Below are 52442 nucleotides of genomic sequence, written 5' to 3' on the forward strand. Positions count from 1 at the left end.
AGCCGGGCGGCTCAAAAACATCTCAGCCGCATCGAACTCAAGCCGCTGCGCGACATCGACCGCTGGCTCGACGACTATCGCAAGCTGTGGGAAGACCGTTTCGATCGCATGGAGGACCTGTTGCGGCGCGGCGCGGACAGGCCGGAATGAGCGCGCCCGCTACCGCCGACCGCAGCTTTGCCATCGAGCGGATTTTCGGCGCTCCGGTCGAGCGCGTCTTCCGGCTATGGACCGATCCGCTTCTGGTGGCGCAATGGTGGGGCATCAGGGATTGCACCATCCCCCATTGCGTGCTCGACGTGCGCGCCGGCGGCCGCTGGCGCATCGACATGCTCACCGCCGGCGGGGCGCTCTACCGCAACCGGGGCAGCTATCTCGAAGTCGTCGAGAACGTCAGGCTGAGTTACAGCGACGAACCGGATCCTGAAATCCGCGAATGGGCCGGCAAGCCGCCGGGCCACAGCCGCCACACCGTCACCTTCACACCGGACGGCGCGCGCACCCATGTCCATTTCGAAGTCACCTTGGCCAGCGTCGCCGACCGCGAACGCCTGCTGGCGCTCGGCATGCGCGGCGGCTGGACGCAGAGCTTCGACCGGCTGGAACAGCTGATAGGCAAGGGAACCAACCATGCTGGCTGAGAACGCGAAACCGACCACGCAAGCCGCCTCGTCGCGGGATGGAACGCCGATCGCCTGCGAGCGCCGGGGCCAGGGTTATCCGCTCATCCTCGTCGATGGCGCGCTCTGCTCCCGCGCCATGGGCCCGAGCGGCCCTCTGGCCAAGGCGCTGGAAGGCGATTTCACCGTTTTCCGCTACGACCGCCGTGGTCGCGGCGACAGCGGCGACACCTTGCCCTACGCGGTCGAGCGTGAGGTCGACGACATCGAGGCCGTGCTGCGGGCGGCCGGTGGTGAAGCCTATGTTTGGGGCATGTCCTCAGGCGCCATGCTGGCCCTGATGGCGGCGACCCGCTTGCCCGGCATCAGGAAGCTGGCGCTCTACGAAGCGCCGCTGATCGTCGACGACAGCCGCGCCGCCACGCAAGGCGACTGGACAACGATCAGGCAAGCCATCGCGGATGACAGGCGTGGCGACGCTGTGGGCGCCTTTCTCAAATCGGTCGGCATGCCCGGCCTGCTGATCGCGGTCATGAAGCTGACGCCGATCTGGCGCAAGCTCAAGGCGGTGGCGCATACCTTGCCCTATGACGGCGCCATCGTCGCCGGCGACCAGCTCGGCAAGCCGCTGGACCCCGCCCGCTGGGCTTCGCTCGGCGTGCCGACACTGGTGACCGATGGCGGAAAAAGCCCGCTTTGGATGCGCCATGGTAACAAGGCGTTGGCGCAGGCCCTGCCAAATGCCCGTTACCAGACGCTGGCAGGCCAGAACCATATGCTGAAGTCAGCCGCGCACGCGCCGGTGCTGACCGCATTTTTCAACGGGCGCGATTGAGCGACCGGCCCCTTCGGCGCGGCCGGTGTGCGGCTTGCGGAGCCATCGCGGCCCGTGCCATCTGTCTGATGCAACCGACATATCCGGATCAGCATGGCATCAAGACCACCACCCACCGGCAGGCCGGCCAAAGCCGGCGTCAGCCTGAACCGCGCGCTCTCCAAGCTCGGCCTGTGCTCGCGCACGCAGGCCGAGGTGCTGATTACCGCGGGCCGCGTGCGCGTCGGCGGCAAGGTGGTGCGCGATGCCGCACTGCGCGTCGACCTCAACCGCGACCGCATCGTCGTCGATGGCGAAAAGCTGGTCGCCGAGCGCAAGGTCTATGTCATGCTCAACAAGCCGCGCGGGCTGGTCACCACCCGCGACGACCCGCAGCAGCGCGACACCGTCTATGCCTGCCTGGAAGGGCTCGACCTGCCCTTCGTCTCGCCGGTCGGCCGCCTCGACAAGGCTAGCGAAGGCCTGCTCTTGATGACCAACGACACGCACTTCGCCAACCGGCTGATGGACCCGGCCTCGCATTTGCCCAAGACCTATCATGTGCAGGTAGGCACGGTGCCCGACGAAACGATGCTCGAGACGTTGCGCGCGGGCGTCACCGTCGACGGCGAGACCCTGACCGCCAATTCGATCGCGCTTTTGCGCAGCGGCGGCCGCACCGCCTGGCTGGAGATCGTCCTCGACGAGGGCCGCAACCGCCACATACGCCGCCTGCTCGCCGCCCACGGCATCGAGGTCAAGCGCCTCATCCGCATCGCCATCGGCCGGCTGCCGCTCGGCGACCTCGCCAAGGGCACGGCGCGTCATCTGACGCCGGAGGAGTTGGCGCTGGTGGGGGAGTGAGCAGCGATGTTTGCGCGTGCAGCGTTAGTCGACGTCGATGCTCACGACCGTCTTGTGGGCATTTCCCATATAGGTATGGGTCGAAAACGTGACCTCGTCATGTCCCTTGAACCCGGGATTCGAGCGGTAGAGCCCCTTGATGCCGTTGACCTTGTGCGAGTTGCATTTCCAGCGCTCATTCGATTTGGGGAAACCGGAATAGAGCTTTGCGTGCACAAGCCTGACCTTGCCGTGGCTTGGGCCGGCGATGACCCTGACATCGTTGGCGCCCGCGCTCGAACAGTCCTCATTGAGACTCACATCCCTGAGGATATAGATTTCCTGTCCGGACAGCGCCGTCTTTCGATAGCTCTCCGTCCCCGCGGCCGCCGGCCAGGCCGCCAATCCCAGAACCGTCAATGCCGCGACGAAACCTGCGGTTTTATGCACCATTTTTCAGCGATCTCCTGGCTGCATGAAGTCTCCTCCGGCCGAGAGGCGGGCGATTGCGGCATCGCTTTCCCGCTACTCGACCTTGATGTTGGCGACAAATCTGAAGGCATTGCCCTCATAGGTGTGGACCGAGAACGTGACCTGGTCCCAACCCGTGAACCCGGATTTCGACCGGTAAAGCGCCTTGACGCCATCCACCATGCGGGCATTGCATTTTGAACGCTCGTTGGATTTGGAATAAGTCGGATGAACCTTGCCGTGAACGAGTTTCACATTTCCATGGCTCGGGCCGGAGACCACTCGCACGTCATCCTTGCCGGCGCTGGAACAGTCCGGGTTCAGGGTCGTACCACCGAAGACATAGATCTCCTGGCCCGAAAGCGCAGTCTTCTGGTAGGTGGATGAGCGGGTGTAGGCAGCGGCCGGAAAGGCCGTAAATCCCAGAAGCGCAAGCCCCGTAATGACACTTGTCGCGCGGCAATTCATGCCAGCTCCCCCAACCTGTGAATTCTCCCACCGACGGTTTTATGACAGCCGCAGGAAAGCGGCCAATCACGGAAGCAGTCGCATCCATCAATTCATGGTTATCAGCACAGAATCGAGACAAGCTCCCGTGGCCTCGACTTTCAATATTCAGCCTGCACGGGACAGGAAGATACAGTCGCAAGATCGCTTGAAAAGAGTCGTAAAAGGTCATCCGAGCCAAGAACAGGGCGCCTTGCGAAACAATGGAGAGGCCACTTGCGTGCCGGGTATTCGCCAGAGATCTGCGAATAACACGCGATCGGACACCGCCTGCCGCCAAAGACTGGCCAGCTGAGCGGCGAACCGCATTTGACTGGCCTGCCGCTGACCGCAAGAGATTGGCCGGAGCCCCACCTTGGCATCGCCTTGGAAAAAATTCTCGTCCCACCGATGATTTCCGCCCGCCCGCGCTGTCTTCACCTACAGGCGCCGGAATTGTCCGGACCGGAAATGCGAGGTGATCCATGGGATCGTTGCAAGGTCAAAATGTCGTCGTGGTCGGAGGCAGCCGGGGTGTCGGCCGTTCGATCGTGGAAGCTGCACTCGGCGAAGGCGCAACCGTGCTTGCCGTCGCCCGCGGCGCGGAAGCCTTGAAGGAGCTTTCCTGGGAAGCGTCCGGGGTCAGGACGCTGGCCGCCGACGCCACGCAGGACACCGCCCCCGATAGGGTGTTCGCCGCGCTGGAGCCGGACGTGCTGGTGATCTCGGCCGGCGCCTTCGCTCCGTCGGCCCCCATCCAGGACCAGAGCTGGGAAGACTTCTCGGCGAATTGGGAGACCGACGTCAGGGCCTCGTTCCTGTTCTGCAGGGCCGCCCTTCAGGGCCGGCTGAAGCCCGGCAGCCGCGTGGTGCTGATTTCCAGCGGCGCGGCGCTGAGCGGCGGACCGCCGAACTCCGGAGGCTATTCCGGCGCCAAGCGCATGCAGATGATCCTTGCCGCCCACAGCCAGAAGGAAACCGACCGGCTTGGCCTTGGCCTGCGCTTCATGGCTCTGGCGCCGATGCGCATCATGGCCGGCACCGGCGTCGGCGAGCGCGGCATAGCGGGCGTCTCCGCCTATCTCGGCATCAGCCCGGCGGATTTCATGGCCAGCATGAGCGACGTGCAGACACCCGCCGATGTCGGACGCGCGGTGGTCGTGATGGCTGGCGGCAAGATGCCGGGCACCGCCTTCACCGTGAGTGGCAGCGGCCTTGCCGCGGCCGCGTGAGGCGCGCAGGATGACGGCCGCAACCAGCATGGCGGGCTCGACATGACAGACGCTCCCGGTGCTTCCGAGCCCCAGGATCGAACAGACCGGCCGGTTCTCGACCGGCCGGCCTTCGAGCGCCTGGCCGCGACCCACCGACGCGAACTCAAGCTCCACTGCTACCGGATGATGGGCTCGCTGCACGAGGCCGACGATCTCGTCCAGGAAACGTTCCTCAAGGCCTGGCGCGGCCGCATGCAATTCGACGGGCGCGGCTCGCCGCGCGGCTGGCTCTACACGATCGCCACCAATGCCTGCCTCAACGCCATCAAGGCACGATCGTCGGCGCACCGCATTCTCGAAGAGCCCGCACGGCCGCCGACCGAAGGACCTGCCGTCGCCGGGCCGGCAGCCGGGCTTTCCTGGCTGGAGCCCTACCCCGACGCCGAGCTGCCGGACCTTGTCGATGGCGAGCCCGGCCCGGACGCGCGCTACGAGACCGGCGAAGCGGTGCGGCTGGCCTTCGTCGCCGCCATCCAGCTGCTGCCGCCCCGGCAACGCGCGGCCCTTTTGCTGTGCGATGTATTGGGCTGGTCGGCGCTGGAGACCGCGCAGTTGCTGGGCGGCACGACCGCCTCGGTTAACAGCGCCCTGCAGCGGGCGCGGGCTACGCTTGGCCAGTGTTACCCCCAGGGTCGCCCCTTGCAGCGATCGCAGCCCAACCCCGAAGAGGGCCTGCTGCTCGAACGCTATGTCAGGGCTTGGCAGGCCGCCAATCTCGACAGCTTCATCGAACTGCTGCGCGAAGACGCCACCTACCACATGCCGCCATGGCACGACTGGTACCAGGGCCGCCCCGCGATCCACGATTTCTTCAAGAGCGTATGGGGCAATTTCGCCGGCTACCGCGCCGTGGCCACGCGGGCCAACGGCCAGCCCGCCGTGGCGATCTACGCGCGGCGCCACCAGGACCCCGAATGGCGCGCGCAATCGCTGCACGTCATCGAGCCGGCCGATGGCGCCATCGCCTCGCTGACGGTCTATGTCGGCCCGCTCGGCGCCGGCCTATTCGCCGCCTTCGGCCTGCCACCAATGGTGCAGGAGAGCTGGTCCGAATCGGAAGCGTGAAGCCCGCATCTCTCTCCTGACAGAAAGCTGGCAGGAGGCCTGGCCTATAGATCGGTTGGGAGCCCGGCCGCGGCTTCGACGATCAAGGAGCCCTGCGATGAATTTCGTTTCTGTCCGCATCATCACATCTGATGTCCAGCGCCTCGTGCGCTTCTACGGCGAGATCACCGGCATGCCGGTGACGGTCTACACCGAGGATTTCGCCGAACTGGCGACGCCTTCCTGCACGCTGGCGATCGGCAGCACGCGCACCCTGATGCTGTTCGGCGGCGACATCGCCCGCCCCGCCGACAACCACACAGCCATCCTCGAATTCCGCGTCGGCGACGTCGATGCCGAATTCGCCAGGCTGTCCGATTTGATCAGGAACGTGACTGTGCAGCAGCCGACCACCATGCCCTGGGGCAACCGCTCGCTGCTGTTCCGCGACCCCGACGGCAATCTGGTGAACTTCTTCACGCCCGTGACGGCGGAAGCGATCCGGAAGTTCGATAAATAGGGGGCGGGTTGCGCAGGTTTCGCCGTTCCCCAAACATTCGGAATAGCCGGAGCCTCCCCGCGTTCGTCATCCTAGGGCGAAGTAGGAGCGAAGCTCCGTCGCGGAGACCCTGGGATCCATGCCGCGACATTTGTCGGAGAACGCAGCGGAGCAATATTCTGCACCGCGGCAGTGCTCGGAGGTCGCGGCATGGATCCTCGGGTCTGCGCCGCGTCGCTGCGCTCCTTGCTCCGCCCGTGGATGACGAAGCCACGGCGTTTCCCGCCGAGCCAGCGTTGCTTTCCGGCTACTTCAGGTTCCACCTGCGCACGACCGGCTCGCTGAGATCGTGCTCGTAGCCGAGCACGCTGATGCTGGCCGTATCGAGCACGAACAGCGCCCCGCCTTCCGGCGGCAGGCCGAGCCATCGGGCGGCAAGCACGCGCAGGAAATGCGCGCTGGAAAATATCAGGATCGAGCCGCCGGCTTCACGAATCTGTCTGATGATCCTGTCGGCGCGGGCGCCGACATCGGCCGCCGTCTCGCCTTGCGGGCAGCCGTCGCGAAAGACGGTCCAGCCCGGCCGCTCGGCCAGGATCTCCTTGGTGGTGCGCCCCTCATAGGCCCCGTAGTCCCACTCCTGCAGATCGTCGTTTCTGACGCTTGTCGCGCCAAAGCCGGCAAGCACGCTGGTGTTGTAGGCGCGCTGCGAGGGACTCGACCACACCGCCGAGAACGAAAGGCCCTTGAGCCGCTCCGCCACCCCCCGCGCGGCGGCTTCACCCGCCGGCGTCAACGGCATGTCGGTGCGCCCGGTATGCTGCCCCGAAAGGCTCCACGCCGTCTCGCCATGCCGGACCAGATGGATCTGCGGATATGCGTTGCTCATACGCTCGGCCTTTCGTTGGTGTCGGCCAAGCTGTAGCGGTCGGCGCAACACAGCGAAAGACCCGGCGGCGACGCAGCACCTTCAGCGCCATCACCGCTGGCTTACGAATCCGTAAGGTCCTTGCCAACGCGTTTTCATGAACCTGTCATATCCACTCGCCTATCCTTGATCCATCGCGGGGCTGCGAGACGAGGGACACTTCAATGAAAACGCTATCTCTGGCGCTGGCGGCGGGCACGCTGACGGCGGCGTTCGCTGGCACGCTGTCTGCTTCCAGCGCCGTCGCCGCACCCTACAAGCACGTGTTGCTTATCAGCGTCGACGGGCTTCATGCGCTCGATCTGGCAAACTATGTCGCGGCAAATCCGGCAAGCTCGTTCGCCGCGCTCGCCCATACGGGGATTTTCTATCCCAACGCGCTGACCAGCGCCCCGTCCGACTCGTTCCCTGGCTTTGTCGCACAGGTGACCGGCGGCACGCCCAAATCGACGGGCGTGTTCTACGACGACAGCTACGACCGCACCTATTTCGCGCCGGCCTCGGATTGCAAGGGCGAGCCGGGCGCCGAGGTGGCCTTCGCCGAGAACATCGACGTCGATTCGACGCGCCTTGATGGTGGCGGCAAGCCGGGCGATTTCCGCAGCCAGATCGACCCGGCAAAGTTGCCGATGACGCTGATCAAAGGCAAGTGCTCGGTGGTCTATCCGCATGATTTCGTGCGGGTCAACAACGTCTTCGAGATCGTGAAAGCGCATGGTGGCCGCACGGCCTGGTCCGACAAGCACCCGGCCTACGAATGGCTGAACGGACCTTCGGGAAAAGGCGTCGACGACCTCTATGCGTTGGAACAGGACAGCCTGATCCCCGGCACGAAGGTCAAGACGACCGGCAGCTTCAAGGCCGAACGTGACTTTGACGAAGCGCGGGTCCAGGCGGTGATCAACGAAATCAAGGGCCTCGACAGCACCGGCGCGCATCATGTTGCGGTTCCCGCGCTTTTCGGCATGAATTTCCAGGCGGTGAGCGTGGGGCAGAAGCTTCCCAAGGCCGGTCCCGGCGACGAGGCCGGTCTGGTCGGCGGCTATGTGGATGCCAGCGGCGCGCCGGGCAATGGTCTTGCGGGGCAACTCGCCTATGTCGACGGCGCCCTCGGCGAACTGATGGCCGCACTCAAGGGCAATCATCTCGCCGACTCGACCCTGATCATACTGGCCTCGAAGCATGGCCAGTCGCCTATCGACCCGGCGACGTTCCAGCCACTGGACGATGATCCGTACACGAAGACACCGGGCTACGCCTTCCACATCGCCGACGACGCCGCGCTGATCTGGCTCAAGCCGCAAGACAGGGTGAAGAACCTCGCGGCGGCGCAGGATTATCTCGAGAAATCGGGCAAGGCTGAAGGCATCGCCCAGATCCAACCGCCGAATGCGCTGGCTCTCGCCTATCAGGATCCGGCCACCGACAGCCGTACGCCGGACTTCATAGCCACGGTCAATCCGGGTGTGGTCTACACATCCGGTTCGAAGATTGCCGAGCATGGTGGCGCCAATGCGAACGATCGCAACGTGGCGCTCCTCATCAGCGGTCCTTCGCTCAAGCCGAGGTCGGTGCCAGCCCTGGTGCAGACGACACAGGTGGCGCCCACCATCCTGCGGGCCCTTGGCTATGACGCGAACGAACTCCAGGCCGTGAAGCTCGAAGGCACCCAGGAGCTGCCGGCGACGCCGTTCTAAGCCTGGAACGGGATCATACGGTTTCACAATTGGCCGCCGGGCATGCCCGGCGGCCAATTGCTTGCGACCGGCATTGTTTGCGAAAAGGCGACCGCATCGCCAATGGCAGGCTGCATCGGACCGGCCTGACGCTGGTTTCAGGTCCCACCCTCCTCGCCTGGCCCTGATCCACATAAAGCTGGCCCTGTGAGGAGGCCCGCCGCGCAACTATATCAGGGTAAGCCGCTCCAAGGCTCCCGCCACCCCAAGGGCATCGGCCCTTGCACAACAGGTCAGATCACCATGTACAAACATCTGCTCATCGCCACCGACGGATCGGAACTGGCGGACAAGGGCGTCGCCCATGGCCTCACATTGGCCAAGGGCATCGGCGCCGCCGTCACCTTCGTCACCGTCTCGGAACAATTCCCGATCTTCGCCTGGGGCGGTGCCATGGCCGGCTATGCCGCCGGCGACGAACTGGCCGTCTACCAGGAAGAATCGCGCAAATACGGCAAGGAGGTTCTGGCCAAGTGCAAGGCTTCGGCCGATGCGGCCGGCGTCTCCGCCGAGGTGGTCCATGTCGAGGACAAAAGGCCCGCCGAGGCGATCCTGGAACTGTCGCAGGCGCTGGGCTGCGACCTGATCGTGATGGCCTCGCATGGCCGCCGCGGACTGGGCAAGCTGCTTCTGGGCAGCCAGACGGCGGAAGTGCTGTCCTACACCGCAATCCCGGTGCTGGTCGTTCGCTGAGCAGTGCCCCCCGAGAGCTGGAGCCGGCTTTCGGAATCATGCTCAAACAACAGACAGGGGCGGCACGGCCTTCAGGCGCCGGCATTCATTCGAACGCGCCCTTCAGGAAAGCGACGAATGGCCGATGACGGTTGCACCAGGATAATCGCCGGAAGAACGCCGGAATCGGCGGCAATGTTGGCGGACGTCAAACGGGCGATGTCGATCACCGCCCGTCTCAACCGTTTGAAGTTCAACGACGCGGATGAGGTTCGGGCCTTGTTCAGCGAACTCATAGGCAGGAAGGTGGACGACAGCTTTTTGCTGATCCCGCCCTTCTACACGACCGGCGGCCCCGACATCCGCGTCGGGCGCAATGTCTTCATCAACCAGAACTGCACTTTTTACGATCTTGGCGGGCTCGACATCGCCGACGATGTGCTGATCGGGCCGAATGTCAGCCTCATCACATCAGGCCATCCCCTCGAACCCTCTCGGCGGCGCGCCTTCACCACCGCAAAGCCGATCGCGATCGGACGCAACGTCTGGATTGCCGCCGGCGCGACAGTCACCGGCGGCGTGACAGTGGGCGAAAATTCGGTCGTCGCGGCGGGCTCGGTCGTGACCAGGGATGTTCCCCCAAACACGCTTGTCGGCGGGAACCCGGCGAGGGTCATCAGGTCGATTGCAGAGTGAAGGCACGGGCAGGCCAAGCGTCTCCCTGACGACATCTTGGCCGTCACACTTCATCCAGGTCGAGATGCAGGAAGTGGTTGAAATCGGTCTGCGTGTAATTCGAATAGGCTTCGCCTTTGCGGAACCCAAACTTCTCATACAACGAGCGCGCGGCCTCGAATGAAGGTCCGCTTCCGGTTTCAAGGGAAAGACGACGGATTCCGCGCGCCTTTGCTGCATCTATGATGGTCGCAAGAATGCGAGTGCCCGCACCGCGGCCCATGAAATCCGGATGCGTTCGCATCGATTTGATTTCGCCTGTTCCGTCCCTCAGCATCTTCAAGGCTCCAATGCTGGCGATCCTCGTTCCATCCCACGCACTCCAGACCGTGACGCCAGGCTGTTGCAACTCCGAAAGGTCGAGAAAGAGCGCGCCTGGCGGAACGGTCGCGCCCATTCCAACCAGATGCAGGGCAATCAGATCGCGCGACTGGTGGTCGGATAGATCGTCTTCGCGGACCATCAGCATGCAGCCACCCATTTCAGCCTACACGGTCTCTCTGGTCGGAGCGTTGTTGACCCAGCTCAGTGCTCTTCCCAGGCCGGATGTCAACGTCGCCTTTCTGGCACGTCTCGACGCGCCGGCTCCTGTCAAGCCGTGAGGTGCTCGTAGAGTATGGAGCCGCCAAGGCCGATCAGAGCCAAGCCGCCAAGGATTTCCGCGTAGCGGCCGAAGCGGGCGCCGAGGAATCGCCCGGCAAGGACGCCGCCAGTCGACATCAGCGTGGTCGCCGCGCCGATGGCAAGCGCGATCGCCACGATGTTGACATCGAGGAAGGCCAGCGACACGCCGACCGCCATGGCATCGATGCTGGTACCGACGGCGGTTGCTATCAGTATCGCCAACGAGCGGTTGTTTTGCTCGGCCGGCGCGGCCGCATCGCGCTGAAACGCATGCAGGGCCATTCGTCCGCCGACACCGCCTAGCAGCACGAAAGCGATCCAGTGGTCGATGTGCTGGACATACTGGCTGGCGGCAATACCCATCAGCCAGCCACACAGCGGCGTCAGTGTCTCGATGAAGCCGAATACGGCGCCGGTCTTCAAGGCCTCGCCCCAGGACGGACGAACCGCTCCCGCGCCCCGCCCGATCGATGCAATCAATGCATCGACGGACATGCCGACAGCCAGGATGGCGATCGCGAATGGTGACATGATTCTGTGTCCAGGAGGACGTGATCCGGGCGGAGACGTTCGGCCTGTCCAACGGCCGAATTCCACCACGGTCTTGCCGAGCCGGACTGTTCCGGCTGAACGCACCACGCGGCATTCGCGAGTGTGTTGATGCGTTCCCGTCGGGTGGACGGTGGCTACTCCCCGATACCCGCTACCTAGAATCCGCCTAAACCAGAGTCAAGAAAGAACGATAGAAATCTTATTGAATTCAATGGCATAGCACAGGCTATACTTTCCAGACCTCACTCTGAAGACAAGTCAACGCTGATCAGCCTCACCACAGCGCCTCCCCCGCAAGATACGCGCCCAGCACCAGCAGGCCGATCAGGAACACCGTGCGAAACGTCTCGACGCTCATTGTCCGGCGCAGTGCCTGGCCGATGAACATGCCGGCCAGCGCCGGCGCCAGCGTCAGGACCGACCCCATCAGTTGCGTCGCCGGCGACGCCAGGGCGCCTGTCCGGAGCAGGCCCATGGCGAGAGCAACCGTCGATATGGTGAAGGACAGGCCGAGCGCCTGGATCAGGTCTTCCTTCTCCAGCCGCAGCGATTGCAGATAGGGCACCGCCGGAATGACGAAGACGCCGGTGGCGCCGGTGACCAGCCCTGTCGCCAAGCCGACCAGCGGCGACATCAAGGCCTCGTGGCGCGCCGGCATGGTGACGCCAGACTTGAACAGGCCGAGCAGGGCATAGAGCACCAAGGCCGCGCCAAGCCCTGCCGAGGCCGCGCCTGAATGCGCGCCGGTGAGCACCCCTGCGCCGGCGACGGTGCCAAGCACGATGCCAGCCATCATCGTCCACAGCCGCCTGATGAGCCCGCCGAAGGAAGGGCCGGTGAACAACTGCCAGAGATTGGTGACCAGCGACGGGATCAACAGCAGGGCGGCGGCCTCGGCCGGCGGCATCGTCACCGCCAGCAGCCCCATAGCCACGGTCGGCAGCCCCATGCCGACGACGCCCTTGACGAAGCCGGCGGCGAGAAAGACGGCGCCGATCCACGCGATGACGCCGGCGCTCAGCACGACCGCACCTTCTCCACGGGATCAGTCATGCAGCAGCATGTCCGTCGCGTCGGCATCAGGACCGGGTCTTGGCGCGGCATCGCGGCTGGCGGCTGATGCCGTGCATCCCCGCGAACCAGACTGCGCCTGCGCCACGGCAAGCGAGGCAACCGCGACCGCCAGCACGATCGCCGCGCTTTCAAGGATGCCTTGCCGGCCTGAGGTCTTGTCACTCATCGCACATCTCCATGGCGAACGATTTGACTGACACATGGACCGCGCACAATGTGGAAGTTGCGCTGCCAGCCTTCGGCTACGGCGAAGGCTGATCATCGGGGTCAACCGACTTTCCGAACCGCCAGACTGTTTTGCAGGGAACAAAAAGATGCGCTTCGACCTCACTGATCTCCGGCTGTTCCTGCTGGTTGCCGAGCGCGGCAGCATCACCCATGGTGCCGAACTCGCCGGGCTGGCGCTTGCCTCGGCCAGTGCCCGCATCAAGGGCATGGAGGAGCGGCTCGGCGCGCCGCTGCTGGAGCGCCGCCGCCGCGGCGTGGTGCCGACCGCCGCCGGCCACGTGCTGCTGCATCATGCGCGCGCCGTGCAGAACCAGATCGAGGCGATGGCCGGCGACCTCGGCGCCTATGCCGGCGGCCTGCGCGCACGCGTGCGGCTGATGGCCAACACCGCCGCCACGGCCGAGCTGCTGCGCGATATCCTGCCGGCCTTCCTGGTGGCGCATCCCGGCATCGACGTCGATCTCGATGAACGCTCCAGCCATGAGATCGTCGAGGCGGTGGCCAGCGGTGCGGCCGATCTCGGCATCGCCGCGACATGGGCCGGGCTTTCGCATCTCGAGCAGAAACCATTCTTCATCGACCGGCTGGTGGTGATCGTCGCGCGCGACTGGCCGGGGCTCTCCGGCTTGCATGCCGTCAACCTCGCCGACATCCTGGGCGAATCCTTTGTCGGCCTCGGCCTCGGCCACGCCCTGCAGGAGCACATCACCCGCCAGGCCGCCCGTCTTGGCGGCCACCTGCACATCCGCATCCGCGTGCCCGGCCTCGACAATGTCTGCCGGCTCGTCGCGCAAGGCGCCGGCATCGCCATCGTGCCCGAAAGTGCCGCGCGCCGTTCGGCCCGCCGGCTACGCAGCCTGCGGCTGACCGACGACTGGGCGACGCGCCAGCTCAATCTCTGCGCCCGCGGCTTCGACGAGCTGACGCCGCAGGCGAAACTGCTGGCGGCGGCGCTGGCCTGAGGACTATGGACCGGTGTTGTCGATGCGAAAGAACCGCCCGAGGCTCGCATAATTCTTGCGCGGTCCTTTGACCCGCCAGACCTCTACCCATTCGTCCCGCCCGCGAAAGAAGAATCGCCCGACATAGAGATCGGCGCCGCAGAGATGGCGGACGGTCTGCGCCGCCTCCGGCCCAAGCTCGATGAAGTCGCGGCCATCGGCATGAAGGATGCGCACCGAGCGCTCGCCCGGCTCGAGCCGGTAACGCCGGCTTGCCGGCATTTCTTGGGATCCGATCCGCATGGTTCCATGCTCGGTGAAGGCATCGGCCGTGACCACGGCGTCGCCGGCGAAGCGGTAGGCCGCGCCGGCCAGGAAATCGATCATGGTGCGGCGGACTTTCCAGTCGCCAACGAGGTTGTCCGCCATTGCTCCCTTCCTCGTCACAAGGGTCAACCGCGCTTCCTTGGCCAAATGCGACAGGGCACGATGCCGACTTGATCAGGCAAATTCTTGATCGCCGCAAGTCACCGCCTAAAGAAATCCGCTCAACCCGGCTCCACCTCGGCCACGCAGGCGACGTGGCCGCCCGCGCGGATCAGCCGGATCGGCACGCCATACGCGCCTGACAAAACCGACTCGGTGAGGATCTCCCCTGTCGGGCCGAGCACCGGCGGATGCCTGGGCGACATCACCAGCGTGCGATCGGCCAGCGCATAGGCGTGGTCGGGCGCGTGAGAGGTGAAGATCACGGCAAGGCCATTGGCCGCCAGCCGGCGTATCAACGCCAGGAAGCGCGCCTGGTTGGCGAAGTCGAGATGCGCGGTCGGCTCGTCGAGGATCATCAGCTTCGGTGCCTGCACCAGCACGCGGGCGATCTGCACCAGCTGGCGCTCGCCGCCGCTGATCTCGCTGTAGGCGGCGTCGATGAGATGGGCAATGCCAAGCGTCGTCAGCGCCTCGCGTGTCATCCGGGCAGCCTCGTCGCCCGGCGCGTCAAACAGGCTAAGATGCGGCGCCCGTCCCATCTCGACCACGGTGCGCACAGAGAAGGCGAACACCGTCTCATAGCTTTGCGGCACCAGCGCCAACAGCCGCGCAATGGCCGCGCGCGACAGCGATGCGATTGGCTGGCCTTCGAGTAGCACCGAGCCGGTGCTCGGGGCGGACAACCCAGCCAGGCAGCGCAGCAGCGTCGACTTGCCGACGCCGTTGGGGCCGAGCACGCAGACCACCTCGCCCGCCGCGATATCGAGGCCGATGCCGGAAAATACCGGACTGACGCGGCCGGGATAGGAGAAGCCAAGAGCGTCGGCGGCCAGGATCATGGCAAATCCATCATGACTGGCCCATCATGCCCAACCCAGCCTGCCGCGCCCGAGCAGCAGCATGAACACCGGCGCGCCGATCAGCGCGGTGAGGATGCCGAGCGGCACCTCGGCCGCCGTCACCGTGCGGGCGACATCATCGATGATGAGCAGATAGCAGGCGCCGAGCGACAGGGTCGCCGGCAGCAGGCGGCGGAAATCCGGCCCGACCAGGATGCGGGCGAAATGCGGAATGACCAGCCCGACCCAGCCGATGATGCCGCTGATCGACACGGCGGACGCCGCGATCAGCGTCGACAGCAGAATCATCGCCAGCCGCAGCCTGTTGACCTCGACGCCCATGATGCGGGCCTGTTCGTCGCCCATTGCCAGCAGGTTCAGCCGCCAGCGCAAGGCGAGCAGGCCGAGCACGCAGGGAATGGTCACGACCAGCACCGGCACGAGATCTGATGTCGACACGGAAGATAGCGAGCCGAGCAGCCAGAATTCGATGACCGGCAGTTTGGAGTTGGGGTCGGCGACATATTTGAGCAGCGACAGAAGTGCCGTGAACAGCGAGCCGACAATGACGCCGCCCAGCACCAGCGCGATGGTCGAGTTCAGCCGGAAGAAGCGGTTCATGGCAAAGCACATCGCCACCGCCAGCAGACCGAAGGCGAAGGCGCAGGCCTGCGTCGCATAGCGCTCGCCGAAAAGCAGGATCGCCACCGCCGCGCCAAAGCCGGCGCCGGCCGAAACGCCAAGCGTGAAAGGCGACACCAGCGGGTTGCGGAACACGCCCTGATAACAGGCGCCGGCAATCGCCAGCCCGCCGCCGACGACCATGGCGGCCAGCACGCGCGGCAGCCGGACATCGAGCACCACGGAACCGACCACCGGCGGCCAGTCCTGCGCGATCGGCAGGAATTGCGCTAATATGACCTTGATGACGGTGACGGGTTCGACGGGGTAGCGGCCGAGTAGGAAGGAGAGGAGAAAGAGGAGGACGGGCAGCGCGATGAGCAGGATGGCTGCGAGGCCGCGGGCGGGCTTGCGGGGTTCGGGCGCGGACACGGATTAATGCCTCACGCCGCTGGTAGTACGGGCGTGCATCCCTTGTGTATCGTTTGCGCTGCCCCTCATTGCCCTGCCTGGCATTTCTCCCCGTAAACGGGGCGAAAGAAGCTGTGCCGTCGCCGGCGCCCTTCCTTCAACGAAAGTGATTGGCAAAGCCATGGACAAGGGCGTCTTTCTCCCCGTCACTATACGGGGAGAAATGCCCGGCAGGGCAATGAGGGGCAGCGCGACAGTCACGATTGGCCTCGCCACTCGCTCTCAATTCGGCCCGCTATAAGCCTGCCCATAAAACTGCTGATAATACGCGTCAGCCCGCTCCTGCATGTCGATGTCGGCGAAGCGCTCGGGATAAAGCTTCTTCGCCATCCACAATTCGCCGAGCGCCAGTGCTTCGGGCAGCGGATAGCCCCAGGGCTTCACATACTCGGGCGTGATGTAGATGCGTTTGTTCTCGACCGCGTCGACATGCTGCCAGGCAGCGCCTGCCTTGATCTCGTCGGCCACCGGCGCGTAGCGATCCTGCACGAAGATCACTTGCGGATTCCAGGCCAGCACATCCTCCATCGACACCTTGGTGGCGCCGCGCACGCCGGAAGCGACATTGACGCCGCCGGAGCGCTTCATGATGACGCCGGTGTATTTGCCCGAGCCGTAGGTGTTCATGTCCGGGTTGGCCATATAGAGCTTCACCCGCTCGGCATCCGGGATCGAGGCGACGCGGTCTTCCACCTGCTTGCGCTGGGCAAAGGCATAGTCGAGCAGCTGATCGGCTCGCTCGCGCTTGCCGACGATGTCACCGATCAATTGAACGCCGATCTTCAGGCCTTCCGTATAGGCAAAATCGTCATCGGCGAATGTCGGATTGAGTTTCGGCGCCTCCACGCCTTCGCCTTTCGACAGCGAGATCGCCACCACCGGCAGCCCGGCCTGCGACAACTGCTCGATCATCGCCGGCGGCGCATAATTGGTGACAAAGACGACATCGGGCTTCAGCTTCAGCACTTCCTCGACATTGGCCGTCGAGAGATCGCCGGGCATCGGCAGGCCGGTGAGCTGCGGTGCGTATTTGTCGAGCCCGGGAATGAGCTTCGGCCAGGTGCGCAGCACGCCGACGATTTTGTCGGCGGCGCCAAGTTCGACCAGGATGTCGAGCGTCTGGTGCTGCAGCACGACGATGCGCTCGACCTTGTCCGGCACGGTCACCGTGCGGTTGAGCTGGTCGGTTATGGTGCGGGCCATCACTGGCGCCAGCGCCAGCAGCGACGATATCAGGGCAAGGGCGAGCACGCGGCCAAGGCGCAGATTCATTGGGGACCTCTCGATGGGCATTCGATGTGTTCGCATGCATATAGCGTGGTGCTGAGCGCGGCAAGCTCATCTCGGCTGGCGATCGCGCGCCTCCCCTTCTCCCCTTGTGGGAGAAGGTGGATCGGCGCGCAGCGCCGAGACGGTTGAGGGGTGTTCCAGCGGAGTGAGGCGTTGGTGTTCCCTGGAGCACCCCTCATCCGACCTCGCTTCGCGAGGTCACCTTCTCCCACAAGGGGAGAAGGAAGAGAGGCCGCGTCACAGCCCCTGCGGCAGAGCCACCGGCAGAAACCCGAAGTCCCGCAAGATCCCCTGCCCGACCGACGACAGGATAAACAGCGCCAATGCCTGTCCCGCCGGCGAACTCCCTTCCAGCGTCGCCAGCCCATATTCCGGCACGACATTCACCGCCGCCGGAATGTCCACGATGTCGACGCCCTCGGTCTCCTGCACCAGTCCTTTCAGGCCGGTGCGATAGCCGAGGAAGACATGGGCGGTGCCGGCGGCGAGTGCTGCCGCGATCGGGTCGTAGCGCCCGGGAATATTCGCCGTTTCAGAGCCGCCAACGAGCTTCTGCGCCTTGGCGTCGAGCAGCGCGAAGCCGCCGGGCCGCGCCTGGTCGATGCGCCGGAAGATCGCCCAGGCATAGTCGCCCGAAGGATCCTTCAGCGGCGTCGAGGTGGCGATGCCGATCGCCGGATCGAGCAGCCGGTCGACAAGATTCTGGGTGGTGATGCCGGCATCGCGGCGCACGGCGGCGGCCATTGTGTTGCGGGCAAAGACCACGGCCGGCCGCGCCAGCTTCAGTTCGGCGAGACGAGCCGGATGGGCAAAGCTTGCCGAGAGAAAGATATCGGGCCGCTCCCCCGCCTCGATGCGCTCGCGCAGCAGGCCGGCCGGGCCAAGCCGCGTCTCGGCCGTCACGCCAGTCATCGCCTGGTAAGCCGAGACCAGCGACGGCAGCACATGACGCAGGCTGCCGGCCGCATAGATCATCACCACGGGTTTTCTTGCTGGCGCCATCTCGCGAACCTCTGCCTCGAACCGGCAGACGTTATATCAATCCGAAAATAGCGTTGCCTTGCATCGCGTCTGTACGTCGTCGCGGCCGAATGTCAATCCGGCCGCGGATCAGCGAGGCTGCCGGCCCCATGGCAGGGCAATTGCATATGAGTTTTTACGAAGAGGACCCCCACCCTAACCCTCCCCACAAGGGGGGAGGGAACGCTGCCGCGCGCTACGCTTTGGCGTCGAAACTTCTACAGTTTGCCGAGTTCAGCGCCGGCGCGTGTCTCCCTCCCCCTTGTGGGGAGGGGTTAGGGGTGGGGTATGTGCCGGGCAAACCTTCGGGAAGTCTCATATGCGATTGCCCGCCCCCATTGGGAGCGGGCTGCTCTTCTCTTGTGGGCAGGCGACGGCTCAGGCCGCCGTCGGATAGTCCGTATAGCCCTTGGCATCACCGCCATAGAACGTCGCCTTGTCCGGGGTGTTCAGGTCGGCATTGCGCTTCAGCCGGCTGACGAGGTCGGGATTGGCGATGAACAGCTTGCCGAACGCGACAAGGTCCGCATAGCCGTCGGCGACAGCCTTTTCGGCCAGTTCCTTGTCGTAGCCATTGTTCACCAGCCAGGCGCCTGTGCCGCCGGCCTTGCGATAGCTGGCCTTGAGTTCTGCGTAGTCGAACGGCTTGTCGCCCTGGCTGAAATCGCGCGCGCCGCCGGTCGCGCCTTCGACGATATGGACATAGGCCAGGCCGCGGCCGCCCAGGCCTGCCACCGCGTGGTTGAAAAGCGGCTGCGGATCGGCATCCGAGGTGTCGTTGGCGGGCGTCACCGGCGACAGCCTGATCCCGGTCCTGCCGGCACCGACAGCACCCGTCACCGCGTCGACCACCTCGAACAGGAAGCGCGTCCGGTTCTCGATGGAGCCGCCATAATCATCGGTGCGATGGTTGGTGCCGGAGCGCAGGAACTGGTCGATGAGATAGCCATTGGCGCCATGGATCTCGACGCCGTCGAAACCCGCCACCTCGATCGCCACCTTGGCGGCGCGGCGAAAATCATCGACGATGCCGGGGAGTTCGGCCGCATCGAGCGCGCGCGGCTCGGAGGTCTCGACGAACTCGCCGATGCCATCGGGCTTGACCAGGAAAGTCTTGGAGTTTGCCCTGATCGCGGACGGCGCCACCGGCTTGCCGCCGCCGGGCTGCAACGCGGTGTGCGAGATGCGTCCGACATGCCAGAGCTGGACCACGATCTTGCCGCCGCCCCTGTGAACGGCGTCGGTGACGCGCTTCCAGCCGGCAAGCTGATCCGCGCCATAGAGGCCGGGCACGTTGGCGTAGCCCTGGCCCTGATGGCTGATGGCGGTGGCCTCCGTCACGATCAGCCCGGCCGTGGCGCGCTGGCTGTAATAGGTCACCGACAGGTCGCCGGGCACCGCATTGGGCGAGCGATTGCGCGTCAGCGGCGCCATGACGATGCGGTTCGCCAGCGCCAGGTCGCCGACCCGCAGGGGATCAAAAAGGGTAGCCATGAGAAAATGCCTTTCATGCATTCGGGGGGAGGAAGCGGGGAGGATCGTCAGAGATCGGACAAGGCGGCCTGAAAGGCGGCGATGGTTTCTTCGTTGCGCTTGTAGAACACCCATTGGCCGACCCGCCGCGTGGTAACGAGGCCGGCCGACGCAAGCGTCGCCAGATGCGCCGACACGGTGGACTGCGCCAGGCCGCAACGTTCGAACTGGCTGGCGCAGACGCCCATTTCGAGCGGATGCTCCTGCGCGGTGAAGTGCTTCTCAGGCTCCTTCAGCCACGCCAGGACATCGCGTCGAACCGGATGCGCCAGCGCCTTCAATATGATGTCGCGGTCCATCTTCACCTCGCATCGATCTCAACCGATATATAGATCGGGCGGAGGCGATATGGCAGGAAATCCATGCCATTATTTACGACAATCACAGCATGTTGATCTCCGGCCAGGGCACGAAACCGGAAATGGCGCCGCCGGGCGCCGGCCTCCGCGGCGAACGCGCCGCCATCCCGTCAGGTGACCGCCAGCACCTTGCCGGTATCGTGCTGGCGCACGAAGTCGACGCGCGCACCGTCCCAGTGGTAGCTGTAATGCCGGCCCTGCACCGGGACAGGGATGACGTCAGGCCAGAAGATGCCGATGCATTGGCCCCCGGGCATGCGCACGCTGTTCCAGAGAAGCCCGTCGCTGCCTTGCGCCCGCAGCGCCTGCCCCTCCGCCTGCGAGGCGGTGTAGTCGTTCGGTTCGAGCACGCCGGGCACGGCGTTGACGTCATCGAGGTCGCGGTCGACGCTGCCGATCAGCACGCGAAAGTCAGCCGTCCAGCCCGGATCCTCCTTGGTGGCGCGCATGAAATTCTGGTGATGGTGGATGGTTTCGGCCAGCGCCACATCCTCGCTGTCGCCGGCATAATAGAGGCCGTAGCTGCCATCCGAGAAGCGCCCGGGCCGCAGTGTCGAACAATGCACGAAGGGCGCCATGACGAAGCTGGCGCCGGGGCCGGACACCCGCCTTGCCGCCGCCACCTTGCCGAGGTCGCCGATCTCAAGCCTGATGCGCGGATTGGTCTTCTCCTCGACGGAAGCCAGCGCCTCCCAGTCGCGCGGATCGGCAATGTCCTCGAACAGGTCGATCGGCGGATGGATGGAGCGGATGATGCGAAAAGTCTGGGGCCAGTGGACGCGGCGCCGGACCGCGACCCCACTCACCATGCACCACGCTCCGCATCGAGCCATTCGCGCATGGCGGCAAGGTCGGAGATTTCGCCGCGCAGCATCAGGTCGAGCGCCGACTGGCCGCCGAAAGTGGCATTGGGCTTGCGGATCCAGGCATAGCCGCGCGCCGGCTCGGTGAAGAGATAGCGCAGGCCCTTGTGGATGCCCATCAGATGCGCCATGCGGGTGCGCAGGTCGCGGTCGATCCGCCCGATGCCGCCCTCCTTCCAGCGAGCCCAGGTCCGTGCCGACATGCCGCCGAGCAGGATGCAGGCCTCGAGGTCGGTAAGGCCCCACGCCTTGAACAAATTGACCGTTGTGCGCGCCAGGGCGCCCGCCTCCTCATCCGAGATGGCGCTGCCGACCGTGGCCGGCGTTGTGACGATCGACTGAAGCTGCATGTTGCTCACCCTGCTATTGGCAGAGATATAGCATGCATTTGCCAATTGGCAAGAAGAAGAGAGAAGCGCCACGCGATCGCTTCGTTTCGAACGCGTGACGAGAACCTAAATTGACAGCACCGACTTCGGAAATCAGCTCCACTGCACCCATGTAGCAAGATCAGCGCGCCGCATGAGCGGCGCGCTGTATCGGCATTACTCAGCCGCTTCGTACCCCGCGATGCCCTTGATCTCGAGGAAATCCTCGAGCCCGTATTCGGCGTATTCGCGGCCGTTGCCCGACTGCTTGTAGCCGCCGAAGGGCAGCCCGGCGTCCCAGGTCGGGTAGTTGATGTAGACATTGCCGGAGCGCATGCGTGCCGCCACGTCGCGGGCCTTCTGGATGTCCTTGGCCTGGATGTAGGAGGCAAGGCCGTAGACGGTGTCGTTGGCCTGCTCGACCGCCTGTTCGACCGTATCATAGGGCAGGATCGCCAGCACCGGCCCGAAGATTTCTTCGCGCGCGATACGCATGTCGTGGGTGACGTCGGCGAACACGGTCGGCCTGATATAGTAGCCGCGGTTCAGTTCGGCCGGGCGGCCGGGGCCGCCGGCGACCAGCGTCGCACCCTCGTCGATGCCGCTCTGGATCAGGTCCTGGATCTTGTCGAACTGGATCTGGCTGACGACAGGGCCAAGCTTGGTGTTGGCGCCGTCGGCCGGGCCAACGGTGAACTTTTCCGCCGCTGCCTTGGCATAACCGGCAGCCTCGTCATGACGGTCGCGCGGCACGAACATGCGGGTCGGCGCGTTGCAGGACTGGCCTGAGTTGCCGAAGCAGCCGGCGACGCCCTTGGTGACCGCGGTTGCGAGGTCGACATCCGGGAACAGGATGTTGGCCGACTTGCCGCCAAGCTCCTGGTGCACGCGCTTGACCGTGTCGGCGGCGGCCTTGGCCACCAATATGCCGGCCCGGGTCGAACCGGTGAACGACATCATGTCCACGTCGGGGTGGCTGGACAGCGCCTGGCCAACGCCGGGGCCATCGCCGTTGACGAGGTTGAACACGCCCTTCGGCACGCCCGCCTCGTCGATGATCTCGGCGAAGATGATGGCGTCGAGCGGCGCGATTTCGGACGGCTTCAGCACCATGGTGCAGCCGGCGGCAAGCGCCGGGCCGACCTTGCAGGTGATCTGGTTCAGCGGCCAGTTCCACGGCGTGATCAGGCCGACGACGCCGATCGGCTCCTTGACGATCAGCGCGCTGCCCTTGACGTGGCGAAACTGGAAGGTCTTCAGCGTCTCGGCCATCTTCTGCAGATGTGCAAGGCCAATGCCGACCTGGCTGTCAAGCGCCATCTGGCGCGGCGCGCCCATCTCGCGCGATACGGCGAGCGCCAGGTCCTTGGAGCGCTTCTTGTAGACCTCGATGACGCGGTTCAGGATGTCGAGCCGCTCTTCGACCGAGGTGAAGCCGAATGTATTGAAGGCGCGCTTGGCGGCGGCCACCGCCTTGTCGACATCGGCCTTGGAGCCGAGCGAGATCTGCGCGAAGGCATCCTCGTTCGAGGGATCGATGACATCGAGCGTGTTGGGCACAACAGGATCGACCCACGCGCCATCGATATAGAACTGCAGATTGTGTGACATGGTTTTCTCCTTGGGGGTGCCGCAGGCCGTTCCGGCCGTGATATCCAGCTAGAGATAACGATGCGCAAACGCCGCTGTCAAACGCAACCCCCGAAGTGGTTGAGCCAGCACGCCAGTGATTGAGCCAGAGTGCAGCATGCCGTCGTCGGACTTCGGACTGTGGCACTTATCCCGAACGCCAAGAAACCACAGTCGAGTTCCTTCGCGCCCCCCTCTGTCCTGCCGGACATCTCCCCCACTTGGGGGGAGATTGGCTACAACCGCGGCCTTCGCCAATCTCCAACGTCGCGGGAGGAAAGCCAGCGCCAAAGCTGCCAATCTCCCTCATATCAGCCCGCGAGCCTCTTGCTCATATAAACCGTCATGCCGCCCATGAACGGCTCCTCCCGGTCGATCACATAGCCGTGCCATTTGTACAACGACACATTGTCGGCGAAGGCAGCATTGGTCAGCAGGCGCAGCTCCGGGCGACCGGCTTCGAGCGCCTTCTGTTCGGCCCGCTCCAGCAACAGCCGGCCGATGCCCCTGCCCTGCGCCTCCGGCGCGACGCAGACATTCTCGATCCACAGGTGATCGTCGGCCAGCACGGTTTCGATCATGCCGACGACGCGGCCGTCCGCGATTGCAAGATCGAACGGATGCTCGGCAACGGCCTTGTCGTAGTCGGCGCGCATGGGCAGCGGCTCGCGGCCGATCACCGGCACCCATTTGGCATAGGCCGATCGCACAATGTCCCGGATCGCGGCGGCGTCAGCGGGCCCGGCCGGCCGAAACCGGATGGAATTATTTGTCATCACAAGACTCCAGACATGAAAAACCCCGCCGGCGTTGTCACGGGCGGGGCTGGAAACGAACGAACCGGATCTATCCTGCCGGCCTTCGTCGTCGCGCAATCAGCTTGCCGCTCCGCGATGGGCGGCGGCGTCGGTTGGTGTTGGTGGGCGCGAGGGCGAACATGGCGGCAGGCTGGAGCAGGAAGCGTACGGCTGTCAAGGTTTAGGAATTGTCCCAAGCCCGCGACTTCGTCATCCACGGGCGGAGCAAGGAGCGAAGCGACGCGGCGCAGACCCGAGGATCCATGCCGGGACTCGGAAGCGTCGCGGCGGTGCAGAATTCTGCTCCGCTGCACCCGTCAGCACGGTCGCGGCATGGATCCTCGGGTCTCCGCGACGCCGCTGCGCGGCTGCTCCGCCCGTGGATGACGAAGTGTTGGACGTTTGCGCCAATCACCAAAGGCGTGCGGCGCTTCAATGCGAGCGAGCGTCAAACGTCCCTGCCGCGCCCTAATACTCCTGCGCTGTCGGCCTAAACAGGATCTCGTTGATATCCACCTCGTCGGGCTGGCTCATGGCGAACACCACCGTCCTGGCGAAGGAATCGGCGGGGATGGCCACCCGGTCGTAGAGCGCGCGCACGCCCGCCGCGACATCCGCCTCGGTGACGCTGTCGGGCAGCTCCGTCGCCACGGCACCGGGCGAGATGATGGTGGTGCGGATATTGTAGGGTTTTACCTCCTGCCGCAGCCCTTCGGAGATGATGCGCACCGCGTGCTTGGTGGCGGCATAGACCGCACCGCCCGGCCCGACCTTGTGGCCGGCCACCGAAGACACGTTGATGATATGGCCGCTCTTCTGCGCCTTCATATGCGGCAAGGCGGCGGCTATGCCGTAGAGCACGCCCTTGATGTTGACGTCGATCATCCGGTCCCAGTCCTCGACCTTGCCGCGCTCCAGCGGCGAGTGCGGCATCAGGCCGGCATTGTTGATGATGACGTCGACGCGGCCATGCATCTTCACCGCATGGTCGACGAGCCGCCGGACCTGGCCGACATCGGTCACGTCGGTTGCCAGGACGGCATCCTTGCCCAGCGACAACTCGCCGGCCAGTGCCTCAAGCCGGTCGAGGCGGCGCGCGCCCAGCACCAGCTTCGCACCCTCTTTCGCCAAAAGCCGCGCGGCGGCTTCGCCCAGCCCGCTGCTGGCACCGGTGATGACGACGACCTTGCCCTTGATGTTCTCAGTCATGATGATTTTCCTTTCTGATACGCGTCAGCGATCGATCCTCGCCGCCTGTTGCGGCGAATAGCGCTCGCTCTGCACGGCAATCGCCGAAACCGCGTTCTCGATGTCGGCAAGATCGTCCGCCGTCAGCGTAACGTCGCACGATCCGATGTTCTCCTCGAGGCGATTGAGCTTTGTCGTCCCCGGGATCGGAACGATCCATGGTTTTTGCGCCAGCAGCCAGGCGAGCGCGACCTGTGCCGGGGTCACCTTCTTCTCGCCCGCGATCGCGACGATCGCATCGACCAGCGCCTGGTTGGCTTTGCTGGCCTCCTCCGCGAAGCGCGGAACGGTGTTGCGGAAGTCGCTGCTGTCGAACGTCGTGTTGGCGTTGATGGCCCCGGTGAGGAAACCCTTGCCCAGCGGGCTGAAGGGCACGAAACCGATGCCCAGTTCCTCGAGCACGGGCAGGATCGCCTCCTCGGGCTCACGCCACCACAGCGAGTACTCACTTTGCAGGGCCGCGACCGGCTGCACCGCATGGGCGCGCCGGATGGTGCGCACACCCGCCTCGGAGAGGCCGAAATGCTTGACCTTGCCTTGGCTGATCAGGTCCTTGACCGTGCCCGCTACATCCTCGATCGGCACGACCGGATCGACGCGGTGCTGGTAGAGGAGATCGATGCGATCTGTCCTCAGCCGCTTGAGCGAGGCCTCGACGACGTCGCGAATATGCCGCGGCCGGCTGTCCATGCCTTGATGTCCGGCCGTGCCGGCAATGTCGATGCCGAATTTGGTGGCGATCACCACCTGGTCGCGGATCGGCTGCAGCGCCTCGCCGACGACCTCCTCGTTCGCGAAAGGTCCATAGACCTCCGCGGTGTCGAAGAAGGTGATGCCACGCTCGAACGCGGAACGGATCAGGCGGACGGCATCCGGCGTCGCCATCGGTGCCCCGTAGGACTGGCTGATGCCCATGCAGCCGAGCCCGATGGCCGAGACTTCGAGGCCGCTTGTTCCAAGTGTGCGCTTTTGCATTTCAATTCTCCTTCGGGGTGATCCGCACCGTGGCGGCGCGGGCGTGCGCCGCGATCATCGGCGCGAGATAAGAGCTGGCTGCGTATTTCGCCCGGTAGGCGTCATCGATGCGGGCGTTGACGGTTCACTCGACTGCTTCGAAGGCGACGGCCCTGGTCAAGCCGGCGGCCGTGATGCGTCCGGCCTTCTGCCTGATCGCGGCCTGGTACCAGCGTGACTGCTGGCCGTTGTAACCGCGCACGTAAAGCGCACCGTCGGCAACGACCGACCAGATCCAGGTCGGCGTGCCCAGGGTCACGCCGTCATCGCGCAAAGGCGAAATATGCAGATCGTCGGTTGCCGCGATCCTTTCGAGTTCGTCCTTCGACCAAGGCATTTTCCTATTCCTTTTTCTCGGCGTCGGCCTGGTCGAAAACCTTGCGGGCAATGCCGATCGCCGTGCTTGCAACAGGCCATCCGGCGTAGAAGGCAAGATGAGTGATGGTTTCGATGAGTTCGTCTGGGGTGACGCCATTGTCGAGCGCCCGCTTCATGTGGAAAGGCATCTCATTGATCCGGTAGCCCGAGATCAGGCTGCTGACGGTGACGAGGCTGCGGTCGCGCGGGGAGAGGCCGGGGCGCTTCCAGACGTCACCGAACAGCACCTCGTCGGTATATTTGCCGAGCGCGGGCGCGATATCGGAGAACGGATTCCTGTGCGGTACTGGTGTATCGGTCATTGCGATTTCCTTCGTCGGTATGTCGGTTCGGCCGCAAAGCGCGGACGCTTGTTCAAGCCCCGTATTGCTCGTCGGTGACGTGCTCCATCCAGTCGACGACCTTGCCGTCGAGGGCTTCGGCGATGGCGATGTGGCTCATCGCCGTCGCCGGCGCCGCGCCATGCCAGTGCTTCTCGCCGGGCGCGAACCAGACGATGTCGCCAGGACGGATCGGCTCGATCGGTCCGCCCTCGCGCTGGACCAGGCCGGCTCCCGACAGCACGATCAGCGTCTGTCCGAGCGGATGCGTGTGCCAGGCGGTGCGCGCGCCGGGCTCGAATGTCACGATGGCGCCACCGACGCGGGCCGGTTCGCTGCCCTTGAAGGGCGCGTCGACGCGCACCGTGCCGGTGAAATATTCGGCGGGGCCTTTCGCGGAGGCCTGCGAGCCGCTTCGCCTGATATCCATGGTCTTTTCCATTCTCGATGCCGGGCAGGACATTGCCGCCGGCGTCCTGGGCCGCCGGGTTCGGGCAGCCGCCTATGCTGAAATCTATGTGATGGCGATTATGTAGCGGCTGCGATTGGCCTGGATTAGGTGCTATATCCGGCATGTACTTATGAGACAGGCTCATCAATGCCGCGAGACAATCTCAACGAGCTCACCGCCTTCCTTGCGGTTGCGCGCGAAAAAAGCTTCACCAGGGCGGCGGCACAGCTTGGCGTGTCGCAATCGGCGCTCAGCCACACGGTGCGCGCGCTGGAGGAGCGGCTGGGCGTGCGGTTGCTCACCCGCACCACGCGCAGCGTGTCGCCCACCGAGGCCGGCGAGCGCCTGGTGCGCTCCGTCGGCCCGAGGCTTGACGAGATCGAGGCCGAACTCGCTGCGTTGAGCGCCTTGCGCGAAAAGCCCGCCGGCACCATCCGCATCACCGCCGGCGAGCACGCGGCCGACGCAGTGCTGTGGCCGGCGATATCAAGGCTTTTGCCCGACTATCCCGACATAAGGATCGAGATCATCGTCGATTACGGCCTGACCGACATCGTCGCCGAGCGCTATGATGCCGGCGTGCGGCTTGGCGAACAGGTGGCGCACGACATGATCGCGGTTCGCATCGGCCCCGACATGCGCATGGCCGTGGTCGGCTCGCCGGCCTATCTCGCCCGGCGGCCCAAGCCGCGCACGCCGCAGGACCTGACCACCCACAATTGCATCAATTTGCGCCTGCCGACCTATGGCGGGCTCTATGCCTGGGAATTCGAAAAGGCCGGGCGCGAGCTGAAAGTGCGCGTCGAGGGCCAGTTGATCTTCAACACGGCAGGGCTGCGCATGAATGCCGTGCTGGCAGGCCTCGGCCTTGCCTATCTGCCGGAGGACCAGGTGAAGGCCCAATTGGCCGACGGCCGGCTGGTGCGGGTGCTGGCCGACTGGTGCCCGCCCTTCCCCGGCTACCACCTTTATTACCCCAGCCGCCGCCAGGCGACGCCGGCCTTCTCGCTGCTGGTCGATGCGCTGCGGTACAGGGAATAGTCCCGCTCCATCTGGACTGTCCCCACGGTCGTTCTATCTTCCTGCCGGATCTGACGAACCCGGAGCCGATGCCGTGACCCAAACCGACCTCTACCGAGGCTATATCGACTGCCTCAACAATCAGGATTGGCAAAGGCTGCATCGCTTCGTCCATGACGAGGTGCACTATAATGGCGACCGGGTCGGCCTGTCAGGCTACCGCGCCATGCTGGAACGGGATTTTCGGGAAATTCCGGACCTCTATTTCGACGTCCAGCTGCTGATTGCCGAGCCACCGTTCATCGCCAGCCGCCTTCAGTTCAACTGCACGCCGAAGGGGACCTTTTTCGACTTGCCCATCAACGGCAAAAAGGTCTCGTTCAGCGAGAACGTGTTTTATGAGTTTCTCGACGACCGGATCAGGAACGTCTGGTCGGTCATCGACAAGGCGGCGATCGAAGCGCAGCTTTAGAATCTGTTGAGCCATCACGGCTGCTTAGGTTTTCAACGAGGTAGCGTGCCTTGAGGTTCCGGCATGGATACCAACCGTTCGTAAAAATCGATCATTCTAACCACAACAATTCGTTGGAAAGATCGATTATGAAATGGCATTCCTCCAGTATACTCGCCTGGAGAATTGCATTGTCTTCCGCCGCCCGCATCGCGAACGATATTCCGAAAAGCCTGATACCGGCCGAGCTGGCCGCCGGCCGCAAGCGCCTCGATTCGACGTGGAACGGCGTCATTCCCGGCATCGTGCTGGTGGCGATGATCACGGCGGTTGCCTTCTCGGCGCACAATGTCTCCGGCTTTGCCCTGTTCAGCCCTATGATCCTGGCCGTCGTCGCCGGCATGGTCTATTCCAACGTGCTCGGCACGCCTGCCCACGCCAGGGCCGGCATCGCCTTCTCGCAAAAGCGCCTGCTGCGCTTCGCCATCGTGCTGCTCGGCTTCCAGCTGACGCTCGGCCAGGTCGTCTCGATCGGCGCCGGCGGCGTCGGCATCGTGGCGGCCACGCTTGGCGCCACCTTCGTCTTCACCATCACGCTCGGCCGGCTGATCGGCGTCGACCGGAAGCTGGCGCAACTGATCGCCGCCGGCACCTCGATCTGCGGCGCCTCGGCCATCGTCGCCACCAACATCGTCACCGATGCGCGCGACGAGGACGTGACCTACGCCGTCGCCTCGATCACGCTGTTCGGCACCGTCGCCATGCTTGGCTTCCCGCTGCTGACGCCGCTGCTCGGCCTCGACCAGCACGCTTTCGGCCTGTGGGCCGGCGCGTCCATCCACGAGGTGGCGCAGGTCATCGGCGCCGGCTTCCAGAACGGCACCCAGTCCGGCGAGATCGCCACCGTGGCCAAGCTCACCCGCGTCGCCATGCTGGCGCCGATGGTCATCGCCCTCGGCCTGATGGCGCGCCGCAAGACGAGCAGCGACCAGTCAGGCGATCAAGCCGGCGCGCGCCCGCCCATGCCGTGGTTCGTCGCCGCCTTCGTCGCCGTCGTGGCGCTGAACAGCCTGGTCACCGTGCCCGCCGAAGTGAAGTCGTCGGTGGCGCTCGCCACCACCATCATGCTGACCATGGGGCTCGCCGCCATGGGCCTGCAGGCCGACATCTCGCAACTGCGCTCGCGCGGCCTGCGCCCGCTGGCGCTGGCCTTCTGCGCCTTCCTGTTCATCGGCGGATTCAGCCTGATGCTGGTGAAGTTTGCAGGCTGATCAGTCCTCGAACGAACTCGCAGCCGCATAGATCGCCGCGAGCTTTTCGATACCCGCCTGGTCGGCCTGATCGAACCTTTCCGGCAGCGGGCTGTCGAGATCGAGCACGCCGAAGACACCTTCTTCGTCTTCCAGAAGAACGACCAGTTCCGAGCGTGAATCCGCGTCACAGGCAATGTGGCCGGGGAAATCGTGCACGTCCTTGATCAGCATGGAGGTGCCGAGTTCGACCGCCGTTCCGCACACGCCCTTGCCGACCGCGATGCGCACGCAGGCCGGCTTGCCCTGGAATGGTCCCAGCACCAGTTCCTCGTCCGAGGCCAGGAAATAGAAGCCGGCCCAGTTGAGGTCGGGCACCATCTGGAAGATCAGCGCCGCGGTGTTGGCGGCATTGGCGATCGAGTCGTTTTCGCCTTCGAGCAGTGCCTTCAGTTGAGCGGCGAGGTCGCGGTAGAACGCGGCCTTGTCCGTGGTGTCGATGGGCTTGGCCGCAAACATGGCTTGTCTCCGAACTGAGAACGCGGTTCCGTTTCCGCAAGCTCTCTGCACCAAACGACCACCGCACGATACTAGCTTGAATTCCTGCCGCCGCGAAAGTGGCAAGAAGATGCCCTGTCCGGCATTCGGCAGCACGGCACGTCCATCGAGCCGTGCTGCCTTGATCAGGAAGGCAAGTCCATCAGCCGGCGGGTTTGTAAGCGCCGGCAGCCTTTTTGGCGGCCGCGAGCACTGCCTTCATGTCGAGTTCTTCCAGTACAACCATCTCGGTCAGCGAGCCGCTCGCCCGCACCGCAAGGGACATGCCAATCCCCGCCGACTGGTCCGGCACCTCGCCATTGACAACGACGTCATAGATGCCGCGCGTGAACATCACGCTGGTCACCTTGCCGCCCACACTTTCAAAAAGCGCCTTGACCGCGGCCTGCCTGTCCGAGCCTTGCATCAATCCCTTGGCTGCATGAGGCGCATAGTTTGCCAGGATAGTCACTTTCATGGGTATTTCCTCCAAATGTCATGTCTCGTGCTGCTCCACAATTCGAGCGTCACGGAGTGATTTATTTTTCGGAACAATCGCAGGCGCCCTTGGACGCGTTGGCGGCCAAGGGCCCACTGCCGGATAAATATGCGCTTAGGCTAATATAATGACAATACCGGAAACGCCGATACTGCCGACACGAAGGTGTCTGGCTGGATCACGCTCGGCCCGCGACGATCGAACTCGCGCCGCTGACACGCGATGTGGTGTTTGAATTGAACGGCCTGCAGCGTCGTGGCGCAGCGCTCACATCGGGCGCTTCGGTTCGCCCTTTTGTGGCGTTGCCGTGTCGGAATCGGATTTCTTGTGCTTGTCGGCGGCAATCCTGCGGATGCGGTCGAACCCGCTTTCCTCGGTGGTTTCGGTCGTGACGACCGTCTGTGGCTTCTGCGCGAACACGATCATGGATCGATCTCCTGGGCTAGAGGCCTGTGCGCCGGGAGAGAATCCCCCGGCGGTAGTCTTCCCCGGCTCAGAGAAGAGCCGACTTGGCGAGATTCAGGTCAGGTCGAAAGGCGGCTTCCCTGAATCCGCCCTTGCAGCCGGCTGAATCCTTAGTAGCCGCCCATGCCGCCGCCGCCACCCGCTGGTGCCGCATCCTTGGCCGGAATGTCGGTGATCATGGCTTCGGCGGTGATCAGAAGTGCGGCGATCGAGCCGGCGTCCTGCAGCGCGGTGCGCACCACTTTCGCCGGGTCGACGATGCCGGCCTTGATCATGTCGACATAGGTCTCGTTCTGGGCGTCAAAGCCCTGATTGTGGTCCTTGCTGTCGGAGAGCTTGCCGACGACGATGGAGCCTTCGACGCCGGAATTCTCGGCAATCTGGCGGATCGGCGCTTCCAGCGCGCGCAGCACGATGGAGATACCGGCGGTGACATCGGCATTGGCGCCGTTGAGGCCGGCAAGTGCCGACCGGGCGCGCAGCAGGGCCACGCCGCCGCCGGGTACGATGCCTTCCTCGACCGCGGCGCGCGTCGCGTTCAGCGCGTCGTCGATGCGGTCCTTCTTCTCCTTGACTTCCGACTCGGTGACGCCGCCGACACGGATGACGGCAACGCCGCCGGACAGCTTGGCCAGCCGCTCCTGCAGCTTCTCCTTGTCGTAGTCGGAGGTGGTCTCCTCGATCTGGCCCTTGATCTGGGCGACACGCGCCTGGATGGTCGCCTTGCTGCCGGCGCCGTCGATGATCGTGGTGGTGTCCTTCTCGATCAGCACGCGCTTGGCGCGGCCGAGCATCTCGATGGTGACGTTCTCGAGCTTGATGCCGAGATCCTCCGAGATCATCTGGCCCGATGTGAGCACGGCGATGTCTTCCAGCATGGCCTTGCGGCGATCGCCGAAGCCCGGCGCCTTGACCGCAGCGACCTTGAGGCCGCCGCGCAGCTTGTTGACGACCAGCGTGGCGAGCGCCTCGCCCTCGACGTCTTCCGAAATGATCAGCAGCGGCCTGCCGCTCTGCACCACCGCTTCGAGGATCGGCAGCATCGCCTGCAGATTGCCGAGCTTCTTCTCGTGGATGAGGATGTAGGGCTCTTCCAGTTCAGCGCGCATCTTGTCGGCATTGGTGACGAAATACGGGCTGAGATAGCCGCGGTCGAACTGCATGCCCTCGACGACGTCGAGCTCGGTTTCGGCGGTCTTGGCTTCCTCGACGGTGATGACGCCGTCATTGCCGACCTTGTCCATCGCCTTGGCGATCATCTCGCCCACGGTAGCGTCGCCATTGGCGGCGATGGTGCCGACCTGCGCGATCTCGGCCGACGACTTGACCTTCTTGGCCTTGGCCTTGATTTCCCCGACGACGGCGGCAACCGCCTGGTCGATGCCGCGCTTGAGGTCCATCGGGTTCATGCCGGCGGCAACCAGCTTGGCGCCCTCGCGCAGGATCGAGGCGGCGAGCACCGTGGCGGTGGTGGTGCCGTCGCCGGCGAGGTCGTTGGTCTTCGAGGCCACTTCGCGCACCATCTGCGCGCCCATGTTCTCGAACTTGTCGGCAAGCTCGATCTCCTTGGCGACGGTGACGCCGTCCTTGGTGATGCGCGGCGCGCCATAGGCCTTGTCGATGATGACGTTGCGGCCCTTGGGGCCGAGCGTGACCTTCACCGCATTGGTGAGGATCTCGACGCCGCGCAGCATACGGTCGCGCGCGTCGGTGGCGAATTTGATTTCCTTGGCAGACATATTTTTTATCCCGTTCGAATTTGGAGTGGATTCGTCGCCGCGCGGAACGCGCGGCGCTCCAGTCAGGCGGCCTTCTTGGCTTCGACGCTCTTTTCGATGACGCCCATGATGTCGGCTTCCTTCATGATCAGCAGGTCCTCGCCGTCGATCTTGACCTCGGTGCCGGACCATTTGCCGAACAGGATCAGGTCGCCGGCCTTGACGTCGAGCGGAACAAGCGCGCCGTTTTCGTCGCGCGCGCCGGGGCCGACGGCAATGACTTCGCCTTCCTGCGGCTTTTCCTTGGCATTGTCGGGAATGATGATGCCGCCTTTTGATTTGGTATCGCCTTCGGCGCGCCGGATGACGACGCGGTCGTGGAGTGGCCGAAACTTCATGAAAACTTCTTTCTGGGGCCGGCATAGGCGGCCGCTGCTCTGCTATAGGCGCTTTGGCACTCGATAGATAGGAGTGCCAAAAATTATTCGAGGGACCAATTAAATATTGAAAAGTATTATTTCGCCTATCCGTTTCGTGATATCCGAAAGCGGTCAAATAATTCAAAAAATTGAATTTTGCCGGTCGAGTGCCTATTTATCGGACAAGTTCATTTTCACGATTCCAGGTACCAAGGAGATTTATGCGATGGCCGACGGCAATCAGACGATCATGGAAAAAGCTGAAGCCCGCTTTGTCGACAAGCAGAAGAAGACGGCCGAGCGCAACAAGGCAACCGCCGAATACATGTCCGAGGCAAGGGCAAGGGAGATCAAGACGGCAAGGCTGCGGGAATTGCGGCTGGCCAAGGAAGAGGCGGACCGCGTCGCCGAGGCCCTGAACCCGACGCCGAAAAAGAAGCGGGCGACCAAGAAGGTGACGGAGGCCAAGACATGAGCCTGACCTTCCCCAATCGCAGCCGCAGCTACGACGAAGCCGGCAGGCGCATCCGTTTCGTCGGCCATGACGGCATGTTCCAGATTTCCTTTTCGGTCGCCGCCGATGCGATGACCCGGATCCAGCCGGCGACCGCCGCCAACGAGGCAGGCTACCTCGCGACATTCGACACCGAGAGCAGCGCTATCCGCAACGTTGCTTCGAAGGCTTACGACCGCACCCGCAAGAGCATGTATGTGCTGACGGCCGACGACTTCAGCTGAAGCTATAATGGTCTGGATGGCCGCGGGACGGCCAGGGGTCAGGGCTTGCGCTCCGCCCTCTCCCGGCGCTTGACGTCGCGGACATTCATCTGATCGAGCATGGCGTTGGCGTCGCGCGGGTTCATGCCGACCATTACTCTTTGCCTGACCTCGACCGGCTGGCCGGTGAAGACATCGATGATGGCCCAGCTCTGGGGCAAGTCCATGCGCAGTGCGTATCGATTTGCCATGCTGCTCAGCCCTGCATCATGAAAAACACCGTGCCCAGGACCAGTATCGTCCAGGCAATCACCGACAGCTTCAGCGCCATGCCGCCATGCGTGGCCACAGCCTCGCGCAGGCGCGACGCGATGCCCGCCGAAGCGGCCGGCGCCGCCGTGACGGCGACGGACGGCTTGGTGCCGAGTTTTCCAAAGACGGGCAGCAGCGACGGTTCACGCACGAAAATGACCTCGAATGTCGGGGGAAAATCGGAGCAGCATGCCCGCCCCCTTGCCATAGCACTCTTTTGGCGAGCGCCCTGCATGCCAAATTCAAATAGATGGTTTTAAGCTCGCCCCTCGCCTTCATGGCCGGAACGCGCAAATCGGCCGCGACAGGGGGCCGGCGCAGGGTCTCTTCCAAATGATTTTTGGAGGCCTCGCCTCGGGATCGAACCGAGGCTTCAGAGATTTGCAGTCTCCAGCGTCGCCGCTCCGCCACGAGGCCATCGCGGTCGACCTAACCGGCAAATGCTTGCGGAAAAGTTAAGCGCCGAGCGCGTTCTGTCGGCACGTTGAAAAATGCCTCCCCGCGTCGTCATGGAACCGTTTTTCGGGAGCCGGGCCGCTCACCGGCCGAGGATGGAATCCAGCACGGGAAGGCTGACGATCGAGGCCACGGCGATGAGCCCGTAACAGGCCCAGCGATAGCCGCGCTCGCTCGTGCGGCCGAACAGATGCGAGCCGAGATAGAGGCCAAATCCATAAAACGGGCCTGTGACCAGCGCCAGGGCAAGGACCGGCAGCGTGATCAGCCCTCCGGCGAGATAGCTGGCCGCGGTCAGCGCGCTCGACAGGGCGAAATACAAGATGATGTTGGCGCGCACGATCTCGCCATTGCCGCCCCCGCCCAGCCAATAGGCCACGACCGGCGGACCGCCGACCTGGGCAGCACCAGAGAAGAAGCCGGCGAGCCCGCCGACGCCGACCGTCAGCGGTGTCGCAGGACGGCCGTGATAGCGCCAGCCCGACATCAGCAGGCCAAGCAGCAGCACCACCAGGGCCACGATGCCCCAGCGCAGCGCCAGCGGGTCCATCCGCGCCAGCGCATAGGTGCCGAGCGGCACGCCGACCAGCGCGCCGAGCGTCATCGTGCCGACGCTAGGCCGGTCCGCCAGCAGCCAGCCGCGCGGCAGCAGGCCAAGGGCGGCGACCGCGTCGATGATCAAGAGCAGCGGCGCCGTCAATTTCGGCCCGATAATCGAGCTTGCCAGCGGCATGAAGATCAGCGCCGCGCCGAAGCCGGAAAAGCCGCGCGCCAGGCCGGCGATGAAAGCCACCGCCAGCAGGAACAGCACCGCGCCGCCTGAGTGGCCAGAGACAGACAAGTCGGCCATGCTCATATCCGATCGGAGCCGTAGGCTCTGTACTTCATTGTGCGCGGGAAGTCGTAGGCGAGGATCACGTCGTCTCTCCGATGATGGACACGGCGACCTTAACGCAGCATTCTCGCAGCTTGATGCTGAAAGATTGCCTGATAGAGCTGCAAAAATGCACGAGATCGACTGGAATGACCTGCGCTACGTGCTGGCGCTGACCCGTGAAGGGTCCTTCGCCGCTGCCGGTCGCCGGCTCGGGCTGGATCCGACGACGGTGGCGCGGCGCCTGCGGGCGATAGAGCGGGCGCTCGGCGCGCGCCTGTTCGAACGCGGCGCGGAAGGCGAAATGCGGCCGACGCAGGCCGGCGAGGTCGCGGCCGGCCGGGCCGAAGCCATCGAGGCCGAGATCGGCGGGCTGACGCTGGCGGTCAAGGGCGCCGACAGCGAGATCAGCGGCACGGTGCGGGTCACCGCCGTGCCGATCCTGATCAACCGGGTGCTGATCCCAGCTGTTCCCGACCTTGTCGCCCGCCATCCGGGATTGCGGCTGGAACTGGTCGCCGACCCGCACGACGTCAGCCTGACCCGTCGCGAGGCGGACATTGCGCTGCGGCTTGCCCGGCCGGGGTCGGAGACCGGCGGCCGGATCATCGCCAGGCGCATCGGCACGCTCGCCTATGCCGCCTACGCGGCGAGCAATCGTTCGGCGCCCGATTTGCTCGGACAGAACACCGACCTGCCCTGGCTGACCTACGAGGACGGCATGGCATATCTGCCGCAGGCGCGCTGGATCGCCGGCGTCGCCCGCAAGGATGGCTATGCCCCGCTTTTCGTCAACGATGCCGAACCGCTGGTGCAGGCGATCCTCGCCGGCCTTGGCCGCTCGCTGCTGCCCTGCATTGCCGCCGATCACATCGCCGGGCTTACGCGCATGCCGCAGGACGGCCACCCATTCCCGGCGCGCGAATTGTGGCTGCTGACCCATCCCGATCTGCGCCACCTCGCCCGCATCGCAGCGGTCACCGCATGGATCGAAGCAACGATCCAGCGCCTCGATACCAGGAAGGCCTAGTGGTTACGCAGCGGCACTGCGGCCTTTCGCGCCGGTCACCGCCTTGAAGATGCGGAACGTGTTGCGGCCCGCTGCCTTGGCGGCATAGAGCGCGGTGTCGGCCTGCGCGAACAGGTCGCAAGGCAAGCCTGTCCCGGCAAACGCGACGCCGACCGAGGCGCCGAGCCTCAGCGACTGGCCGCGGATCGCGACCGGCCTGCTCATCGCCTCGATGATGTCGCGCGCCACGCCCGAGACCGCGCCGCGGTCGAGATGCGACCCGAGCAGCACCGCGAATTCGTCGCCGCCGACACGCGCCACCAGGTCCGCCTCGCCGCACCCGCCGGCGAGACGCTCGGCCGCCGCCTTCAGGCACTCGTCGCCGATGACGTGGCCGAACGTGTCGTTGACCGCCTTGAAGCCGTCGAGGTCGATCAAAAGCAGCGCGCCGAGCGGACGTGCTTCGTCGGCATGCGCCAGCCGCGCCTGGAACCGGGCGCGGTTGGCAAGCCCGGTCATGGCGTCGAATTCGGCGAGATAGCGCATCCGGTCCGACAGGATCTTTTCCTCGGTGATGTCCTGCTTCATGCCGAAGATGCGCACCGGCACACCGGCTTCGCACTCGACGCTCGCGGTGATACGGATCCAGCGGCTATGTCCCGCGAAAGTGGTGATCTCGGCGTCGAGGGTAAAACCGCTGCGTTCGGCAATGGCCTGGCTGCGCAAACTGTCCAGCGCCTTGCGCGACTCCGGCGGATAGCACTTGATGATTTCGCTTCGATCGAGCGCGGCGCCGCGCGGCAGATCGAACAGATCATAGATCACATCTGTCCAGGTCAGCCGTTCGCCGGGCAGGCTGCATTCCCAAACGCCGATGCGCGCCGCGACCGACGCCCGGTCGAAGATCTTGCGGCTGTGGGCCAGCGAAACCTGCTGCGTGGCGATCAGCGCGGCCTGCGCGGCGAGTTCCTCCTTGAGCCTGGCGATGGTTGTGGCATCGCGGCGCTGTTCGTCTGCGCTGCCCTGCCCCACCCGCTTGCCGGGCTGCGAGGCCGGGCCTTTCGGGGTGTATGATGTATCGGGCATGGAGAAACTCCTGGCGGGCGACCACCATGGCGCACAGCCCTTAAAACTTCGCTGACGGCCGCTAGCTTAGCCGGAAACTGCGGGGAGCCTATGGGAACAAGGTCGCAGCGGGCCACTGGCTGCGGACCGCCCGTGGCCCAGTGAGATGCTGGTGTGGCTGCGGGACGGCTGAGGCTGGCCTCCCGCTGCTCGACTATGTGCGGCTTGATTGGGCGGCAGTAGCGGGCAGCGCCGCCTTCGATGCCGCTTGTGGCGCGCTGTTGTCGACATGCGCCCAGGCCGGCCGCTCGAACAGGAACATGCCGAAGCCGACACGCTGGATGATGAGGTAGAGCACCACCGGACTGATGATCGAGACCAGCAGCACCGCCAGGCTGAGCATGCCGGTGTCGGTCAGCAGGCCGCTTGCGAGTGCCGCACCGCGGAAGAGTGACATCGGGATGGTGAAGGCGACATAGACGACCAGCGAATGTTCGCCGAGCCAGCGCAGCCACTCCATGACAGGGAATGTCGACAGGAAACCGCCAAGCACGCAAAGCGCCACGGCGCCGGCGACGGCCAGAGTGAGATGCAGCGGCGGCCATGCCGCCAGGCCCATCTGCATGCCGACCGGCTGCATGGCATAACCCGGCGAATAGACGAGCAGGCCGTTGACGACAGCCCACAAGAGCAGGCCCGCGACGGCCAGCATGGGGCGGGGTTGCGTCCATTCGACGAGCCGGAACACCAGCGGCGCCAAGAGGAAGCCAAGATAGAAGAACACGAAATAGGCCGCGAACTGTTCAAGCGCGTAGCTGTCTGGATGCGGCGCCCACATCTGCAGGCCGGCAGCGACCGGGATGACGATCCAGGCCGGCACGCGAAACTGCCGCAAAAGCTTCGCGACCAGGCCGAACACCGCCAGCATGTAGATGAACCACAGCACGCCATAGGGCTGGACGACGGCCATTGCGAGGTCGTGCAGCATGCCGCCCGGATCCCGGCTGAATATGCCGATCTTCAGTCCGATCGAGATGATCGCCCACAGCACGTAGAAATAGAGATAGTGGACGACGCGCCGGTCGACATAGCGCCGCCACGGCCGGTCGATCACCTGCGACAGGAACAGTCCGGAGATCAGGAAGAATTCCGGCATGCGGAACGGCGTCGCGAAGCCGATGACATAGTGCAGGAAGCCCACACCGCCCGTGTACTCGCCGGTGTTGTAGGCGGAATACATCATGACCACGAGGATGATCGAGAGGCCTTTGGCCGTGTCCACCCACGGCATGCGCATCGGGCTGTTCATGGCAAATCCATCCGGGGCCGGCCAAGGTGGCCAGCCATCATTCCGAGATGTCTAGCACCATCAAGCTTCCCAGATCGTAAACGCGGCTGGTTTTGTGGGGCAGACGGCGAGCCACTCTTGCTTGCTGCCTTGCAGCGTCAAAGTCATTGCCAATCTTCTGGCGTCGGCGACGGTTATGCGCAATGGGCCATGACGCAGTTACTTCCGCCCCTTCGATTTGTTCAGCGCCACGGCAGCCCGCACCAGCGCCTTGAAGGCTTCTTCGTTGACCTCCTCACCCTTCTGAAAATCAATAGCCCGCCGCGTATTCCCTTCAAGGCTGGAGTTGAACAGCCCTGCGGGATCAGGCAGCGCCGCGCCCTTGGCGAAGGTCAGCTTGACGACGCTCTTGTAGGTCTCGCCGGTACAGATCATGCCGTCATGCTCCCACACCGGAACCCCGCGCCACTTCCATGTCTCGACCACATCGGGATCGGCTTGATGGATGAGCGCGCGCAGCCGGCCGAGCATCTCGCCGCGCCAGTCGCCGAGTTCCCTGATCCTGCCGTCGATCAGTTCGGAGGGGGATTTGCTCTCCTGCGATCCGGTCATGTCGTTCTCCTCAAAAAATGAACAATAGCGCGCTCACATGCGCTCGCCAGGCAATTGGCTGGCCTGCTTCACCCAGGCGCTGAATTGCGCCTCGTCGAACGGATCGTCCTCGTGGATGTTGAGGTAGCGCGTGTCCTGGCTCTTGGATTCGCCTGGCGGCACCGGATCCAGCGACATGCCGCGAAAGAAAGCCACCTTGATATATCTGGTGAAGCAGTGAAGGCCGAGGAACCAGCCCTGGCCTTCGACACCATAAAGCGGCGAATTCCATTTCACCGCCTTGTGCACGCCGGGCACGGCCCGCTCGATGAGCGCATCGAGCCGCCCGCCCATCGCGCGCTTCCAGCCCGGCATCGCCGCGATATAGGCCTGCACCGGGGCATCGCCATAGCCCTTGGCGATCTGCGGATTGCCGCCGGAAAGCAGCTTCGGCTCAGCCTTGGCCGGAGTCGACTTGGCCATACGCTTTCCTCCTATCCGTTGACCCGCTGCACGCCGCGTCCTTTCCCGACATAGGGCAGCACGAACATATAGAGGCCGCTGAACAGCATAAGGAAGAGCGGCGGCAGAGGCGAATAGACCACCCAGGCGGGCGGCTGTCCAAAGGCCATGGTGACGAAATTGGCGACGACGGTTGCCGTGAAGACGACCGACAGCCAGCGATGCGCCTGCCTGATCCACTTGCTCCAGTCCAATCTTACCTCCCTTGGAAAAACGCTTGAAACCAGCCGGGCGCTGCTACCAGCGCGCCAGCTCCGTGATCTGGATGAGATTGCCGCAGCCATCGTTCAGCTTGGCGATGGTCGAGCCGGTCACTTCGGTCGGGGCCATGGCGAAATTGCCGCCGCGCGCCGTGATGCGCTCATGATCGCCCTTGATGTCGTCGGTGAAGAACATCACCGCCGGCTGGCCCTGCTCGAACATCGCCTGCTGGTAGGCCTTGGCCGCCGGCTGGTTGTTGAGCGCCAGCTGCAGCTCGGTGCCCTCGGGCTCATCCGGCGAGGCGACCGTCAGCCAGCGGAACGGCCCATTGCTGAAATCGGCCTTCTTGGTCAGGCCGAGCACGCCGGTGTAGAAGGCAAGCGCCTTTTCCTGATCATCCACATAGATGCTGGTCAGTTTGATCTTCATCATTTTCCTCCATAGGTCTTGCTGGCGGCCAAGCCGCCCGGTGAAGTCAGGTGTTGGGTTCGTTCGGCCGGTGGAGCTCAGTCCGTCCGGTCGAGAAGCTGCTCCAGCTTCTCGAAGAATTGCGGCCAACCGGTTCTTGCGCCGCCATAGGCGCGCCGCTGCTCGGGCCGGAAGCCGGATTGTTCCATGCGCAGATGCGTTCCGGTCGATGTCGGGGTGAGCGTGAAGGTCACCACGCTCCTGAGATCGAACGCCGGATCCTGGTGCACGAGGTTCCAAGTGTAGGACAGCGTCCTGTTCGGTTCGACGGCCAGCACCTCGCAGTCCAGCACGCCGCCCCAATCGGCACTGATGTTGAAGCGGTGGCCGACAGCGGGCTTGAAATCGTTCTTCATCAGCCACTCCTCGATCAGATGCGGTTGCGTCAGCGCGCGCCAGAGTTTTTCCGGTGGATGGGAAATCTCCCGCTCGACGACGACAGTGCGGTTTTGCTGGGCACTATCGTTCACTGGTCCATCCTTTTGAGCAAATCCTCGAGATCGTCGAACCGGCTCTCCCAGAACCCGGCCATCTGACGCGTCCAGTCCATCAGCGGCGCCAGCGCGCCAAGCTGCGCGCTGTAATGGGTCTGGCGCCCTTCATGGCGGTCGCGCACCAGACCGGCCTGTTTGAGCACGCCCAGATGCTTCGACACCGCCGGCTGCGACACGCCGGACTGGCTCGTCAGCGCCCCCACCGTCTGCTCGCCCTGGCGGCACAGCCGTTCGAAGATCGCCCGCCTGGTCGGGTCGGCGAGCGTCCTGAAGAGCATGTCATGAGCGTCCGGCATGTCGGATCGATAACCCGTTGACTATTGGTTGACGTATAACCAGAGAGATATATGTTCGTCAAGAGCGAGATTGGAGCGGCAGGAATGATCCTCGTCACCGGAGCCACCGGCCATGTCGGACGCGCCGTCGTCTCGAGGCTGGTGTCGTCAGGCCACGAGGTGGCAGCACTTGTCCGCAAGCCTGAGGCCGCGCAAGGGCGCCTGCCCCGGGAAACAGCGCTGCGCGTCGGTGACTACGAGGATGTCTCCTCTCTGAAGGCAGCCTTCGCCGGCATCGACGAACTGGTGCTGATTTCAAGCGATGGCGACGCGGATGCGGTCATGCGCCATCACGCCAACGCCATCTCGGCGGCAACGGCGGCCGGGGTCCGCCACATCACCTTCACCAGCATCGTCGATGTCGGCGAGGCGTCGCCCTTCTACTACGCACCGGCCTATCGCGACGCCGAACGCCGGCTGGCCTCCTTGCCCTCGACCATCCTGCGCTGCGGCCTCTACAGCGATCTCATCCTCGACACCTGGCTGACGTCAGCCTCGGGGGAACTGGTGCTGCCTGCCGGACAGGGCCTGGTTGCGCCTGTCTCGCGCGACAACGTCGCGGCGGCCGTCGCCGCTGTGGCGGCCAGACCGGGCGCCGCCCGCGCCCTTTACACGATCACCGGAAACCAGACGCTGAACTTTGACGAGATCGCCGCAGGTTATGGTGAGGCGACAGGACAGCCCTTGCGCTATCGTCCCCGCACCCTGGACGACTACCTGGCCTCCGCGTCGGCACGCCTCGACGCCCCCTGGCCACAGGCCTTCGCCACTCTATGCGCCGCGATCGCCGAGGGCCGCTACGCCTCGACCTCCAGTGATTTCACCGCGCTTACGGGTAAGCCGCCGGAAAGCTTTCGGGATTTCCTGGTTCGCATGGCGCTTGGAGCGCGGAAGGAAGCCTAGACGGCGGTACCGTTATTCTGGTCGGTTCGGGGCCTGCCGGCAGGCAACACCGTGGAGATTAGCCGAGGCCTTCCCAACTTCGTCATCCACGGGCGGAGCAAGGAGCGAAGCGACGCGGCGCAGACCCCTGGAGCTGCTCCGCAGCCCAAGGGATCCGTGCCGCGACTTCAATGCGCTGCAACGGTGCGGAATTCTGCTCCGTTTGCACTTACGGCAAAGGTCGCGGCATGGATCCTCGGGTCTCCGCGACGCCGCTGCGCGGCTGCTCCGCCCGTGGATGACGACGCGGTGGTGTTTGCGCCAATCCTGAAGACAAGCGATCCGTCGACGCAGGCGATTGGTATAGAGCCACTAGACCCCGGCATGCACTCGCCCGATCTCCTGCGCCACCAATTCCTGCAACTGCCACAGATTGCGGTCGCGGATCCCGCAGGCGTCGAGGTGGCGGATCGTCTCGAACAGATATTGCGCGCCTGAGCCCCAATGGCCGACGGCCCTGGCCAGCGTGGCCGCGACCGCAGGCTTGTCGAGCTTGCCGGCATAGCGCGGATTGGCGGGATCGACGACGAAGCCCAGCGCCCGGCTCGCCCCGCCTTCCGTGCCGACCTGCAGCCAGCGCGGCACGTTGACGGCAGGCAGGATGGTCATCTCGCGGCGCAGCAGCGCTTCCAGATTAGCCGCGACCGGCTCGGCGATCTCGAACACCATGCCTTGGCACTGGCCGCCGCGGTCGAGCGCCATCATCAGGCCGGGCTGCTCGAGCGTGCCGCGAAAGCGCTGCACCGTAAAGCAGAACGACCGGTGCCAGCCCCGCGCCACCGCCCGTTCGCCGCCCCCGACCTCGCCGGCCGGCTTCCACAGCAGCGAGCCATAGGCAAACAGCTTCAGCGGTCCAGGCGGCGCCGAGGCCAGGATCTCGTCGCGAAACCGCGCATAGTCGGCGTCAGTCATATGGACCATGCCCGGCGTCGGCCCGGCATCCTCGACCACGCGCATGGTGCGCGCCACCAGCGCCTCGGTCAGCGCCATCGGCGCCTTGCGCGGCGGGGTGGTGGAAATCGGCTTGCTCATGTTCGTCATGTTGCTGAAGGCAGAGGGATTCTCAAGGGCGTGCCGCCGGGCAATCTCTTTCGGTTTCGAGTTCGGCTATGATATTCAGCAGACGTCAGCGCCGCCCCTCACCTGCCTGCCGGCATCCTCTCCCCGTATAGTGACGGGGAGAGGGACGCTGTCATCGCCGCTTTCGCCAATCACCGACGTTTGCAGGAAGGGCGCCAGCGTCGCGGCAGCTCCTTTCTCCCCGTCCCTATACGGGGAGAAATGCCCGGCAGGGCAATGAGGGGCGGCACTGACGCTGGCAATCGGAGGTACGACCGCGCCGACTCAAAATCCTAGCACACACGTCCAAGCCCCTGAAAAGACTCCCTCTCCTACCGCCCCGGCGCGGCACTCAGTTCGCTGCGCCGCCAGGCGGCCGGCGAAATGCCCACCGAGCGTTTGAACTCGCGGCCGAAATGATAGACGTCGCAGAAGCCACAGGCTTCCGCCACTTCGGCCAGCGGCTGATCACCCTGCACCAGCAGCGATTGCGCCTGCATCAGCCGCTCGCGCATCAGCCATTGGTGCGGGCTGGTGCGCAGATATTTCTGGAACAGCCGCCGCACCTGCGAGGCGCCGAGCCCGGTGACGGCGGCAAGGTCGGGGGCCGCCCACGCAAAACCGGGTTCGGCGCGCATGGCGTCGAGCGCCGAGGCCAGCGGCTTCGGCAGGTCGTCATTGCCGGCGCCGTTCACCGCGCGGTCGACCAGAAGCAGGAACTCGGCGACCAGCTGGTTCAGCCGCAGGTCGAGACCGGCGTCGCGCCGACGCAGCGCCGAAAACAGCCGCTCGAACCATGGCGCCGGGCTGGTGGCTTCCGTGAAGGCGGTGCGCAACACGCCCTCGCCGAACAGCTTGCGCCGCAGGATCGCCGGGTCCGGACCGTCGAGCCGGAACCACAGCAGCGTCCACGGCTCGTCCGGATCGGCGCAATGCACATGCGGCGCCTCGTTGGCCATCCACACCAGCTGGTGAGCGCGCACGTCCAGCCGCTGCCCCAGCGTCTCGACATGGCCCCTCCCCGACAGGCAGTAGAGGATGTCCTGGCCGGGATAGACCGGCCGTTCTATGCGGTAATCGCGCGCCGCCGCCACCTTGCCGGCGCGCAGCACGCTGAAGGCCGTGCGCGTCCACCCCGCGGCCGGCACATAGTGGAAACTCTCGAAAACATCCGTCTTGTTCATATGCGCGTTTTATACAAAACAAGCGCCTTGCTGTCCATTTTGTTCGCCGCCCAGCGTCGCTATGGTTGCTCGCATGAGGTCGGGGATTTCTGCGGGCTTTTACCGAGAACCCCAGTTTCACGGGTTTTCCCGGCGCCTTGCGCCGCTGACGGCCCGACAGTCCAGGGAGGCAAGACGATGCTGGCGATGACGAGGAAAGAGGCGGAAGACTACGCCCGTGATGGCTATATTATCCGCAGGGGACTGCTCAGCGTGGCGGAAGTGGAGGATTTTCGCGACCATGCCCGCGCGCAGCTGGAAGCGGAAAACAAGAATGGCGCCGTGATGGCCAAGGGCGACAAGGAGGGTAAGACCACCCTTCTGAAGATGTGGACCAAGGCCGAGGACGACAAATACGGGCTGCTCGCCCGCGACGAGCGCATGGTCGATCTGGCCGAGGACGCCGTCGGCAAGCCGATCTACCTCTACAGCCACAAGATGACGATGAAGCAGCCCAATGAGGGCGGCGCCTGGGAATGGCACCAGGATTTCGGCTACTGGTACAATTACGGCTGCCTGGCGCCGGAGATGATGAGCATCTATGTCGCGCTCGACAAGGCGACCCGCGAGAATGGCTGCCTGCAGGTGCTGAAGGGTACGCACAAGCTCGGCCGCCTCAATCATATCCGCGAGAACGACCAGACCAATGTCGAGCAGGAACATCTGGACGCAGCACTCAAGCGCTACGAGCACATCTATGTCGAGATGGAAGCCGGCGACGCGCTGATCTTTGACGGCAATCTCCTGCATCGCTCCGATGCCAACCGCTCCGACACCTATCGCTGGGGCTACATCTGCTCCTACAACGCCGTCGAGAACGCGCCGTTCAAGAAGGTTCGCGAATACGGGAATTTCGACGAACTGCGCAAGGTGCCGGCCGGTTCGTTCCGCCAGGCGTCCTGACGCCGGAGAATACCGGCATGGGCGGCGACGCCCACGCCTTGGCCATGATCCCCGGAGCCGCGCACGGCTTACCGGAAGATCATGGCTAAACAGGGAGATAGAGCCCGACCCTGAATCAGTTTGGGATCGGCACGAATGCATCGGCCCGCGCACGAGCTCGGCCCGGGTCGATGGAATGGAAGAGTGGTCACGCTGGTGAGGACCGGCCGATCACGCTGAGGGAGGATGCTGTATGGCCCATGCGGTCAGGACCGGCGCGCGCGCGCCAGCCACGGACCGATTCACGCTGGCGCGGCTTTTGCGGGCGCGCGAGGCAGGTGTGTTCATCGCCCTGCTCGTGCTGTGCCTGTTCCTGTCCTTCGCCACCGATGGATTCCTGACATCGCTCAACCTGCTCAATGTCGGGCGCCAGATCTCCTTGCTCGGGATCATGGCGGTCGGCATGACGTTCGTGCTGATCGCGGGCGAGGTCGACCTGTCGGTCGGCTCGACCTATGCGTTTTCGGGCCTCGCCACCGGCATGCTGATCATCGCCGGCTGGGCGCTGCTGCCGGCGATCTGCCTCGGCCTCGCCACCGGCGTCGTCATCGGCCTCATCAACGGCGTGCTCTCCACCTATGGCCGCCTGCCCTCGCTGATCGCCACGCTCGGCATGCTCTCGATCGTGCGCGGTGCGGCGTTGATCCTGACCAATGGCCAGCCAGTGACGGTCAACGCCCGCAATGGCGCGCTGCCCGATGTGCTGCAGGCCTTCTCCTTCATGGGCCAGGGCTATCTCTTCACCATCATTCCCATGCAGTTGGTGTTCCTGGTCATCGTCGCGGTGCTGGCCTGGCTTGTCCTGTCCTTCTCCAATTTCGGCTTCCGCGTCTATGCCGTCGGCGGTAGCGCCAAGGCGGCGCGCGTTTCCGGCATCTCCGTCAACAAGGTCAAGATATCAGCCTTCATCCTGATGGGAGTGCTTGCCGCCTTCGCCGGCATTCTGGGCCTCGCCTTCCTGCCCTCCAGCCAGGCTGGACGCACCGGCCTTGGCCTCGAGCTCGACGTCATCGCCGCCACCATTGTCGGCGGCGCCTCGCTGTCGGGCGGCGAAGGCACGATCCTCGGCACCATTCTGGGCGTGCTCATCATCGGCGTCATGCGCAACGGCCTTGTGCTGCTCGGCGTGTCGCCCTTCGTGCAGGAACTGATGATCGGCCTGGTCATCATCATCGCGGTCGGCATCGACAAATGGAGCACGCGCCGAGCCGGTTAATCGCAGAAGACAGAAGCAACCAGAACCAAAAAGGGAGGACTATCCATGAACATAAGACACGTCATTCTCGCGGCAGCGATCGGCCTTCTTCCGCTCTCGGCCCACGCCGAATCCAAGCTCGCCGATTTCCAGCTTGCGCCTCGCATCAAGGCCAAGATCGATGCCGGCCAGCCGCTCGACTTCTATGTCTCCTACCATGACGTCTCCAACGAATTCGCGCCGTTCATGAAGGCGGGCGTCGAGCGCGCCGCCAAGGAGGACAAGGTCGGCGCTCAGTTCATCGGCCCGGTCGGCGCCGATGCCGACGGCCAGATCTCGGAGATCGAGACGCTGATGGGCAAGATGGACGGCCTGGCGATCTCTTCCGTGTCGACCGACGCGCTGGCGCCGGTGATCGACCGCGTCATTGCCGCCGGCATCCCGGTCGTGACCTTCAACACCGACAATCCCCAGAGCAAGCGCCTCGCCTTCGCCGGCCAGGACCTCGTCCAGTCCGGCCGCGAGGCGGGCAAGCTGATGTCCAAGGTGCTGGGCGGCAAGGGCAAGGTGATGATCACCACCATCGACGCCGCCGCGCAATGGTCGCTCGACCGCGAGAAAGGCGCTCGCGAAGCGCTCAAGGCCGAGCCCGGCATCGAAGTTGTCAACACGCTCAACACCGGCACCGACCCGCAGAAGATCTATTCGGCGATCGAGAACGCCATGCTCGCCAACCCGTCGATCTCGGGCGTGCTGTCGCTCGAATGCTGCTCGACGCCGGCCGCCGGCACCTGGGTGGAACGCAACAAGGCCGCCGACAAGGTCAAGGTGGTCGGCTTCGACCTGCTCGACCAGACGGTGCAGCTCGTGCAGGACGGCAATGTCGACGCCACGATCGACCAGGCGCCGGAAAAGCAGGGCTTTGCCGCCGTCGACCTTCTGGTCAAGTTCCTCAAGGGCGAGCCGATCGACAATGTCGACACCGGCGTCGGCATCTACACCAAGGAAAACATCGCCGAGGTGGCAAAGAAGTAACAAGCCAGCCCTGCGGGTCCGCCGGTCCTCGTGACCGGCGGATCCGCCTGGCCAGCCAGCCGATGACAGAACAACAGACCCCTGCCCCGATCGTCGAAATCTCCGGCCTGACCAAGCGGTTCCCCGGCGTGCTGGCGCTTGACCGCATTTCCGTCGCCTTCCGCGCCGGCGAGGTGCATGCCGTGATCGGCGAGAACGGCGCCGGCAAATCGACGCTGATGAACATGCTGGCCGGCGACCTGCAGCCGGATGGCGGCGAGATCCGCATCGACGGCAAGCCGGCAATTATCGCCTCGCCGCTCGCCAGCCGCGCCGCCGGCATCACGGTGGTCTACCAGGAACTCGCGCTCTGCCCGACGCTGACCATCGCCGAAAACATCATGATGTCGGACATGGCGACCCGCTCCGTCATGTCGCTGGTGCCGCGCGACGAGATGCGGCGCGAGGCGCGCGCCGCGCTCACCCGGCTCGGCATGGGCACGCTCGATCCCGACACCAGGGTCTCGCGCCTTTCGGTGGCCGAGATGCAGCTGGTCGAGATCGCTGGCGCCATCCGCCAGCGCGCCCGCGTGCTGGTGCTCGACGAACCCAATTCGGCGCTCTCCAAGCGCGAGAGCGACCGCCTGTTCGAGATCGTCAAACAGTTGCGCGGCGAAGGCGTCACCATCATCTACGTCTCGCATCATCTGAAGGAAGTGCTCGACCTTGCCGACCGCATCACCGTGATGCGCGACGGCCGCACCATCGAGACCATGGACAATGACGGCCTGTCGGAGGACCGGCTGATCCGCGCCATGGTCGGCCGCGAACTCGACACGGCGGCGCAGTGGTCGCTGCAGGCCGAGGCGCGCTCGCATGAGGCGCCGATCGTGCTCGCGGTCGAAAAGCTGACCGCACCGAGCCTGGACGAGCTGAGCTTCCATGCCCGCGCCGGCGAGATCCTCGGCATTGGCGGCCTGCCGGATTCCGGCAAGGACATGCTCGGCGAAGCCCTGTTCGGCCTCTGCGCCCGGCGCGGTCGCGTCACCATCGACGGCACGGAATTGCGCGCCGCCGACCCGCGGGCCTCGATCCGCAACGGCATGGCCCTGGTGCCGGCCGACCGGCGCGGCGCCGGCGCTCTGCTGAGCATGAGCGTCGCCAACAATGTCGTCTCGGCCTCGCTGCCGCGCTTTTCGCTGGCCGGCTTCATGCGGCGTGGTGCCGTGCGCCGCGAGGCCCGCGCGCAGGTCGCCCGGCTCGATGCGCGCATTTCACATCTCGGCCAGAAGCTCGCCACGCTGTCCGGCGGCAACCAGCAGAAGATCATCCTTGGCCGCAGCCTCGTCACCAATCCGCGCGTGCTGGTGCTGCACGAGCCGACGCGCGGCGTCGACGTCGGCGCCAAAGCCGAGATCTACGCCATTTTGCGCGGTATCGCCGGCGAAGGCGTGGCGGTGGTGATGATCTCGTCGGAGATTCCCGAATTGATCATGAACGCCGAACGCGTTCTGGTGCTGCGCAATGGCCGCGTTTCGGGTGAACTGACCGGAGCCGGCATCAACGAGGAAGCGATCCTGGCGCGCGCCATGGCGTCCTGAACGAGGCGATTGATGAGCAAACCCCAGACCGCACCAAGGATCACCATCGTCGGCAGCTTCGCTGTCGGCCTGACCATGCGGGCGCCGAAACTGCCGATCTTCGGCGAAACCATGCTCGGCACCGATTTCGACATGGGCGCCGGCGGCAAGGGCTCGAACCAGGCGGTGGCGACCTCCAGGCTCGGCGCCGCCTCCTCGCTGGTCGCCATCATCGGCACCGACAAGCTCGCCGGCATCGCCACCGACCTCTATGCCGCCGAGGGCGTCGATGCGAGCTTTGTGACGACACGGACGGAACGCGCCACCGGCGTCGGCTTCATCATCCTCAACGACAAGGGCGAGAATTTCATCATCCTCGACATGGGCGCCAACGAGCTGATGGATGCGGCGGTCGTCGACACGGCCGAACAGCGCATTGCGCACAGTGATGTGGTGATGACCGTGCTCGAAGTGCCGATACCGGCCGCCGCCCGCGCCATGGAGCTTGGCCGCAGGCACGGCGCCCGCACCATCCTCAACCCCGCACCCGCGCGCCAGCTTCCCGACGAGATCTTCGCCAATGTCGATTATCTCACCCCGAACGAAAGCGAATTGCGCATCCTGCTTGGCCTGCCCGCCGACGATCCGCGCTCGTCACGCGAACTGGCCGGCGAACTGCGCCGCCGTGGCGTGCGCAACGTCGTGGTCACGCTCGGTCGCAGCGGCGCGCTCATCCTCACCGACGAGCTCGACATCATGGTGCCGGCCGTGCCGGTCGAGGTGGTCGACACGACCGGCGCCGGCGACGCCTTCAACTCGGGCTTTGCCGTGGCACTGGCCGAGGGCCGCGACATTGTCGACGCCGTGCGCTTCGGCGTCGTCTGCGGCGGCATAGCCTGCACAAGGCTCGGCGTCATTCCCGGCCTGCCCGAACGGGCACAGGCCGACGCGCTGTTCGCCGAAGCCCTCAAGACAACATGGCCCCAGAAATAACACGGAAGGAAAAGAGATGAACCGGAACCGCCTGCTCAACGCCGAACTGTCGCACGCCATCGCCTCGATGGGCCATGGCGATCTGATGATCGTCTGCGACGCGGGCTTTCCGATCCCGTCGAGCGCCTGGCGCATCGACCTCGCCATCTCGCCCGACGTGCCGGACCTGGAAACGGTGCTCGGCCCGATCGCGTCGAACCTGATCGCCGAGCGCGTCGGCTATGCCGACACGCTGCCGGTGCACAACGCGCCGTTGCTGGCGAAGCTCAAGCGCCTGTTCCCCGACGCCGATTTCGAGACGACCACACACGAGACCATCCTCGGCGAGATGGCCAAAAAGGCCAAGGTCATCGTGCGCACCGGCGCCTTCGACCCCTGGGGCAACATCCTCATCTATTCCGGCGTCGACGTGCCGGCCTGGTTCTCCAAGCCCGGCGTTGTCGCACCCGACTACTACGCGAAGAAGCTGAAGGGCTGACATGCCCCGCATCTTCGACTTCGGCGGCCGCGAGGTCGAGCGCAGCGCGACCGTCGCCGGCCTGCGGGCGCTGAAGGGCAGCGGCCGGCACGTCGCGCAGGTGACGGCCGAGACGGCGGACGAGGCCGCGGCGGCGGAGGCCGCCGGCATCGAGATGGTCGTCTGCCGCGCCGCCAATGTGGCGCGCGTGCGCGAAGGCTCGCGCCGTGTCTTCGTCACCGCCGCCCTCGGCTTCGCCGACGCGGTGACATCGGACGAGATCCTGCGCACCGCTTTCAGCGCGATCACGACCGGCGCCGACGCCGTCATCACCGGGCGCGGCCACGAGACCGTGCGCATGCTCGCCAACGAGCAGATCCCGGTCATGGGGCACCTCGGCTTCGTGCCGCGCAAATCGACCTGGGTCGGCGGCATCCGCGCCGTCGGCAAGACCGCCACCGAGGCGCTCGAATTGTGGGACCGCTTCCGCCGGCTGGAAGATGCCGGCGCCTTCGCCGTCGAGTGCGAGATCATTCCAGCCGAGGTCATGGCCGAGATCAACCGCCGCACCGGGCTGGTCACGGTCTCGCTGGGTTCCGGTCCATCAGCCGATGTGATGTTCCTGTTCACCTCGGACATATCAGGCGAAAGCGCCCGCCTGCCCCGCCACGCCCGCGCCTGGGGCAATCTGGCCGCCCTCCACAAGGCCGTCCGCGATGCCCGCATCGAGGCGCTGTCAGGCTTTCGCAGGGAGGTCGCCGACGGCAGCTACCCGGCCGAGACCGAGATCGCCGGCATCGCCGACGCCGAGCTGGAGGAATTTCGCTCCCGTCTCGAGGCGGACGAGATTAGCCAGGGATAAACAAGCGGATAGAGCCGGACCTTGATTCGTTCAGGGCCGGTTCTCGATCATCTGCCGCAGGCTGCGATAGGTCCGCTCCAGCCGCTCGAAACCGCCCTCGGCAAGCGTGATCGGCGCGGCATTGTCGGCTATCACCGCGAACAGCAGCGCGGCGTCGGCGGGCACCACATTGGGCGCAAGCTCGCCGCGCCGGCCCGCCGACGACAGCGCCTCCGCGAACAGAGCCGAGAGCTCGACGCCGAAATGGCCAAGC

66 protein-coding genes, 1 tRNA gene, 1 pseudogene and 1 riboswitch (2 of these 69 only partly in view) are annotated in these 52442 nt (G+C 64.9%); of the genes and pseudogenes, 25 read left to right on the forward strand and 43 right to left on the reverse strand.

Annotated features, from left to right (window positions below; all coding sequences use genetic code 11):
* The 4 genes from FJ977_RS21040 to FJ977_RS21055 all read left to right on the forward strand — a co-directional run.
* Nucleotides 1–150 carry the 3' end of a metalloregulator ArsR/SmtB family transcription factor gene (locus tag FJ977_RS21040; RefSeq protein ID WP_140774127.1) on the forward strand. 186 nt of this gene lie to the left of the window's left edge, so 150 of the gene's 336 nt are visible here — the last part of the coding sequence; the start codon falls outside the window, past its left edge; the stop codon is at nucleotides 148–150.
* Complete coding sequence (locus FJ977_RS21045) at nucleotides 147–641, forward strand: SRPBCC domain-containing protein (protein WP_140774128.1); 495 nt, start codon at nucleotides 147–149, stop codon at nucleotides 639–641. The genes FJ977_RS21040 and FJ977_RS21045 overlap by 4 nt, the downstream gene beginning before the upstream one ends.
* Entirely contained in the window at nucleotides 631–1455 is an 825-nt protein-coding gene (locus tag FJ977_RS21050; RefSeq protein WP_140774129.1) for an alpha/beta hydrolase, read from the forward strand. The genes FJ977_RS21045 and FJ977_RS21050 overlap by 11 nt, the downstream gene beginning before the upstream one ends.
* A 93-nt stretch (nucleotides 1456–1548) precedes the next feature.
* Complete coding sequence (locus FJ977_RS21055) at nucleotides 1549–2298, forward strand: pseudouridine synthase (protein ID WP_140774130.1); 750 nt, start codon at nucleotides 1549–1551, stop codon at nucleotides 2296–2298.
* A 24-nt stretch (nucleotides 2299–2322) separates the two neighbouring features.
* Here the strand turns inward: FJ977_RS21055 and FJ977_RS21060 are convergent, their stop codons facing one another.
* Both FJ977_RS21060 and FJ977_RS21065 read right to left on the reverse strand, forming a co-directional pair.
* On the reverse strand, nucleotides 2323–2730 hold the full coding sequence (locus FJ977_RS21060; RefSeq protein ID WP_140774131.1) for a hypothetical protein: 408 nt from the start codon (nucleotides 2728–2730) through the stop codon (nucleotides 2323–2325).
* 72 nt (nucleotides 2731–2802) lie between these two features.
* On the reverse strand, nucleotides 2803–3216 hold the full coding sequence (locus tag FJ977_RS21065) for a hypothetical protein (RefSeq protein WP_140774132.1): 414 nt from the start codon (nucleotides 3214–3216) through the stop codon (nucleotides 2803–2805).
* Nucleotides 3217–3719: 503 nt separating this feature from the next.
* Between FJ977_RS21065 and FJ977_RS21070 the strand changes: the two genes are divergently transcribed.
* The 3 genes from FJ977_RS21070 (at nucleotide 3720) to FJ977_RS21080 (ending at nucleotide 6072) form a co-directional block, all read left to right on the forward strand.
* Complete coding sequence (locus FJ977_RS21070) at nucleotides 3720–4466, forward strand: SDR family NAD(P)-dependent oxidoreductase (protein ID WP_140774133.1); 747 nt, start codon at nucleotides 3720–3722, stop codon at nucleotides 4464–4466.
* Nucleotides 4467–4508: 42 nt separating this feature from the next.
* The gene (locus tag FJ977_RS21075) at nucleotides 4509–5573 is read left to right on the forward strand and encodes a sigma-70 family RNA polymerase sigma factor (protein WP_140774134.1); all 1065 of its coding nucleotides are present in this window, start codon (nucleotides 4509–4511) and stop codon (nucleotides 5571–5573) included.
* 97 nt (nucleotides 5574–5670) lie between these two features.
* Nucleotides 5671–6072 (forward strand): VOC family protein, encoded by a 402-nt coding sequence (locus tag FJ977_RS21080; protein ID WP_027044313.1) that lies wholly within the window; start codon nucleotides 5671–5673, stop codon nucleotides 6070–6072.
* A gap of 286 nt (nucleotides 6073–6358) precedes the next feature.
* On the opposite strand, the gene FJ977_RS21085 is transcribed toward FJ977_RS21080, so the two are convergent.
* Nucleotides 6359–6940, reverse strand: coding sequence for a histidine phosphatase family protein (locus FJ977_RS21085; protein ID WP_140774135.1), 582 nt, complete (start codon nucleotides 6938–6940; stop codon nucleotides 6359–6361).
* Between the two features lie 203 nt (nucleotides 6941–7143).
* On the opposite strand from FJ977_RS21085, the gene FJ977_RS21090 reads away from it, so the two are divergent.
* The 3 genes from FJ977_RS21090 to FJ977_RS21100 all read left to right on the forward strand — a co-directional run bounded on the left by FJ977_RS21090 (nucleotide 7144) and on the right by FJ977_RS21100 (nucleotide 10083).
* Nucleotides 7144–8676 carry an alkaline phosphatase family protein gene (locus FJ977_RS21090; protein ID WP_140774136.1) on the forward strand — a complete coding sequence of 511 codons (1533 nt, stop codon included), beginning with the start codon at nucleotides 7144–7146 and terminating at the stop codon, nucleotides 8674–8676.
* Nucleotides 8677–8958: 282 nt separating this feature from the next.
* Nucleotides 8959–9408, forward strand: a complete 450-nt coding sequence (locus tag FJ977_RS21095) for a universal stress protein (protein ID WP_140774137.1) — start codon at nucleotides 8959–8961, stop codon at nucleotides 9406–9408.
* Nucleotides 9409–9525: 117 nt separating this feature from the next.
* Nucleotides 9526–10083, forward strand: coding sequence for a sugar O-acetyltransferase (locus tag FJ977_RS21100; protein ID WP_140774138.1), 558 nt, complete (start codon nucleotides 9526–9528; stop codon nucleotides 10081–10083).
* A 43-nt stretch (nucleotides 10084–10126) separates the two neighbouring features.
* On the opposite strand, the gene FJ977_RS21105 is transcribed toward FJ977_RS21100, so the two are convergent.
* The 4 genes from FJ977_RS21105 to FJ977_RS21120 all read right to left on the reverse strand — a co-directional run bounded on the left by FJ977_RS21105 (nucleotide 10127) and on the right by FJ977_RS21120 (nucleotide 12538).
* Complete coding sequence (locus FJ977_RS21105) at nucleotides 10127–10591, reverse strand: GNAT family N-acetyltransferase (protein ID WP_140774139.1); 465 nt, start codon at nucleotides 10589–10591, stop codon at nucleotides 10127–10129.
* Between the two features lie 122 nt (nucleotides 10592–10713).
* Nucleotides 10714–11277: a manganese efflux pump MntP family protein gene (locus FJ977_RS21110; protein WP_140774140.1), complete on the reverse strand. Its 564-nt coding sequence runs from the start codon at nucleotides 11275–11277 to the stop codon at nucleotides 10714–10716.
* A gap of 79 nt (nucleotides 11278–11356) precedes the next feature.
* Nucleotides 11357–11453, reverse strand: a riboswitch (yybP-ykoY riboswitch).
* Nucleotides 11454–11572: 119 nt separating this feature from the next.
* The gene (locus FJ977_RS21115) at nucleotides 11573–12322 is read right to left on the reverse strand and encodes a sulfite exporter TauE/SafE family protein (RefSeq protein ID WP_140774141.1); all 750 of its coding nucleotides are present in this window, start codon (nucleotides 12320–12322) and stop codon (nucleotides 11573–11575) included.
* A 21-nt stretch (nucleotides 12323–12343) separates the two neighbouring features.
* Complete coding sequence (locus tag FJ977_RS21120; protein ID WP_140774142.1) at nucleotides 12344–12538, reverse strand: hypothetical protein; 195 nt, start codon at nucleotides 12536–12538, stop codon at nucleotides 12344–12346.
* Between the two features lie 148 nt (nucleotides 12539–12686).
* Between FJ977_RS21120 and FJ977_RS21125 the strand changes: the two genes are divergently transcribed.
* A complete protein-coding gene (locus FJ977_RS21125) occupies nucleotides 12687–13562 on the forward strand; it encodes a LysR substrate-binding domain-containing protein (RefSeq protein WP_140774143.1) in 876 nt (291 codons plus the stop codon).
* Nucleotides 13563–13565: 3 nt separating this feature from the next.
* On the opposite strand, the gene FJ977_RS21130 is transcribed toward FJ977_RS21125, so the two are convergent.
* From FJ977_RS21130 to FJ977_RS21220, 16 genes and pseudogenes are all read right to left on the reverse strand, one after another.
* Entirely contained in the window at nucleotides 13566–13970 is a 405-nt protein-coding gene (locus FJ977_RS21130) for a DUF6314 family protein (protein WP_140774144.1), read from the reverse strand.
* Nucleotides 13971–14089: 119 nt separating this feature from the next.
* Nucleotides 14090–14869, reverse strand: coding sequence for an ABC transporter ATP-binding protein (locus FJ977_RS21135; protein WP_140774145.1), 780 nt, complete (start codon nucleotides 14867–14869; stop codon nucleotides 14090–14092).
* Nucleotides 14870–14893: 24 nt separating this feature from the next.
* Nucleotides 14894–15922, reverse strand: coding sequence for an iron ABC transporter permease (locus FJ977_RS21140; protein ID WP_140774146.1), 1029 nt, complete (start codon nucleotides 15920–15922; stop codon nucleotides 14894–14896).
* Nucleotides 15923–16183: 261 nt separating this feature from the next.
* Entirely contained in the window at nucleotides 16184–17233 is a 1050-nt protein-coding gene (locus FJ977_RS21150; protein ID WP_140774147.1) for an ABC transporter substrate-binding protein, read from the reverse strand.
* Between the two features lie 255 nt (nucleotides 17234–17488).
* Complete coding sequence (locus tag FJ977_RS21155) at nucleotides 17489–18253, reverse strand: substrate-binding domain-containing protein (RefSeq protein WP_140774148.1); 765 nt, start codon at nucleotides 18251–18253, stop codon at nucleotides 17489–17491.
* Nucleotides 18254–18649: 396 nt separating this feature from the next.
* Nucleotides 18650–19765, reverse strand: a complete 1116-nt coding sequence (locus FJ977_RS21165; protein WP_140774150.1) for an alkene reductase — start codon at nucleotides 19763–19765, stop codon at nucleotides 18650–18652.
* 47 nt (nucleotides 19766–19812) lie between these two features.
* The gene (locus FJ977_RS21170; protein ID WP_140774151.1) at nucleotides 19813–20103 is read right to left on the reverse strand and encodes a metalloregulator ArsR/SmtB family transcription factor; all 291 of its coding nucleotides are present in this window, start codon (nucleotides 20101–20103) and stop codon (nucleotides 19813–19815) included.
* Between the two features lie 170 nt (nucleotides 20104–20273).
* A complete protein-coding gene (locus FJ977_RS21175) occupies nucleotides 20274–20972 on the reverse strand; it encodes an RES family NAD+ phosphorylase (RefSeq protein WP_140774152.1) in 699 nt (232 codons plus the stop codon).
* Nucleotides 20966–21376: an MbcA/ParS/Xre antitoxin family protein gene (locus FJ977_RS21180; RefSeq protein ID WP_056570976.1), complete on the reverse strand. Its 411-nt coding sequence runs from the start codon at nucleotides 21374–21376 to the stop codon at nucleotides 20966–20968. The genes FJ977_RS21175 and FJ977_RS21180 overlap by 7 nt, the downstream gene beginning before the upstream one ends.
* Nucleotides 21377–21571: 195 nt before the next feature.
* The gene (locus FJ977_RS21185) at nucleotides 21572–23005 is read right to left on the reverse strand and encodes an aldehyde dehydrogenase family protein (protein ID WP_140774153.1); all 1434 of its coding nucleotides are present in this window, start codon (nucleotides 23003–23005) and stop codon (nucleotides 21572–21574) included.
* A 329-nt stretch (nucleotides 23006–23334) separates the two neighbouring features.
* A complete protein-coding gene (locus tag FJ977_RS21195) occupies nucleotides 23335–23802 on the reverse strand; it encodes a GNAT family N-acetyltransferase (RefSeq protein WP_210243860.1) in 468 nt (155 codons plus the stop codon).
* 486 nt (nucleotides 23803–24288) lie between these two features.
* Entirely contained in the window at nucleotides 24289–25029 is a 741-nt protein-coding gene (locus FJ977_RS21200; protein WP_140774155.1) for an SDR family oxidoreductase, read from the reverse strand.
* Between the two features lie 24 nt (nucleotides 25030–25053).
* Entirely contained in the window at nucleotides 25054–26043 is a 990-nt protein-coding gene (locus FJ977_RS21205; RefSeq protein WP_140774156.1) for an aldo/keto reductase, read from the reverse strand.
* Between the two features lies 1 nt (nucleotide 26044).
* Nucleotides 26045–26419: pseudogene (locus FJ977_RS21210) on the reverse strand (DUF2255 family protein).
* A 4-nt stretch (nucleotides 26420–26423) separates the two neighbouring features.
* Nucleotides 26424–26762: a carboxymuconolactone decarboxylase family protein gene (locus tag FJ977_RS21215; RefSeq protein ID WP_140774157.1), complete on the reverse strand. Its 339-nt coding sequence runs from the start codon at nucleotides 26760–26762 to the stop codon at nucleotides 26424–26426.
* A gap of 52 nt (nucleotides 26763–26814) precedes the next feature.
* Nucleotides 26815–27210, reverse strand: coding sequence for a cupin domain-containing protein (locus FJ977_RS21220; RefSeq protein WP_140774158.1), 396 nt, complete (start codon nucleotides 27208–27210; stop codon nucleotides 26815–26817).
* A gap of 168 nt (nucleotides 27211–27378) precedes the next feature.
* On the opposite strand from FJ977_RS21220, the gene FJ977_RS21225 reads away from it, so the two are divergent.
* The 3 genes from FJ977_RS21225 to FJ977_RS21235 all read left to right on the forward strand — a co-directional run bounded on the left by FJ977_RS21225 (nucleotide 27379) and on the right by FJ977_RS21235 (nucleotide 29973).
* Nucleotides 27379–28272: a LysR family transcriptional regulator gene (locus tag FJ977_RS21225; protein ID WP_140774159.1), complete on the forward strand. Its 894-nt coding sequence runs from the start codon at nucleotides 27379–27381 to the stop codon at nucleotides 28270–28272.
* Between the two features lie 73 nt (nucleotides 28273–28345).
* Entirely contained in the window at nucleotides 28346–28723 is a 378-nt protein-coding gene (locus FJ977_RS21230) for an ester cyclase (RefSeq protein WP_181179994.1), read from the forward strand.
* 170 nt (nucleotides 28724–28893) lie between these two features.
* On the forward strand, nucleotides 28894–29973 hold the full coding sequence (locus FJ977_RS21235; protein WP_140774160.1) for a YeiH family protein: 1080 nt from the start codon (nucleotides 28894–28896) through the stop codon (nucleotides 29971–29973).
* On the opposite strand, the gene FJ977_RS21240 is transcribed toward FJ977_RS21235, so the two are convergent.
* The 5 genes from FJ977_RS21240 to FJ977_RS21255 form a co-directional block, all read right to left on the reverse strand.
* Nucleotides 29974–30471, reverse strand: a complete 498-nt coding sequence (locus FJ977_RS21240) for a GAF domain-containing protein (RefSeq protein ID WP_140774161.1) — start codon at nucleotides 30469–30471, stop codon at nucleotides 29974–29976. It lies immediately after the preceding gene.
* 181 nt (nucleotides 30472–30652) lie between these two features.
* Nucleotides 30653–30967, reverse strand: a complete 315-nt coding sequence (locus FJ977_RS21245; RefSeq protein WP_056570949.1) for a GYD domain-containing protein — start codon at nucleotides 30965–30967, stop codon at nucleotides 30653–30655.
* Nucleotides 30968–31255: 288 nt separating this feature from the next.
* The gene (locus FJ977_RS35900; RefSeq protein ID WP_181179995.1) at nucleotides 31256–31414 is read right to left on the reverse strand and encodes a hypothetical protein; all 159 of its coding nucleotides are present in this window, start codon (nucleotides 31412–31414) and stop codon (nucleotides 31256–31258) included.
* A 149-nt stretch (nucleotides 31415–31563) separates the two neighbouring features.
* Nucleotides 31564–33192 carry a chaperonin GroEL gene (groL, locus tag FJ977_RS21250; RefSeq protein ID WP_140774162.1) on the reverse strand — a complete coding sequence of 543 codons (1629 nt, stop codon included), beginning with the start codon at nucleotides 33190–33192 and terminating at the stop codon, nucleotides 31564–31566.
* A 62-nt stretch (nucleotides 33193–33254) separates the two neighbouring features.
* The gene (locus FJ977_RS21255) at nucleotides 33255–33569 is read right to left on the reverse strand and encodes a co-chaperone GroES (RefSeq protein WP_019859661.1); all 315 of its coding nucleotides are present in this window, start codon (nucleotides 33567–33569) and stop codon (nucleotides 33255–33257) included.
* A 247-nt stretch (nucleotides 33570–33816) separates the two neighbouring features.
* Here FJ977_RS21255 and FJ977_RS21260 point away from each other — a divergent pair, with 247 nt between their 5' ends.
* Complete coding sequence (locus tag FJ977_RS21260) at nucleotides 33817–34065, forward strand: hypothetical protein (RefSeq protein WP_140774163.1); 249 nt, start codon at nucleotides 33817–33819, stop codon at nucleotides 34063–34065.
* Nucleotides 34062–34328, forward strand: a complete 267-nt coding sequence (locus FJ977_RS21265; protein ID WP_140774164.1) for a DUF1488 domain-containing protein — start codon at nucleotides 34062–34064, stop codon at nucleotides 34326–34328. Before FJ977_RS21260 ends, FJ977_RS21265 begins: the two co-directional genes overlap by 4 nt.
* Before the next feature lie 38 nt (nucleotides 34329–34366).
* Here FJ977_RS21265 and FJ977_RS21270 read toward each other — a convergent pair whose 3' ends face one another.
* The 4 genes from FJ977_RS21270 to FJ977_RS21285 all read right to left on the reverse strand — a co-directional run bounded on the left by FJ977_RS21270 (nucleotide 34367) and on the right by FJ977_RS21285 (nucleotide 35925).
* The gene (locus FJ977_RS21270) at nucleotides 34367–34558 is read right to left on the reverse strand and encodes a hypothetical protein (RefSeq protein WP_140774165.1); all 192 of its coding nucleotides are present in this window, start codon (nucleotides 34556–34558) and stop codon (nucleotides 34367–34369) included.
* A gap of 5 nt (nucleotides 34559–34563) precedes the next feature.
* Entirely contained in the window at nucleotides 34564–34770 is a 207-nt protein-coding gene (locus tag FJ977_RS21275) for a hypothetical protein (RefSeq protein ID WP_202326564.1), read from the reverse strand.
* A gap of 190 nt (nucleotides 34771–34960) precedes the next feature.
* Nucleotides 34961–35036: transfer RNA gene (locus FJ977_RS21280), tRNA-Cys, on the reverse strand.
* Nucleotides 35037–35157: 121 nt separating this feature from the next.
* Complete coding sequence (locus FJ977_RS21285) at nucleotides 35158–35925, reverse strand: sulfite exporter TauE/SafE family protein (RefSeq protein ID WP_181179996.1); 768 nt, start codon at nucleotides 35923–35925, stop codon at nucleotides 35158–35160.
* 154 nt (nucleotides 35926–36079) lie between these two features.
* On the opposite strand from FJ977_RS21285, the gene FJ977_RS21290 reads away from it, so the two are divergent.
* A complete protein-coding gene (locus tag FJ977_RS21290; protein WP_244735440.1) occupies nucleotides 36080–36979 on the forward strand; it encodes a LysR family transcriptional regulator in 900 nt (299 codons plus the stop codon).
* 3 nt (nucleotides 36980–36982) lie between these two features.
* Here FJ977_RS21290 and FJ977_RS21295 read toward each other — a convergent pair whose 3' ends face one another.
* The 8 genes from FJ977_RS21295 to FJ977_RS21330 form a co-directional block, all read right to left on the reverse strand.
* Nucleotides 36983–38044 carry a diguanylate cyclase gene (locus FJ977_RS21295; protein ID WP_140774169.1) on the reverse strand — a complete coding sequence of 354 codons (1062 nt, stop codon included), beginning with the start codon at nucleotides 38042–38044 and terminating at the stop codon, nucleotides 36983–36985.
* A 193-nt stretch (nucleotides 38045–38237) separates the two neighbouring features.
* Nucleotides 38238–39332, reverse strand: coding sequence for an acyltransferase family protein (locus tag FJ977_RS21300; protein WP_140774170.1), 1095 nt, complete (start codon nucleotides 39330–39332; stop codon nucleotides 38238–38240).
* 198 nt (nucleotides 39333–39530) lie between these two features.
* Entirely contained in the window at nucleotides 39531–39923 is a 393-nt protein-coding gene (locus FJ977_RS21305; RefSeq protein WP_140774171.1) for a DUF1801 domain-containing protein, read from the reverse strand.
* 33 nt (nucleotides 39924–39956) lie between these two features.
* The gene (locus FJ977_RS21310) at nucleotides 39957–40385 is read right to left on the reverse strand and encodes a DUF1801 domain-containing protein (RefSeq protein WP_140774172.1); all 429 of its coding nucleotides are present in this window, start codon (nucleotides 40383–40385) and stop codon (nucleotides 39957–39959) included.
* 11 nt (nucleotides 40386–40396) lie between these two features.
* Nucleotides 40397–40618 carry a hypothetical protein gene (locus tag FJ977_RS21315; RefSeq protein ID WP_140774173.1) on the reverse strand — a complete coding sequence of 74 codons (222 nt, stop codon included), beginning with the start codon at nucleotides 40616–40618 and terminating at the stop codon, nucleotides 40397–40399.
* A gap of 43 nt (nucleotides 40619–40661) precedes the next feature.
* Nucleotides 40662–41054, reverse strand: coding sequence for a VOC family protein (locus tag FJ977_RS21320; protein ID WP_140774174.1), 393 nt, complete (start codon nucleotides 41052–41054; stop codon nucleotides 40662–40664).
* A gap of 77 nt (nucleotides 41055–41131) precedes the next feature.
* Nucleotides 41132–41563 carry an SRPBCC domain-containing protein gene (locus tag FJ977_RS21325; RefSeq protein WP_140774175.1) on the reverse strand — a complete coding sequence of 144 codons (432 nt, stop codon included), beginning with the start codon at nucleotides 41561–41563 and terminating at the stop codon, nucleotides 41132–41134.
* Nucleotides 41560–41883, reverse strand: a complete 324-nt coding sequence (locus FJ977_RS21330) for a metalloregulator ArsR/SmtB family transcription factor (RefSeq protein WP_140774176.1) — start codon at nucleotides 41881–41883, stop codon at nucleotides 41560–41562. Before FJ977_RS21330 ends, FJ977_RS21325 begins: the two co-directional genes overlap by 4 nt.
* 84 nt (nucleotides 41884–41967) lie before the next feature.
* Between FJ977_RS21330 and FJ977_RS21335 the strand changes: the two genes are divergently transcribed.
* The gene (locus FJ977_RS21335) at nucleotides 41968–42825 is read left to right on the forward strand and encodes an NAD(P)H-binding protein (protein ID WP_181179997.1); all 858 of its coding nucleotides are present in this window, start codon (nucleotides 41968–41970) and stop codon (nucleotides 42823–42825) included.
* Between the two features lie 351 nt (nucleotides 42826–43176).
* Here FJ977_RS21335 and FJ977_RS21340 read toward each other — a convergent pair whose 3' ends face one another.
* Nucleotides 43177–43896 carry a gamma-glutamylcyclotransferase gene (locus FJ977_RS21340; RefSeq protein WP_140774178.1) on the reverse strand — a complete coding sequence of 240 codons (720 nt, stop codon included), beginning with the start codon at nucleotides 43894–43896 and terminating at the stop codon, nucleotides 43177–43179.
* A gap of 359 nt (nucleotides 43897–44255) precedes the next feature.
* On the reverse strand, nucleotides 44256–45107 hold the full coding sequence (locus tag FJ977_RS21350) for an AraC family transcriptional regulator (RefSeq protein WP_246683234.1): 852 nt from the start codon (nucleotides 45105–45107) through the stop codon (nucleotides 44256–44258).
* Between the two features lie 177 nt (nucleotides 45108–45284).
* Here FJ977_RS21350 and FJ977_RS21355 point away from each other — a divergent pair, with 177 nt between their 5' ends.
* The 7 genes from FJ977_RS21355 (at nucleotide 45285) to FJ977_RS21385 (ending at nucleotide 52189) form a co-directional block, all read left to right on the forward strand.
* Nucleotides 45285–46049: a phytanoyl-CoA dioxygenase family protein gene (locus FJ977_RS21355; protein ID WP_140774179.1), complete on the forward strand. Its 765-nt coding sequence runs from the start codon at nucleotides 45285–45287 to the stop codon at nucleotides 46047–46049.
* 232 nt (nucleotides 46050–46281) lie between these two features.
* A complete protein-coding gene (locus FJ977_RS21360; RefSeq protein WP_140774180.1) occupies nucleotides 46282–47304 on the forward strand; it encodes an ABC transporter permease in 1023 nt (340 codons plus the stop codon).
* 45 nt (nucleotides 47305–47349) lie between these two features.
* Nucleotides 47350–48318 (forward strand): sugar ABC transporter substrate-binding protein, encoded by a 969-nt coding sequence (locus FJ977_RS21365; protein WP_140774181.1) that lies wholly within the window; start codon nucleotides 47350–47352, stop codon nucleotides 48316–48318.
* A gap of 62 nt (nucleotides 48319–48380) precedes the next feature.
* Nucleotides 48381–49898 carry a sugar ABC transporter ATP-binding protein gene (locus FJ977_RS21370; protein ID WP_140774182.1) on the forward strand — a complete coding sequence of 506 codons (1518 nt, stop codon included), beginning with the start codon at nucleotides 48381–48383 and terminating at the stop codon, nucleotides 49896–49898.
* 12 nt (nucleotides 49899–49910) lie between these two features.
* Nucleotides 49911–50870, forward strand: coding sequence for a ribokinase (locus FJ977_RS21375; protein ID WP_246683236.1), 960 nt, complete (start codon nucleotides 49911–49913; stop codon nucleotides 50868–50870).
* A 16-nt stretch (nucleotides 50871–50886) separates the two neighbouring features.
* Nucleotides 50887–51348: a D-ribose pyranase gene (gene rbsD, locus FJ977_RS21380; protein WP_140774184.1), complete on the forward strand. Its 462-nt coding sequence runs from the start codon at nucleotides 50887–50889 to the stop codon at nucleotides 51346–51348.
* 1 nt (nucleotide 51349) lies between these two features.
* A complete protein-coding gene (locus FJ977_RS21385) occupies nucleotides 51350–52189 on the forward strand; it encodes a 3-methyl-2-oxobutanoate hydroxymethyltransferase (protein ID WP_140774185.1) in 840 nt (279 codons plus the stop codon).
* Between the two features lie 30 nt (nucleotides 52190–52219).
* On the opposite strand, the gene FJ977_RS21390 is transcribed toward FJ977_RS21385, so the two are convergent.
* Nucleotides 52220–52442, reverse strand: the 3' portion of a protein-coding gene (locus tag FJ977_RS21390) for a TetR/AcrR family transcriptional regulator (RefSeq protein WP_140774186.1). Its footprint extends 380 nt past the window's final position; only the last 223 of its 603 coding nucleotides appear in the window; its start codon lies beyond the right edge, outside the window — the gene reads right to left on this strand; the stop codon is at nucleotides 52220–52222.

The organism is Mesorhizobium sp. B2-1-3A, from assembly GCF_006442655.1.
Classification (GTDB): Bacteria; Pseudomonadota; Alphaproteobacteria; order Rhizobiales; family Rhizobiaceae; genus Mesorhizobium.

Excerpts from the sequence above, each read along its gene's own strand:
- FJ977_RS21085 (WP_140774135.1), bottom strand. The coding sequence starts at position 6,940 with ATGAGCAACGCATATCCGCAGATCCATCTGGTCCGGCATGGCGAGACG.
- FJ977_RS21060 (WP_140774131.1), bottom strand. The coding sequence starts at position 2,730 with ATGGTGCATAAAACCGCAGGTTTCGTCGCGGCATTGACGGTTCTGGGA.
- FJ977_RS21245 (WP_056570949.1), bottom strand. The coding sequence starts at position 30,967 with ATGAAAGTGACTATCCTGGCAAACTATGCGCCTCATGCAGCCAAGGGA.
- FJ977_RS21100 (WP_140774138.1), top strand. The coding sequence starts at position 9,526 with ATGGCCGATGACGGTTGCACCAGGATAATCGCCGGAAGAACGCCGGAA.
- FJ977_RS21310 (WP_140774172.1), bottom strand. The coding sequence starts at position 40,385 with ATGGCCAAGTCGACTCCGGCCAAGGCTGAGCCGAAGCTGCTTTCCGGC.
- FJ977_RS35900 (WP_181179995.1), bottom strand. The coding sequence starts at position 31,414 with ATGATCGTGTTCGCGCAGAAGCCACAGACGGTCGTCACGACCGAAACC.
- FJ977_RS21095 (WP_140774137.1), top strand. The coding sequence starts at position 8,959 with ATGTACAAACATCTGCTCATCGCCACCGACGGATCGGAACTGGCGGAC.
- FJ977_RS21295 (WP_140774169.1), bottom strand. The coding sequence starts at position 38,044 with ATGCCCGATACATCATACACCCCGAAAGGCCCGGCCTCGCAGCCCGGC.
- groL (WP_140774162.1), bottom strand. The coding sequence starts at position 33,192 with ATGTCTGCCAAGGAAATCAAATTCGCCACCGACGCGCGCGACCGTATG.
- FJ977_RS21320 (WP_140774174.1), bottom strand. The coding sequence starts at position 41,054 with ATGAAGATCAAACTGACCAGCATCTATGTGGATGATCAGGAAAAGGCG.
- FJ977_RS21375 (WP_246683236.1), top strand. The coding sequence starts at position 49,911 with ATGAGCAAACCCCAGACCGCACCAAGGATCACCATCGTCGGCAGCTTC.
- FJ977_RS21335 (WP_181179997.1), top strand. The coding sequence starts at position 41,968 with ATGATCCTCGTCACCGGAGCCACCGGCCATGTCGGACGCGCCGTCGTC.
- FJ977_RS21265 (WP_140774164.1), top strand. The coding sequence starts at position 34,062 with ATGAGCCTGACCTTCCCCAATCGCAGCCGCAGCTACGACGAAGCCGGC.
- FJ977_RS21080 (WP_027044313.1), top strand. The coding sequence starts at position 5,671 with ATGAATTTCGTTTCTGTCCGCATCATCACATCTGATGTCCAGCGCCTC.
- FJ977_RS21365 (WP_140774181.1), top strand. The coding sequence starts at position 47,350 with ATGAACATAAGACACGTCATTCTCGCGGCAGCGATCGGCCTTCTTCCG.
- FJ977_RS21150 (WP_140774147.1), bottom strand. The coding sequence starts at position 17,233 with ATGAATCTGCGCCTTGGCCGCGTGCTCGCCCTTGCCCTGATATCGTCG.
- FJ977_RS21050 (WP_140774129.1), top strand. The coding sequence starts at position 631 with ATGCTGGCTGAGAACGCGAAACCGACCACGCAAGCCGCCTCGTCGCGG.
- FJ977_RS21105 (WP_140774139.1), bottom strand. The coding sequence starts at position 10,591 with ATGCTGATGGTCCGCGAAGACGATCTATCCGACCACCAGTCGCGCGAT.
- FJ977_RS21075 (WP_140774134.1), top strand. The coding sequence starts at position 4,509 with ATGACAGACGCTCCCGGTGCTTCCGAGCCCCAGGATCGAACAGACCGG.
- FJ977_RS21270 (WP_140774165.1), bottom strand. The coding sequence starts at position 34,558 with ATGGCAAATCGATACGCACTGCGCATGGACTTGCCCCAGAGCTGGGCC.
- FJ977_RS21305 (WP_140774171.1), bottom strand. The coding sequence starts at position 39,923 with ATGACCGGATCGCAGGAGAGCAAATCCCCCTCCGAACTGATCGACGGC.
- FJ977_RS21110 (WP_140774140.1), bottom strand. The coding sequence starts at position 11,277 with ATGTCACCATTCGCGATCGCCATCCTGGCTGTCGGCATGTCCGTCGAT.
- FJ977_RS21130 (WP_140774144.1), bottom strand. The coding sequence starts at position 13,970 with ATGGCGGACAACCTCGTTGGCGACTGGAAAGTCCGCCGCACCATGATC.
- FJ977_RS21260 (WP_140774163.1), top strand. The coding sequence starts at position 33,817 with ATGGCCGACGGCAATCAGACGATCATGGAAAAAGCTGAAGCCCGCTTT.
- FJ977_RS21155 (WP_140774148.1), bottom strand. The coding sequence starts at position 18,253 with ATGGCGCCAGCAAGAAAACCCGTGGTGATGATCTATGCGGCCGGCAGC.
- FJ977_RS21350 (WP_246683234.1), bottom strand. The coding sequence starts at position 45,107 with ATGAACAAGACGGATGTTTTCGAGAGTTTCCACTATGTGCCGGCCGCG.
- FJ977_RS21180 (WP_056570976.1), bottom strand. The coding sequence starts at position 21,376 with ATGCAGCTTCAGTCGATCGTCACAACGCCGGCCACGGTCGGCAGCGCC.
- FJ977_RS21225 (WP_140774159.1), top strand. The coding sequence starts at position 27,379 with ATGCCGCGAGACAATCTCAACGAGCTCACCGCCTTCCTTGCGGTTGCG.
- FJ977_RS21330 (WP_140774176.1), bottom strand. The coding sequence starts at position 41,883 with ATGCCGGACGCTCATGACATGCTCTTCAGGACGCTCGCCGACCCGACC.
- FJ977_RS21065 (WP_140774132.1), bottom strand. The coding sequence starts at position 3,216 with ATGAATTGCCGCGCGACAAGTGTCATTACGGGGCTTGCGCTTCTGGGA.
- FJ977_RS21300 (WP_140774170.1), bottom strand. The coding sequence starts at position 39,332 with ATGAACAGCCCGATGCGCATGCCGTGGGTGGACACGGCCAAAGGCCTC.
- FJ977_RS21360 (WP_140774180.1), top strand. The coding sequence starts at position 46,282 with ATGGCCCATGCGGTCAGGACCGGCGCGCGCGCGCCAGCCACGGACCGA.
- FJ977_RS21125 (WP_140774143.1), top strand. The coding sequence starts at position 12,687 with ATGCGCTTCGACCTCACTGATCTCCGGCTGTTCCTGCTGGTTGCCGAG.
- FJ977_RS21200 (WP_140774155.1), bottom strand. The coding sequence starts at position 25,029 with ATGACTGAGAACATCAAGGGCAAGGTCGTCGTCATCACCGGTGCCAGC.
- FJ977_RS21205 (WP_140774156.1), bottom strand. The coding sequence starts at position 26,043 with ATGCAAAAGCGCACACTTGGAACAAGCGGCCTCGAAGTCTCGGCCATC.
- FJ977_RS21215 (WP_140774157.1), bottom strand. The coding sequence starts at position 26,762 with ATGACCGATACACCAGTACCGCACAGGAATCCGTTCTCCGATATCGCG.
- FJ977_RS21185 (WP_140774153.1), bottom strand. The coding sequence starts at position 23,005 with ATGTCACACAATCTGCAGTTCTATATCGATGGCGCGTGGGTCGATCCT.
- FJ977_RS21135 (WP_140774145.1), bottom strand. The coding sequence starts at position 14,869 with ATGATCCTGGCCGCCGACGCTCTTGGCTTCTCCTATCCCGGCCGCGTC.
- rbsD (WP_140774184.1), top strand. The coding sequence starts at position 50,887 with ATGAACCGGAACCGCCTGCTCAACGCCGAACTGTCGCACGCCATCGCC.
- FJ977_RS21290 (WP_244735440.1), top strand. The coding sequence starts at position 36,080 with ATGCACGAGATCGACTGGAATGACCTGCGCTACGTGCTGGCGCTGACC.
- FJ977_RS21170 (WP_140774151.1), bottom strand. The coding sequence starts at position 20,103 with ATGGACCGCGACATCATATTGAAGGCGCTGGCGCATCCGGTTCGACGC.
- FJ977_RS21285 (WP_181179996.1), bottom strand. The coding sequence starts at position 35,925 with ATGGCCGACTTGTCTGTCTCTGGCCACTCAGGCGGCGCGGTGCTGTTC.
- FJ977_RS21055 (WP_140774130.1), top strand. The coding sequence starts at position 1,549 with ATGGCATCAAGACCACCACCCACCGGCAGGCCGGCCAAAGCCGGCGTC.
- FJ977_RS21240 (WP_140774161.1), bottom strand. The coding sequence starts at position 30,471 with ATGTTTGCGGCCAAGCCCATCGACACCACGGACAAGGCCGCGTTCTAC.
- FJ977_RS21340 (WP_140774178.1), bottom strand. The coding sequence starts at position 43,896 with ATGAGCAAGCCGATTTCCACCACCCCGCCGCGCAAGGCGCCGATGGCG.
- FJ977_RS21165 (WP_140774150.1), bottom strand. The coding sequence starts at position 19,765 with ATGGCTACCCTTTTTGATCCCCTGCGGGTCGGCGACCTGGCGCTGGCG.
- FJ977_RS21045 (WP_140774128.1), top strand. The coding sequence starts at position 147 with ATGAGCGCGCCCGCTACCGCCGACCGCAGCTTTGCCATCGAGCGGATT.
- FJ977_RS21070 (WP_140774133.1), top strand. The coding sequence starts at position 3,720 with ATGGGATCGTTGCAAGGTCAAAATGTCGTCGTGGTCGGAGGCAGCCGG.
- FJ977_RS21385 (WP_140774185.1), top strand. The coding sequence starts at position 51,350 with ATGCCCCGCATCTTCGACTTCGGCGGCCGCGAGGTCGAGCGCAGCGCG.
- FJ977_RS21175 (WP_140774152.1), bottom strand. The coding sequence starts at position 20,972 with ATGGTGAGTGGGGTCGCGGTCCGGCGCCGCGTCCACTGGCCCCAGACT.
- FJ977_RS21370 (WP_140774182.1), top strand. The coding sequence starts at position 48,381 with ATGACAGAACAACAGACCCCTGCCCCGATCGTCGAAATCTCCGGCCTG.
- FJ977_RS21255 (WP_019859661.1), bottom strand. The coding sequence starts at position 33,569 with ATGAAGTTTCGGCCACTCCACGACCGCGTCGTCATCCGGCGCGCCGAA.
- FJ977_RS21220 (WP_140774158.1), bottom strand. The coding sequence starts at position 27,210 with ATGGATATCAGGCGAAGCGGCTCGCAGGCCTCCGCGAAAGGCCCCGCC.
- FJ977_RS21090 (WP_140774136.1), top strand. The coding sequence starts at position 7,144 with ATGAAAACGCTATCTCTGGCGCTGGCGGCGGGCACGCTGACGGCGGCG.
- FJ977_RS21120 (WP_140774142.1), bottom strand. The coding sequence starts at position 12,538 with ATGAGTGACAAGACCTCAGGCCGGCAAGGCATCCTTGAAAGCGCGGCG.
- FJ977_RS21355 (WP_140774179.1), top strand. The coding sequence starts at position 45,285 with ATGCTGGCGATGACGAGGAAAGAGGCGGAAGACTACGCCCGTGATGGC.